Below are 57,671 nucleotides of genomic sequence, written 5' to 3'. Positions count from 1 at the left end.
TCTCGCTCGACGAGATCCACGTTCGGCTGCGGCAGACGGCGTTCCTGGTGCCCGGCCTGACCCTGGCGGTCTGTGACAGCAGGCACGAGGAGCGCGTCGAGGAGGAGTTCCGCTTCGACGGTGGCATCTCCGAGTTCACCGAGTTCCTTGCCCGCGACGAGCCTGTCTGCGACGTGCTGCGCCTGCAGGGCGAGGGCCACTTCCACGAGACCGTGCCTGTCCTCGACGACCAGGGCCACATGACGCCCACCGAGGTGCAGCGCGAGCTCACCGTCGACGTGGCGATCCGCTGGGGCAAGGGGTACGAGTCGACCGTTCGCTCGTTCGTCAACGTGATCTCCACCCCCAAGGGCGGCACTCACCTGACCGGGTTCGAGCGCGGCCTGGTCCGCACGATCAACGAGCTGCTGCGTGAGACGCGTCTGCTGAAGAACGGCGACGACCCCGTCACCAAGGACGACATCTCCGAGGGCCTGACCGGCGTGGTCACGGTCCGGGTGCCGGAGCCGCAGTTCGAGGGCCAGACCAAGGAGGTGCTCGGCACCTCGGCGGCCACCCGCATCGTCTCCCACGTGGTCTCCCGTGAGCTCAGGGAGCTGTTCACCAACCCGCCGCGCGGCTACAAGCAGCCGCTCCGCGCCGTGCTCGAGAAGGTCGTCGCCGCAGCCAAGGCCCGCATCGCGGCCCGCGAGCACCGCGACAACCAGCGGCGCAAGAGCGCCCTGGAAAACTCCGCGCTGCCGGCGAAGCTGGTCGACTGCCGCAACGATTCGGTGGACCGCAGCGAGCTGTTCATCGTCGAGGGTGACTCGGCGCTCGGCACGGCCAAGCTGGCCCGCGACTCGGAGTTCCAGGCGCTGCTCCCCATCCGGGGCAAGATCCTCAACGTGCAGAAGGCGTCCGTGAGCGACATGCTCAAGAACGCCGAGTGCGCCGCCATCATCCAGGTCGTGGGGGCCGGGTCCGGGCGCTCGTTCGACATCGAGGCCGCCCGCTACGGCAAGGTCATCCTCATGGCCGACGCCGACGTCGACGGCGCCCACATCCGCTGCCTGCTCCTGACCCTCTTCCACCGCTACATGCGGCCGATGGTGGAGGCGGGCCGCGTGTTCGCCGCCGTGCCGCCGCTGCACCGCATCGAGCTGACCAATCCCGGGCGGGGCAAGGAGAAGTACATCTACTGCTACTCCGACGCCGAGCTGCAGAAGGTGCTGCGCGACCTCGAGCGGCGCGGCAAGCGGTGGAAGGACCCGGTGCAGCGTTACAAGGGTCTGGGCGAGATGGACGCCGACCAGCTGGCCGAGACGACCATGGACCCGCGGCACCGCATCCTGCGCCGGGTCCGCATCGAGGACGTCGAGGAGGCCGAGGCCATCTTCAACCTGCTGATGGGCAGCGACGTGGCGCCTCGACGGGAGTTCATCGTCAAGAGCGCCGCCGAGGTGGACCGCGACCACATCGACGCCTAGCGGCGGCTGACCTGCGGTTGGCGGCCTTACGCCCCTTGCTCGCTGTCCGAGCGCTCGTGAAGGACCGCGATGGGGCGTTGGTGAGGGGCTGCCGTGGGACGGTGGATTCGAGCGCTCGTGAAGGGCCGCCATGGGATCGGGGATGGCGGCTTGAGGCGTTGGTGAAGGGCCGCCGTGGATCATGGATCGCGGGTTTCGGGCGTCGGCCGAGGGCCGCTATGGGGATTGCGGGCGCCTGCTGCAGGTACGAGAGGTACGTACGTGGCCCGCAGGGGCGCCTCTGAGGCGTCTGCAGGGCTGTGTGGGCCGATCCCCTGGGGTGGGCGGCCTCGCGCGTCGCTCGTGGGTCTCAGGCGCGGGAACTGACGCTCTACGGCTGTGGGGGTGAGGTGCGGGCCCGGCGCCCGGTCGTGGCGTAGGTCCTTCGTCCCGCACCGCCGCCACGCCCGGGCACCACTCACACTCGAAGGAACTCAGAACGGCGCAGGCGTCAGGCGGCCGGTGTGGACGTCGTAGATGGCGCCCGCCACCGGCGTCCCCTCGGGCAGGAACGGGGTGGTCCTGATGCGGGTGAGGTCGTGACGGAGCGCCTCATGCTGGTCGGGCACCGTGTGGAACTCCAGGCTCCGGGTGTCCACGCCGCGTTCCTGGGTCAGAGCGTGCACGTCCGAGTCCGTCACCTTGGTCATGCCGCAGTCCGTATGGGGCATGACGAGCACACGCTCCACCCCGAGCAGGTAGACGGCCAGGACCAGGGTACGCAGGACGTCGTCCGTCACCCGGGCGCCGGCGTTACGGAGGATCTTGGCATCGCCGGCCTTCAGACCGAGCAGGCCGAGCGGGTCGATGCGGGAGTCCATGCAGGTCACGACGGCCAGCCCGCGGGCGGCGCGGCCGGTTAGCTCGGAGTTTGCAAACGTAGTGGCAAATCTCGCGTTGGCGGCATACAGGTCGTCGAACGCACTCATGCCACAAATGATGCACTGTGCCCCAATGTTGGTGATGAACGGGGTCGCGACTGGCTGGAGTTGGCAAACATCCCACGAAAGCGCATCACTTTGCGTGATGATGTCGTAGCCCTTTGTACGTGATCGAAGAAGGTTTGTCGTGAGTAGGTCCGAATCGCTCGCCGCGTATCTCCGTGCCCAAGCATGGCGCCGCCTGGACCGCGTGGAGGTCAGGGACGGGGGCCGCAACGCCAAGGCGGCCCTGGCCCTCCTCGACACCTCCGCCTACGCCGCCAGCCTCCCGGACGACGATCCGTTGATCCTCATGCTGGACCAGGCGGGCTGCTTCGGACCGCTGGGCTGTGAGAGCTTCGACCCCGGGGAGGCGGGCAACCGGTTGATCCGCCACTGGCAGGGCGGCGAGCCGCACGAACTGCTGCTCGCCCTCCCATCCGCCATCAGCGCCGCCAGCCAGGAAGCCAGCCAGTAGCCGGGAAGCCGGTCAGCAAGGGACAGGGCTTGCGGCTGACGCCCACGGATCACGCGGGAGCGTTGCCCGGCTTCCACTTGATGCCGCAACCGATCGACGGGTGCTGCTCCTCGGGCAGCGGCTGGCCCTCGAGCAGGGCGTCGATGGCCGCACGCAGCGACTCGCCGGTCACCGGCACCGAGTTGCCCGGCCTCGCGCCGTCGAACTCGCCCCGGTAGGCGAGCTGGAGCTGCCCGTCATACAGGAAGAAGTCGGGCGTGCACGCCGCCCGATAGGCCTTGGCCACGTCCTGGGTGTCGTCCAGCAGGTACGGAAATGTGAATCCGGCTCGGGCAGCCTGCTCCGCGAGGTGTGTCGGATCGTCGTCTGGGTAGTTCACGCTGTCGTTGCTGCAGATCGCGACGATCGACAGCCTGGCGCCGTAGTCGGCGGCGAGGGCGCCCAGGCCCTTCTCGATGTGCCGCACGTACGGACAGTGGTTGGAGAGGAAGACCACGAGGGTGGCGGGCGAGCCTTTGAGGTCTTCGAGCGAGACGCTGCCGCCGTTGATGGCGGTCAGGTCAAAGGAGGGCGCCGGAGTGCCCAGTGGGACCATGAACGAGTTGGCAGCCATGGCATTCATTCTCGTCTGAGGACGTCCCGGCAAACGAACCGGAGAGGTGAATTGAGTGAGCGGCATCGCGGAGTTCCGCAGCATCGTGCTCGACTGCCCCGATCCGAAGGGGCTGGCCGAGTTCTATTCCCGATTGCTGGGGTGGCCCGTCACGTACGCGGATGACGAGTGGGTGGTGGTGAGCGACGGCGGGTCGCCCAAGCGGGTGGCGTTCCAGCTCGCGTCCGACTTCCGGCCGCCGACCTGGCCGGATCCGGAACGGCCTCAGCAGCTCCACCTCGACCTGACGGTCACCGACCTGGACCAGGCGGAGAAGCAGGCCATCGAGATCGGCGCCACCAAGCACGAGCACCAGCCGAGCGAGGACGACAGCTTCCGGGTGTTCCTGGATCCGGCCGGGCACACGTTCTGCCTCTGTAAGGACTAGGACTTCCCCAGGCGCGAGGGGACTGCCCGCGGGACGGCGGGCCGCGTCCTGGGGAGAGGGGCTGACCCCGCCGGGCGCGGGGCCAGCCCCTGCAGTCTCAGCGGGTGGCCTGGGCCAGCAGGTCCACCGCCTTCCGCAGGTTGCCCGCCGCCAGCTCGTGGTCGGCCGACGCCTGCAGGTCGGGCCGCTTGCCCGCGCTCTGCGCGATGTCCCTGGCCACCGACACGACGGCGTCGTCCACGGCGTACGTGTCGGTCTTCGAGTGTTCGAGCAGCGCCGCGGCCGTGCCCAGGGCGGCCAGGACGGCACGCGCGTCACGTACCGACCCATCGGTGTTCCAGGCGCGCCCGGACACCGTCAGGACCGCTGCCGCGGCCTTGGAGAGGCCATCACCGGAGGTGAGCCGGTCACGCGCGGCCTTGAGCCGGTCACGCGCCCGGTCCGTGCGCAGCCCCCACCCGTAAGGCCAGAGCGGATCATACGCGGCGTCGCCCACGTTGATCGGCAGCTGCTCCACCGAGCGGAACCAGGTGAACGGCAGCCGCCCGGTGTACGGGACCGCGCCGAACAGCGGGTCGGCCACCCCGTCGCCCTCGGTGCCCGGCAGCCAGGAGGCCACCACGGCTTCGACGCCCGACAGGTCGCCGAGCAGCAGCGGACGCCCCGAGACGACCAGGACGACGCACTTCATCGCCCCGCACACCTTGTCGATCGCCGCCCGGTCGGCGGCCGACAGGTTCAGCGTGCGGCCGGCACGGCCCACATCGCCCTGGCCCTCGGCGTACGGGGTCTCGCCCACCACCACGACGCCCACGTCGTGTCCGGCGAGGCCGGCGGAGGCGTCGCGGGAGTACGTCACGGAGGAGGCGCGGGAGCGGATGGCCGACAGGATCGTGGTGCCGGGCGTGATCGGCCCGGACGAGCCCTGCCAGGTGATCGTCCAGCCGCCCGTCTGGTTGCCGATGTCGTCGGCGTTCGAGCCGGCCACGTAGACCCTGGCGTCGCGGCGCAGGGGGAGGAGTCCGCCGTCGTTCTTCAGCAGCACCTGCGACTTGGCCGCGGCCGTGCGCGCGACCGCCCGGTGCGCCGCCGAGCCGACGTCGCCGATCCCCGACCGGTCGGCGTACGGGTGCTCGAACAGCCCCAGCCTGAACTTCTGCGTCAGGATCCTGGCGACCGCGTCGTCCACGCGACCGGGTGGCACGCGCCCCGCCTCCACCTCGGCCTTCAGCGTGCTCTCGAAAGCCGGGTACGCGTACGGCACCATGATCATGTCGAGTCCGGCGTTGATCGAGGTGCGCACGTCGCTCGCGTAGTCCCCGGGGATCTGGTCGATGGCCTGCCAGTCACTGATCACGAACCCCTTGAAGCCGAGCCGGCCCTTGAGCACGTCCGTGATCAGCTCCTTGTGGGCGTGCATCTTGAGCGGGCCGTCGCCGAAGTCCACGCTGGAGAACGACGGCATGACCGTGGCCACGCCCCGCTTGACCGCCTCTGCGAACGGCGCCAGGTGGATCGCCTCGAGCTCCTGCCGGCTCACCTTGGTGACGCCCTGGTCGATGGTGTAGTCGCCGCTCGTCGACGAGCCGTACGCGGTGCCGCCGTCGCCGACGTAGTGCTTGGCGGTGGCGAGCACGCCGTTGTCCTGGAGGCCGTCGATGATCGTGGTCATCCGCGACACCAGCGCCGGGTCCTCACCGAACGACTCATACGCCCGGCCCCAACGGTCGTCGCGCGACACGCACAGGCACGGCGCGAAGTCCCACGGGACGCCGGTGGCCTTGACCTCCTGTGCGGTGATCTTGCCTTGCCGCTCGACCAGCTCGGGGTCGCGGGTGGCGCCCATTCCGACGTTGTGCGGGAAGATCGTCGCGCCGACCACGTTGTTGTGGCCGTGCACCGCGTCCACGCCGTAGATCAGCGGCACCTGGAGCCGGGTCCGCTGCGCCTGGAGCTGGAACGCGTCGATCATGTCGGCCCACGCCTCCGGCGTGTTCGGCGTGGGGGTGGAGCCGCCGCCCGACAGGAGGGAGCCGAGCGCGTACGCGGCGATGTCGCTCTGCTTGCCCAGCGCGTTGCGCTCGGCCTGCGTCATCTGCCCGATCTTCTCCTCCAGCGTCATCCGCTGCAGCAGGTCGGCCACGCGCTCCTTGATGGGTTTGCGGGAGTTCAAGTACGGGAGACCGTGCGCGTTGATCACGACGACCGGCGCTTCGGCCGGGGGCCTGGTGCCGGTGCCGGACAGCTCGATCGGGATGGTCTCGGCGACCTCGTCCTGGCCGTCCTTCAGCGTCTTGATCGTGAACGACCTGGCAGCCCCGGACGCCGTGCCCGCCGGGAACGTCAACGTGCCTTCCGCGGGCGTGTAGTCACTGCCGGGGGTCGCGGTGCCCGTACCGGTCTTGTAGTTCACGGCCAGGTCGGCGGGCAGGGGCTGGCCGGTGGCGGTGGTGACGGTGACGGAGACCTTCACCTCGCCCTTCTCGTTCACCGGGTAGACGGTCTGGTCGGTGGACAACCTGGCGGGCCGCGGGGGCGCCGTCCCGTAGAGCTCGACCTGGTCCCATTCGAGCGTGCCCTGCGCGGTCGGCAGCCGCATCGAGTAGCCCCACATGGCCACCAGGTCCAGCTCGCCGTCGGTGGGCGCGCCGCCGGGCTGGTAGTCGGTACGCCTGGTGAAGCTCGAGAACGGCACCTTCACCTGCCGCCAGCCCGCCGCGTCGTCGGTGAACGACGACTCGAACAGCTCGGCGGCGCCCGCCCCCGTGCCGCCGTCCTTGATCTCGAAGAAGATCTTCTGGCCCGAGCCTGCCCCGTTCACCCAGAAGGAGAAGCCTTCGTACGGGGACCAGTCCTGCGCGGCGGCCAGATCATGCGACCAGCCGCCCCACTGGCTCACGTGGTAGACGGACTTGAGCACCCGGTTGGTCGCCGGCGCCTCTGGCCTGCCGGGGTCCGGCTCGACCGTGAGCGTGGGGGTCGAAGCCGCGTCGTTGCCCCAGGCGTACACGCCGGTGGGAACGGTGTCCGACTCGAAGTCGGTGATGGTGGGTGGCGCGGCGGCCGCCGCTGCCTGCGGCGCGACGATCAGAGAGGCGACCAGGGCAAGGGCCGCCCATAACGGGGGTCTGAATCGGGACACGGTACCTCCGGTTCTGGGAGAGAGCGCTCTCCCAGATGAGATCGGCGGCGGACGGCATTTCATAACATGCCCCACTTCGGGGCCGCCGCCGCTCATGACCCACATGCGCCGAGCCGTCGCGTCACACGCCACACTGGCCCACGCGCCGCCACTCATCGCCCACGCGCGCCGAGTCGTCGCGTCGTACCACACCGGCCCCGCGCCGACCCGCCGCCCGAGCCACATGGCGCCCTTAGGCCAGGCCACGTTATGGCGCCTCGTCGTATCGCACCGGATCCGGCGGGAGCCTGCAGCCACCCATCGGGCCGCACGGTGTCACGCCGGGCCGTGTCACACTCGAGCGCCGAGCCGGGGCCATGTCCTGTCATGCCGTCGCCGGACCGTAGAAGGGCCGGCAGCCCCGGACTCGGGGAAGTGTCAGAGCGCCGGTGGTTCCTCCTCCGAGGCGGCCGGTGAGCCCGTCACCTCCGGTGTGAGGGAGTCGGTGGTCGAGGCGAGAGCGCCGCCGATGGCGCCGATGGTGTGGGTGAGGCGGACGCCTGAGCCGTCCCTGCGCCCGAGCTCGTCCGGAAGCGGCACCGGCTTGCCCACGCCCGAGACCGCCTTGGCCGGAGCCGGGCCGGCCCAGGCCAGCAGCAGCTCGTCCTCGCCCTTCAGGAAGCGCTGGGCCCGCACCCCGCCCGTCGCCCGGCCCTTGGCCGGGAACTCCGCGTAGTCGGACAGCTTGCCGCCCCCCACCTGCGTCCCAGGCAGTGCCGTGGAGGAGCCGGCGACCGTGACCACGTGCGCGGGACGTTCGGGATCCACCACCCCGAACCAGACCACCCTGGCGCCGTCGTCCAGCCGGATGCCCGCCATGCCGCCCGCCGGGCGGCCCTGCGGGCGCACCAGCGAGGCCTGGAAGCGCAGGAGTTGGGCGTCGGAGGAGATGAACACCAGGTCGTGCGACTCGGACACGAGCTCGACGGCGCCTATCACGCTGTCGCCGTCCTTCAATGTGATCACTTCGAAGTCGTCGCGGTTGGCCGGGTAGTCGGGCACCACCCGCTTGACCACGCCCTGCACCGTGCCCAGCGCCAGGCCGGGGCCGTCGGGGTCGAGGGAGCCGAGGCCGACCACCCGCTCGTCGGGCTGCAGGGAGACGTACTCGGAGACCGGGTGCCCGCCGGAAAGGGACGGCGGGTTGGCCGTGGTGGGCAGCGTCGGCAGGTCGACGACCTGGACCCGGATCAGCCGGCCCAGCGACGTCACCACGCCGACCTCGCCGCGTACGGACGTCTTCACGACCGACACCAGCACGTCGTGCGCCGAGCGCTCGCCCTCGCCCGACAGCGGCGAGGCGTCGGAGGTGCGCGCCAGCAGGCCGGTCGAGGACAGCAGCGCCAGGCACGGGTCGTCGGCCACCTGCAGATCCACCACCGGGGTGCGGGTGACGCCCGGCGCCTCCAGCAGCACGGTGCGGCGCGGCATGCCGTACTTCTTGGCCACCTCGGCCAGCTCGCCCGAGACCACCTGACGGAGCTTCGCCTCGGAGGAGAGGATCTCGGTGAGCTGCGCGATCTCGTCGCTCAGCGTCTGCTTCTCCCGATCGAGCTCCAGCTTGTCGTACTTGGTGAGCCGCCGCAGCGGCGTGTCCAGGATGTAGGCGGCCTGGATCTCGGTCAGGTCGAACACGTCCATCAACCGGGTGCGCGCCTCTGCCGAGTCGTCGGAGGAGCGGATGACCTGGATGACCTCGTCGATGTTGAGCAGGGCGATGATGAGGCCGTCGACCAGGTGGAGGCGCTCCTCGCGCTTGCGCCGCCTGAACTCCGACCTGCGGCGCACCACCTCGATCCGGTGGTCGACATAGACCTGGAGCATCTCGCGCAGGCCGAGCGTGCGCGGCTCGCCGTCGACGAGGGCGACGTTGTTGATGCCGAACGTCTCCTCCATCGGCGTCAGCCGGTAGAGCTCCTCGAGGACGGCCTCGGGGATGAAGCCGTTCTTGATCTCGATGACCAGGCGCAGGCCCTTGTGGCGGTCGGTGAGGTCCTTGAGGTCGGCGATGCCCTGGAGCTTCTTGGACGTCACCAGCTCCTTGATCTTGGTGACGACACGCTCGGGGCCGACGTTGTAGGGGAGCTCGGTGACGACGATGCCCTTGCGGCGGGGCGTGATCTGCTCGACCGCGCACTTGGCCCGCATGCGGAACGTGCCCCGCCCGGTCTCATACGCGTCTCTCACCCCCTGCAGGCCGATGATCGTGCCGCCCGTCGGCAGGTCCGGACCCGGCACGAACGTCATCAGCTCGTCCAGCGTCGCGGTCGGCTTCTTGATCAGGTGGCGGGCGGCGGCCACGACCTCGCCGAGGTTGTGCGGCGCCATGTTGGTGGCCATGCCGACCGCGATGCCGCTCGTGCCGTTGACCAGCAGATTGGGGAACGCCGCCGGCATGACGACCGGCTCGGTCTCCTGGCCGTCGTAGTTGGGCTTGAAGTCGACGGTCTCCTCGTGGAGTGAGTCGACCATGAGCATCGCCGCCGGGGCCAGCCTGGCCTCGGTGTAACGCATGGCGGCGGGCAGGTCGTCGGGGGAGCCGAAGTTGCCGTGGCCGTCGACGAGCGGCAGGCGCATGGAGAACGGCTGCGCCAGGCGGACGAGGGCGTCGTAGATGGCGCTGTCGCCGTGGGGGTGCAGCTTGCCCATGACGTCGCCGACGACGCGCGACGACTTGACGTGGCCGCGGTCGGGGCGCAGCCCCATCTCGCTCATCGAGTAGAGGATGCGCCGCTGCACGGGCTTGAGGCCGTCGCGCGCGTCGGGCAGGGCGCGCTGGTAGATCACCGAGTACGCGTACTCGAGATAGCTGGTGCGCATCTCGGAGGTGACGTCGATGTCGACGATCCGCTCCTCGAAGTCCTCAGGTGGGGGTGCAGTCGTGCGTCGGGCCATCTTGTGCTGCGCGGCTGCCTCGGCCGTCGCGCCGAGGGGAAGCGCATCCTCCTTCTGTCCTTGTGCTGTAACCGTATCCGTCAGCTCGCTGGAGTAGCGTCAGATCGGCGGGTGCGGCGGCGACGTAACCCTCATTGATCGCGACGCGATGACGGCCAGAGGCGCGTACGGCCACGCGACCGGTGTGGGTTCCGGCGTGTTTGCCCCCTGGAGATGATGGCACGAGCCACGTCCCTTGTGACGTATCCATCGCGCTGACAGGTGATGCCGCTCGCGCAGAGTCACTGAAGCACCTCCTCGCCGATGGCCGAGCCGGTCGCACAGGTCTGGCATTGCGCCGAAGTCAAGATGATACTTGATCCCGGCCACTTCTCGCATACCTGTTCGATCGGCGTCCTGCCAGTCTGCTTGACCAAGCAATTGCTTGGTGTTACGTTCGCCGCACGAGGATCCTGCTGTCCCGGAGGCGTCATGATCGAGTTTCATCCCGTGACCAAGCACATCGGCGCCGAGGTCACCGGGGTCGATCTGCGCAAACCGCTCTCACCAGAAGAGGTCGCGACCCTGCGCGCCGGCTGGCTCGAGCACCTCGTGCTGTTCTTCCGAGAGCAGCACATCGACGACGAGCAGCACCTGCAGTTCGCCCTGAACTTCGGCTCGCTCAACCACCCCGCCTTCAAGAAGGACGCCACCAGCCCCATCCACGTCCTCGACCAGACCTCGCCGAAGGGCGAGGGCGGGGACGAGTGGCACAGCGACAACACCTTCGAACCCACCCCGCCGATGGGCTCCCTGCTCCGTTGCGTCCAACTGCCCAGCGTGGGCGGCGACACGTGCTGGGCGAACACGTACCTGGCCTATGAGACGCTCTCGCCGTCGCTGCAGCGGTTGTGTGACGAGCTGACGGCCGTGCACGACATCACGATGTCGATGAAGAAGGCGATCTCGAAGGGTCACCCGTTCGACCTGGCCGAGATCCAGGCGAATTGGCCGCCGATAGAGCGCCCGGTGGTGCGCGTGCACGCGGAGACCGGCCGCAAGGCCCTGTTCGTCAACCGCGCCTCCACGACCCGCCTGGTGGGGCTGACGGACCGCGAGAACGAGGCGCTGCTGCCGCTCCTGATCGACCACATCCGGTCGCCCGAGTACCAGGTCCGGCTGCGCTGGCAGCCCGGCACCCTGGCCTTCTGGGACAACCGGCCGACCCAGCACTACGCGGTGGCCGACTACACCGAACGCCGCCGCATGCACCGCGTCACCATCAACGCGTTTCCTGAGCACGCGGATCCCATGTAAATGCTTTGAACCCATCTTGTACGGCGGGGCCAAGGTAAGCGCCACCCGCCGGCCGTGGCTGGCGGCCTCCAGGAAAACGCCCGCTGACCCGCACGCGGCCGACCGCCGTTACGTGCGCAAAGTGGACCGTCTGGGTGGTGCTCCGGGCCGCGGGGGAAGCGACGCCGGTTGACGCGCTGCGGTCCCACGGTGGGTGACGGAGGCCGATGGGCGGTGAGCGATGACGGCTGATCCGCTGTGCGTCGGTGGCGGCTGACCTGGTCACCACCCAGATGGCCCAGGATGCGCACGTAACGGCCGCCCGCCATGTGCGGGTCAGCAGGCGTCACCCTGGAGGCCCCGGGCACGTGCGGCGGTAGGCGCCCACCGTGCTCCGCCGTAAAGGATGGGCGTCTTGGAGAAGCCTGGGCAGCGGACGGCGGCGCGGCATCCAAAAGAAGCGTGGTAACAAGGGGGGCATGACTGAAGCCGATGTCGCGATGCTGCGGGAAGAGGCCGAGGAGCGGTTGCGGGCGCTGGCGGGCGAGCACGCCGTGCTGCGCGACGACCAGTGGGCCGCCATCGAGGCCCTGGTGGTGGATCGGCGGCGGGTGCTCGTCGTGCAGCGCACCGGCTGGGGCAAGTCGGCCGTCTACTTCGTGGCCACCGCGCTCCTGCGTGACCTGGGCGAGGGTCCCACGGTCATCGTCTCGCCGCTGCTGGCGCTCATGCGCAACCAGATCGCCGCCGCCGAGCGGGCAGGCATCAGGGCCGTCACGATCAACTCCGCCAACCCCGAGGCGTGGGAGGAGATCTACGGCCAGGTCGCCGAGGGACTGGTGGACGTGCTGCTGGTCAGCCCCGAGCGGCTCAACAACCCTGACTTCCGCGACAACGTCCTGCCCGAGCTGGCCGAGAGCGCCGGGCTCGTGGTGGTGGACGAGGCCCACTGCATCTCCGACTGGGGGCACGATTTCAGGCCGGACTATCGCAGGCTGGCCACGTTGTTCGAGGACCTGCCGCCGGGCATCCCCGTCCTGGCCACCACCGCCACCGCGAACGCCCGCGTCACCCGTGACGTGGCCGAGCAGATGCGCCTGCCCGACGAGGACGGGGACGGCACGCTCGTGCTGCGCGGGGCGTTGGAGCGGGAGAGCCTGCACCTGAGCGTCGTGCGCCTGCCCACCGCCGAGCAGCGGCTGGCGTGGCTGGCGCAGACGCTGCGCGAGCTGCCCGGCTCCGGCATCGTCTACACCCTCACCGTCGCCGCCGCCCACGAGATCGCCGGATACCTGCGCGAGCAGGGGTTCGAGGTGGCCGCCTACTCCGGGCAGACCGACCCGGCCGAGCGGCTGGCGGCCGAGGAGGCGCTGCTGAACAACAAGCTCAAGGCACTCGTGGCGACGAGTGCGCTGGGGATGGGGTTCGACAAGCCGGACCTGGGGTTCGTGGTGCACGTGGGGGCGCCGCAGTCGCCCGTCGCCTACTACCAGCAGGTCGGCCGGGCGGGGCGCGGGGTCGAGAGGGCGGAGGTGATCCTGCTGCCGGGGACCGAGGACCGCGAGATCTGGGCGTATTTCGCCTCGCTGGCGTTCCCGCCGGAGCCCGTCGTGCAGGCCACGCTCCGTGCGCTCGGAGAAGGCGGCGTCATGTCCACACCGGCGCTCGAAACGGCCGTCGACCTGAGCCGGAGCCGGTTGGAGATGATGCTCAAGGTGCTCGACGTGGACGGCGCGGTCCGGCGGGTCAAGGGCGGCTGGGAGGCCACCGGTGAGCCGTGGACCTACGACGCCGAGCGTTACGCCCGCATCGCCGCCGAACGCAGGGCCGAGCAGGAGGCCATGCTCGGCTACCTGACGACATCCGAGTGCAGGGAGGAGTTCCTGCGCAGGCACCTCGACGACGAGGCCGCCAAGCCGTGCGGGCGCTGTGACAACTGCACCGGGCGGCACCGCTCGCCGGAGATCGGCGGGCAGGCCGTCGAGAGCGCCCGCCGGCGGCTGAGCAGGCCGGGCGTCGAGATCGAGGCACGCAAGCAGTGGCCGACCGGGCTGTCCGACCTGTCCGGGCGGATCAAGCCCGAGCTGGGCGCCGAGCCCGGCCGTGCGCTCGGCAGGCTGACCGACATCGGGTGGGGCAACCGGCTGCGGGAGCTGTTCAACGGGGACGACGGGCCCATGCCCGACGACATGTTCAAGGCCGTGGTGCAGGTGCTGTCGGCCTGGGACTGGCGCGAGCGGCCCGTCGCCGTGGTGAACGTCCCGTCCGCGACGCGGCCCACGCTCGTGCGCGCGTTCGCCGAGCGGCTGGCGTCGGTGGGGCGGCTGACCTACCTGGGGGAGCTGGGATATCGGACTGGCTCGCCGGGGCAGCAGTTCAACAGCGCCAAGCGGGTGCAGGCGGTCAGGGCCACGCTCGCCATGCCCAAGGAGCTGAGTGCCTCGATCGCCGGGTGCGGCGGGCCGGTGCTGCTCGTGGACGATCGCGTCGACACCGGGTGGACGGTGACGCTCGCGGCGGCCCTCGTCCGGCACGCGGGCGCCCCGGCGGTGCTCCCGCTCGCCCTGGCCACCACTACCTGACGCCCATGGTCAGCAGGTCATAGTCGGCGAAGACCGGGCTGACGTGGACGTTCGTGGCGTTCATGCCGCGCAGCAGCAGAGGGCTCGACCAGGCCAGCGGCATGAGCACCGCCTCTTCGGCGAGCTTCTGCTCCACCTGGTTCCACAGGACGTCCCGCTTGGCGGGGTCGAGCTCGGCCCTGGCCTTGTCCATGAGGTCGTCGATGGCCTTGACGCGGACGCTCACGTTGAACGAGTACGACTTGGCGCTGATCTTCCTGCTGTCAGCGATCGGCGGCAGGAACGCGTCGGGGTCCGGCCAGTCGGCTCCCCAGGGCTTGGCGATCAGGCCCACCTTGTTCTGCTTGAGGTATTCGGGGCTGCCGCCGTATTTCTGGAAGAAGTCCGCGGTGGGGACGGACTTCAGGGTGAGCTTGATGCCCACCTGGGCGAGGCTGCGCTGGACGACCTGGGCCGCCTTCTGCTCGTAGGCGATGTCCCGGTAGATGTAGGTGGTGGCGAACCCGGACGGATGCCCGCACGCGGCCAGCGACTCCTTGGCGGCCTGCGGGTCGCCGTCCGCCTTGAGGTTCTGATCGCGCCAGCGATGGCCGGGGATCGTGGGCGGCAGGAGCGACGTCGGGACCTGGGCCCGCGCGGTGCCGTAGGCGAGGGGGAAGTCCTTGAGCCTGAGCGCGCGGACCACCGCACGGCGGCACTCGACGTTGTCGAACGGTGCCACCTCCGGATTGATCGCCAGCATGCGCACGGACGTCGTCACGGGTGCGTCGGCCCGTTTCTTGAGCGCCGGATCGCTGAGCACCCCTGGCACACGTTCGTCGGGCACGAGAGGGCCGAGGGTGGCGTCGCCGTTCTGCAGCCGCTGGTCGGCGTTGGTGAGGTCGTACTCGAACTCGTACCGGTCGGGCAGCGCTGTGCGATTGGGGTCGGTCGCGGCGTCCCACTGGCTGTTGCGGACGAGGACGATCTTGGACAGGTCGTCGGAGGCCTGCTCGATCTTGTAGGGGCCCGAGGCGAGGATGTTCGCCCGTTTGCCGTCGCGTGCGGGGACGGGGATGGTCACGGGGAGCTGTACGACCTGGTCGAACGTGGAGTACGGCTTCTTGAGGTGGAAGACGATCGTCCGGTCGTCGGGGGTCTGGATGGCCGAGTCGGTGTTCACGTTCGGCGACTTGCTCGGGCTCTTGTAACCGGTGGGGAGGTCGAGCAGTTCGCGGAAGGGGCCGGAGGTCCCGAGGACGCTGGGGTCCAGGCTGCGGAGGATCGCGTACTTGACGTCCTTGGAGTGGATCGCGGTGCCGTCCTGATATTTCACGCCTTGTCGGAGTTTGTAGGTCCAGGTCTTGGCGCCGTCGCTCGGGACGCCCAGCGATTCCGCCAGGTCCGGCACGATCTCCGTCCCGGCGGCTCCCGGCGCCGGCCTGAACATCGTCAGCGCGCGTCCGTAGAGCCGGACGAGGTTGAGGGAGAGGCCCTGGTAGGTCATTTCCGGATCGGTGGGGTCCATGGGCACCGAAGAGGCGACGCGCAGGGTCCCGCCCCGCTTCGTGGAGGGGTTCGCGACCGACGTGACCGCCGTCCCGAACTGGGCCTCCAGTGAGTGCGTAGGGGAGGGGCCCGGGGGCGTCCGGGTGTCCGCCTGCGCCACGAGCCACACCGCCACCCCGGCCACCAGGGCGGTGGCCGCCGCCCCTGCCGAGATCAACCCCGCCCGTCGCCGTCGTCGCTGAGGCTGGGTCGCGGGCCCATGCCGCACCGGCCCGTCCACTGAATAGGGCATGGGCCTGTACGCCTGAGGCCCGTCGCCCAGAAGTGCTCCGGCCTGAGGCGCGGGGGCCTGGATCGGCTCACCGCGGGGCCCGCCGTTTTGAGGCGTTCCGGCCCGGGACCCGCCGGCCGGTGGCGTCGCACCGTAGGGCGCGCCGCCTGCCCAGAGGCCCGGCGCGCCGTTCCCCTCGGGCGGGGTGTGCGGACGCGGCCTCCCTGCCGCCTCCGCGGGATACGCCTGCGGGCCGCTCGACGGCTGTGCCGCTGTTCCTGGAGGGGGCGGCGCCGTGCCAGGTGAGCCTCGGGGCGGCGAGCCGGCCGTGCCGGCGCGGATCAGGTCCCGCACCAACTGCTCGGCGGTGGGCCGATGCCGGGCATCCTTGGACAGGGAGGCCCGCAGCAGCGGCGCCATCTCCTCCGGCACACCCGACAGATCGGGGTCCAGGTTGAGGATGCGATGCATGACCACGGGCAGCGGGCCGAGCGAGAACGCACCCCGACCCGTCGCCGCGAACACCATCGTCCCCGCCCATGCGAACACATCGCTCGCCGGATACGCCTCCCCGTGGAACTGCTCGGGCGCCATGAACGCGGGCGTCCCCACGATCCCGGTCGTCAGGCTCTGACTGATGTCGAGCGCCCGCGCGATCCCGAAATCGATCACACGGGGGCCGTCGGGACCCAGCAGGACGTTGCTCGGTTTGAAGTCCCGGTGCACCACACCGGCCCCGTGAATGGCCACCAGCGCAGTGGCGGTCGTGATCGCCAGCCGCATCAGCGCCGGCCCCTGCACCGGCCCCTCCCTGGTGACCTGGTGCTGCAGGGACGGCCCGTCGACGTACTCGCCGATGATGTACGGCTGCTCGTCGTTGACGGCTCCGACTTCGAGCACGCGGGCCGTGCAGAACTCCGCCACCCGCCGCGCCGCCTCGGCCTCGCGGCGGAAGCGGCGTACGGCCTGCTCGTCGTCGGCGAACCTGGCGTGCAGCAGCTTGATCGCGACCTGCTCGCCGGAAGGGGAGACGCCGAGGTAGACGCTGCCCTGGCCGCCCTCGCCGAGGAAACCTGTGACCTCGTACGCGCCCACCGACGGAGGGTCGCCCGGCCGTAACGGACGCACGCCCCGCATCCGGCTCCTTACGTCGTACTAAATCCCGACCTGCCCCACCATAGCGGCGGAGAGCCGTTCACAACGGGGAACCCGCTCCTGATCGCCCGGAGCACCATCGTGCCACCGCGGGGTGGCGCTCATCGCTCGAGCAGGCGATCCGCTGCTCGAGCGCCGGAGATGACAGGACCTGTCAGAACGGCGGGCGGGCGCCTAGGTGCATGATCGCCTTCGCCGCCAGCCGGCAGCCTGAGGCGAGCGCCTCCGCCGGTGGCTTGCCCGCCAGCCAGGCGGGCAGGAAGCCGGCGCTGAACGCGTCTCCGGCCCCCGTCCCGTCGACGATCTTGTCGACGGGCTCGGCGGCCACGCGGACAGGCTCGGGGCGGCCGTTGCCGTACCAGAGCGCGCCTTCGGCGTTCATCTTGATGACGACCTGCGGGAACCATGCGGTCAGCACCTTGGCGGCGGCCTCGGCGTCGTCGCGCCCGGTCAGCACCTTGGCCTGCTCGATGTTGGCGAACAGCAGCTTGACCCCGTTGGTCCACTCCAGGAACGGCTCCGCCCCCGTGCGGTCCAGAGGCGCGGAGGAGGCGCAGTCGACCGAGATCGACATCCCTCCGCGTCTGGCCATGTCGAGCGCCGCGAGGCCCGCGTCACGCGAGCCCTCGTTGATCAGCGTGTAGCCCGACAGGTGGAGGTGCGTGCCTCCCGTGAACAGGTCGCGCGGCAGGTCCTCCGGCGACAGCGCCGCGTTGGCGCCCGGGTCGGAGAGCATGGTGCGCTCGCCCTTGTGCGTGACGAGCACCACGCAGGTGCCGGTCGGGCGCTCGGGGTCCATGACGAGCCGGGCGTCGACGCCGTAGCCCATCAGCTCCATGTCGCGGTTTCGCCCCGTGATGTCGGCGCCTCTGCGGCCGATGAAGGCCACCTCGGCGCCCTCGACGGCCAGCCACGAGGCGATGTTCGCCCCAGAGCCGCCGCCGTGCATGGTCACGATCGCCGGGGTGTCGCTCGCCCTGGCGAGTGCATAACGGGCGCGCGCGACCGCGTCGGTCATGAGATCGCCCACCACGACGACCCGCGTCATGATGTCACCACCTTGCTGCCTTCAGAACGAGCCTGGCCACGGCAAAACTAACAGCTTCCGGGCTGCTCGTGGGGCGGACCCGGGACACCGGGCTGTAGTCGATGCACAAGCGTTGCCCAACAGCGGCTCTGGTCTTGGCATATGGGATGCGGGTTTACGCTCGTGATTGTGGAGGCACACTATCCGGCCCACTGGGAGGCCGATGTCGTCCTGGCCGACGGCGGCACGGCCCACGTCCGTCCCATCAGACCCGCCGACGCGGACCGCCTCCGCTCCTTTTACTCGCGTTTGTCAGACGAGTCGATCTATTTTCGATTCTTCGGGCCGAGGCCCCGGCTGTCCGACAGGGAAGTCGAGCGGTTCACGAACGTCGACTACGTCAACCGGGTCGCCCTTATCGCCACGATCGGCACCGAGATGGTCGCCGTCATCCGTTATGACCGCACCGGCCCGGGTGAGGCCGAGGTGGCCTTCCTCGTCGAGGACGCGCACCAGGGCAGAGGAGTGGCCTCCGTGCTCCTGGAGCACCTGGCGGCCACGGCCCGCGAGAACGGCATCGAACGCTTCGTCGCCGACGTCCTGCCCGCCAACATGCGCATGATGGGCCTGCTGCGCCAGGCCGGTTACACGGCCCAGAGCCAGTTCGAGGACGGCGTCGTACGCATGACGCTCGACCTCACCCCCACCGAGACCTCGACGGAGGTCACGCTCGCGCGCGAGCACCGGGCCGAGTCCAGGTCCATCGCCAGGCTGCTCACCCCCGGCTCCGTCGCCGTCATCGGCGCCTCCCGCGAGCCCGGCGGGGTCGGCCAGACCGTCCTGCGCAACCTGCTGGCCGCCGACTTCACCGGCCCCGTCTACCCCGTGCACCGGGAGGTGCGGGCCGTGGCGGGCGTGCGGGCGTATGCGAGCGTGGGGGCCATCGACGGCGACGTGGACCTGGCCGTGGTGGCCGTGCCCGCCTCCGGGGTGATCGACGTGGTCAAGGAGTGCGCGGAAAAGGGCGTGCACGGGCTGGTGGTGGTCTCGTCGGGGTTCGGGGAGACGGGTCCCGAGGGCAGGGCCAGGCAGGACGAGCTGGCCCGCATCGCACGTTCTTACGGGCTGCGCGTCGTGGGCCCCAACTGTCTCGGCATCGCCAACACCGACCTCTCCGTCAAGCTCAACGCCACCCTCGCCGCGACCCTGCCGTGCAGGGGCAAGGTGGGGTTCTTCAGCCAGTCGGGCGCGCTCGGCACCGCGCTGCTCCAGCGGGTGGCGCAGCGCGGCATGGGCATCTCGACGTTCGTCTCCGCCGGCAACAGGGCCGACGTCTCCGGAAATGACCTGCTGCAATATTGGGAGGAAGACGACTCGACCGAGGTGATCCTGCTTTATCTCGAGTCGCTCGGCAATCCACGCAAGTTCACCCGGCTGGCCAGGCGCATCTCCCGGAGCAAGCCCGTCGTGGTGGTCAAGAGCGGCGGCACCCCCGCCGGGCACTCGGCGGAGGAGCTGGGGCTGCCGGACTCGGCGATCAGCTCGCTGTTCGAGCAGGCGGGGCTGATCAGGGTCGACGACCTCATCCAGCTCTTCGACGTCGGCCAGTTGCTGGCGTATCAGCCGCTGCCGGCCGGGCCCAGGGTCGCGCTCGTGACCAACTCCGACGCGCTCGGCCTGCTCGCCGCCGACGCCTGCCTCGCCGCGGGCCTCGAGCCCCGCCCGCCGGTCAACCTCGGTCCCGCCGCCGGAGCCTCGGAGTTCGGTACGGCGCTCGCCGGCGAACTCGCCTCCCCTGACGTGGACGCCGCCGTCGTGATCTACATGCCGCCCATCCCCGGCGACACGGACGAGGTGGCGGCCGAGCTGCTCCGCGTCTCCAAAGACTCCGCCAAGCCGGTGCTCGCGACGTTCGAGGGCCATCTGGGCATGCACCCGTCCCTGCGCGTCGGGACCCGCGCGCCGGGGTGCGAGGTGACGCCGTCGCGCGGCTCGATCCCGTCGTATGCGGCGCCGGAGGAGGCGGTACGGGCGCTGGCGCAGGTGGTCCGGTACGCGAGGTGGCGCGCCCGCCCGGCGGTGCCGCCACCCGAGCTCGACGACATCGACACGGCCCGCGCCAAGGACCTGGTCCGCACGGCCCTGTCCACCACGGCACCCTCTTCGGCTGCCCGACCGTCGCCCACCTCGGCCGGGTCCATGGGCGCTTCGGCTGGCGCGGCGAGCGTGTCGCCGGCGGCGGAGGGCACGACCGACATTTCCTCGGGACGGTCGCCAGGCGCAGAGTCAGCCCCTCCGAGCACCCCCGAGCCGTCGCCGATCGTCGGTGACGAGCCGGGCGCCACCACCGAGTCGCCGCACGCTGGGCCGTCGGGCGCTTCAGCCGGACCTCAAGGCACGACCGCTGGACCTCACGGCGCGACCGCCGGATCCCGAGGCGTCACCGGCGGATCGTCGGGGCGCTCCGCGGAATCGCCGGGCACGGTCGCCGAGCCGCCAGGCGCCGCCTCTGCCGAGGTGCCCGGGCGATCCCACGAGCCGCGGGGCGCCGTCAGCGAATCGTCGTCGGGTGTGTTCGCTCAGCCGGGCCCTCCGGTCGAGGTCGACGCCACCGAGTTGCTCTCCTGCTACGGCCTCACCGTCTGGCCGGCCGAGGTGGTGCGGTCGCCGGACGAGGCGGTGGAGGCGGCCGAGCGACTCGGGTGGCCCGTGGTGCTCAAGGTGGCCGACCCCGGCGCCTCGCGCCGTGCGGGCACCGTCCGGCTCGGCCTGACCGGGCCCGAGATGGTGCGCCACGCCTTCGCCGGGTTCGCCGATCAGCTGGGGGAGGAGGTGGAGCTGGCGGTCCAGCGGATGGCGCCGCAGCCCGCCGTGCCCACCGTCGTGGGCGCCGTCGAGGACCCCGCGTTCGGCCCCGTCGTATCGTTCGGCCTGGGCGAGGTGACCGCGCGCCTCCTGCTCGACCAGGGGTTCCGGCTGGCGCCCCTGACGCGCGAGGACGCCGCCGCGCTCGTGCGCTCCGTGCGGGCGGCCCCGCTCCTCTTCGGCCAGTACGGCTACCCGCCCGTGGCCGTGGACGCCCTGGAAGACCTCCTGGTACGCGTCGGCCGCCTGGCCGGCGACCTGCCGGAGGTGGCCCGGCTGGACCTGGACCAGGTGCTCGTCGGGGAGTCGAACGTCATCATCCTCGGCGCCCGCACCACCCTGCGCACTCCTGCGGGCCCGCGCCTCGACGGAGGCCCCCGAAGGCTCTCGTGATCCGCTCTCAGCGAATGGCGGCGAATGGCGGTAAATGTAGTGAACCCAAGTGCCTGCTGATGCCTGGATAAAGACGTTATAGAGCGTTATATACGGCGGGTGAGTGTACTGCCCGGTCCTGGCAGGATGGACCCATGAGGGAAACCCGAGTCTCCGCCGCGGGCCTGCGCGAAGCGATCGAGCGCAGCGGCTACTATCCCGACCTCGTCACCGACGCGGTCGAATCCGCGCTGGGCAAGGAGGCGGTGACCGCCTTCGTGGTCCATCACGAGGCCACGTTCGATCCCGCGATGGAGGTGCGCAGGCACGTCACCGTCCTGGTGCTGTCGGCGACACGGCTGCTGGTCTGCCACACCGACGAGCACCCCGCTGTGGAGGGTGTCTCGACCTCCCACGCCTCCACGACCACGGAGGCCGTCCGGCTGAGCCGCGTCCAGTCGGTCGCCGTCACTCGCGTGGTGCCCGACCCCGCCTCCTACGTGCCAGGGGTCCCTCCGACGGAGGCGACGCTCACGATCGGCTGGGGTGCCATCTCCCACGTGGACCTGGAGCCGGCCACGTGCGGCGACGAAAACTGCGAGGCCGACCACGGCTACACGGGCGCGATCACGGCCGACGACCTGTCGCTCAGGGTCAGCGAGGCGGCCGACGGCCCGGAGGCGGTCACCCACGTCCTCGCCTTCGCCAAGGCCCTCTCCGAGGCCACCGCTCGCGCCGCTTCGTGACCACCCCCCGACCGCTTCCTGACCGCCGCCGATCGGCGCCCCATGATGGGTGGGGGCACCGGCCGACGTGTCAGCGAAGAAGCCGGCCCACGATGCGCTCGTAACGGCGAGCACCCCGTGAGCCTTCACGACCGGCCGTGACGGTCGGACACCGGCGACGGCGCGTGCGGGCAACTTGGCCGGCCGTAAAGGAAGGGTGGGGGTCCGCGAGCAGAGGGAGAGATCCGCGAAGGCATAGGATGATGGGCATGCTGGTGCCGGGGTACGGCGGCGGGTCGCTGGCGGATCTGCCTCATGCGTTGCTGGCGGCGCTGGGCGTGCACGAGCCCGGCACCCCTGCTACGGCGACCGCTCGCCACCCGGCGAGTGCCCCCGAAACGCCAGGGGACGCGCCTGGCGCGGCGACCCTGCGCGACGCGGCGAACGCTCCCGACACGACAGCGGACGCGTCCGGCACGGCGAGCACGCCAAATACGGCGGATACCCCCATAACGGCGAATGTCCCCAACGCGCCGGTCGCGCGCGACACGGCCACCGCCCTCGCCGCATTGAACGATCCCCCGCTCGTCCTGGAGCCCGCGGAGCGCGTCTGCCTCTTCCTGGTGGACGGCCTGGGGGCCGAGCTGTTGCGGGCGCACGCCGAGGCCGCCCCGTTCCTCTCCGGCCTGGCCGGCAGGACGCTCACCGCCGGATTCCCCGCCACCACCGTCACCAGCCTCTGCTCCCTGGGCACCGGCCTGACACCGGGCGAGCACGGCATGCTCGGGCTGACGCTCGCCGTGCCCGGCACCGGCCACTTGTTCAACTGCCTGCGGTGGACCATGCCCGGCGGCCTGACCATGGATCCGGACCAGTGGCAGCCCGCCCCGACCGTCTACCAGCGCGCCGTCCGGGCCGGGATCGACTCCGTCTACGTCGGTCCCGGGGAGTTCGAGGGCACCGGGCTGACCAGGGCCGTCTATCGAGGCGTGCGTTACGTGGCCGCCGACGCCGTGGACGACCGCGTCGCACGGGTGCACGAGGCGATGCGGGCAGGTTCGGCGCACGTCACCGTTTACTACGGCGATCTGGACGCCGCCGGGCACATGACGGGATGGGGGAGCGAGGAGTGGCTCCGGCAGCTCGCCATCGTCGACGACATGGCGCACCGGCTCGCCGAGGGCCTGCCTCCCGGTTCCGCCCTCTACGTGACCGCCGACCACGGCATGGTCAACGCCACCGAGAAGATCGACGCCGAGCGAGTTCCCCAGCTGACGGAAGGCGTGGCGCTGCTCGGCGGGGAGGCCAGGGCCAGGCACGTCTACGCCGAGCGGGGAGCGGGGAAAGACGTGCTGGAGGCGTGGCGCGATGCTCTTCGCGGGAAGGCCTGGGTAGTGTCCAGGCAGGAGGCGGTCGAGTCGGGCTGGTTCGGGCCACGCGTGCGGGACACGTGGCTGGAACGCATCGGCGACGTCGTGGCCGTGCCGTACATCGACCTGGCCATCACCGCCCCCACCCACAACCCGATCGAGGCGCTCTTCATCGGATACCACGGTTCGATGACGGCGGCCGAGCAGTATGTCCCGCTCCTGGAGGTACGCACTTGACCAGCCCGCTGATCACACCCACCGAGCTCGCCGCGCTCGACGACGTGACGGTGCTCGACGTTCGCTGGCGGCTGGGCGGGCCGCCCGGGGTGGAGTTCTATCGCGAGGGGCACATTCCGGGCGCCGTCTACTGCGATCTGGACAAGGACCTCGCGGCGCCTCCCGGCGAGGGCGGGCGGCATCCGCTGCCCGAGGCGGGCGCGTTCCAGAGCGCGATGCGGCGGCTGGGGGTGTCGAACGGGCGGCCGGTGGTGGTCTACGACGACGCCGGGTCCACGGTCGCGGCCAGGGCGTGGTGGGCGCTGCGTTACTTCGGTCACCAGGACGTTCGCGTGCTCGACGGCGGGCTGCCCGCATGGATCGAGGCCGGGCTGCCCACCACGAAGGACACACCGGACCTGGCGGCGTCCGGCGCCACCGAGGGGGATTTCACCGCGAGGGCGGGCGGGATGCCGATGTTGACGGCTGACGAGGCGGCGGCGCTGGCCACCCAGGGCGTGCTGCTCGACGCCCGCGCCGCCGAACGCTACCGGGGTGAGGTGGAGCCGATCGATCCGGTGGCCGGGCACGTTCCCGGGGCCGTCAACGCGCCCACGACCGAGAACGTGGGGCCCGACGGCCGGTTCCTCGCCCCCGCCGCGCTACGGGACCGCTTCGCCGGCCTCGGGCTCGGTGAGGGCGTTCAGGCGGGCGCGTACTGCGGCTCCGGCGTGACGGCCGCGCACGAGGTGCTGGCGCTGGAGGTGGCGGGCCTGCCCGCCGCGCTCTACGTGGGCTCCTGGTCCAACTGGGTCGCCGACCCCACAAGACCGGTCGCCACCGGCTGACCTCACCGTCCCCGAACCGGCGTCCGCCTGCTTCGGACGGCACGCTTGGCCATGCGCCTCGACCGGTCCTCGGGGACGCTTCCGGCGGTTGGGTGTGCGTTGGCGGCGGCGTCGGTTGTATCGGCGAGTCGGCCGTGGTGTCTCTCAGCGGGGTGACCTACGCGCCCAGATGCCTCCGGCCACCGGTGGCGCGCGCCTCGAGCACGCCGGGTCAGCTGGGCCGGCGTGCTCGATCGGACCCGGCCTGCGGTGCGGTTGATCCGACCGCCGACCGCCGCGTGCATCGGTGGCGGCCCGCAACGAAAGCGGTGGGCCCAGCGGGAGCGGTGGGCCCGTACCGCCAAGCCCTAGTACAACGGCTGGCCGCCTGCGCCGAAGCAGACGAAGCCGGTTTCGCCCGTCTTGGCCGCGGCGGAGGCCAAGGCCGCGTCCGGTGCGTGACCCGCCGCCACGAGCTCGTGGAACATGCTCATCAGCGCCCGAGCCGCCTCATCGCGCACCGGCACCAGCCCGGCCACCACGCACGACGACCCCTTGGCCAGGAACGTCCCGGGCAGGCCCAGCGGCGCTCCCTCCGCCGGCGTGCGCGACATCCCGGAATTGCAGGCCGACAGCACCACCAACCCCGGCGACCGCGGGGTGTCCAGCAGGTCGTACGCCATGAGTGAGCCGTCCTCCAAGGTGATCCCGGACACCAGCGGACTACGTGCATGGAAGACCCCATGCGCGGCGAGATGCAGCACGTCGGCCACCTCCAGCGCCTCCAGCACCGCCCTGGTGTGCGCCGGCACCTCGCGGCCGTCGGGGTGGCAGGCCAGTACGTTCGCCACCTCGGCGTGCGCGTGCGCCAGAGCCGGTCCGGCCGCCGCCACCACCACCGGTGGATCACCCCGGCGGGCGAGACCGAGCTCCTTGGCGTGCACCCAGGCGGCCGCGCTGGCGCTCACGGTCACCGGCCGTTCGCGCAGGCACGGCAGGGCACCCCACGGCAGCGTGTGGAGGGCGCCCACCGGCACCATCACCAGCGGCCCGTCGCCCAGGTCGGCCAGCAGCGGGCGCAACAGCAGCCGCTCGACTTCCAGGCCTGCCGCCTCGACGTTCCCCACGTCACAGGGCGAGCACAGCGCGGGGTCCTGCTCGTCGGCATGGCGTGGCGCCTCAGTGGCCCGCTCGTCAGCCTGCCGCCGTGCCCCAAGGCCCGGCTCGTCACCGTGCCGCAGTCCCGCAGGGTCGTCATAACCGGGCTGCGGTGCGGAGTAGGTTTCGGCGGACCGCCGGCGTAGTGCGTAACGCAGGCGGACGATCGCCTCCTTGATCGGCCGCACGTCGCCCACGCGCCGCAGCACCACCCGGTCGGCAGTGATCACCACGGCCAGCAGCGCGTCCTCGACCGCCACGAACTCCACCAGCGCCCCAGACCCCAGCCCGGCCCGTACCCGATCGGGAGCCGCCGGCGAGCACGCATGGGAGGCCGCCGCCACCGCCCGCCACCGCTCCGCGAACTCGAACACCTCCCCCGCACACCCTCCACGCACCGCCAGCCCCAGCCCGAACGCCGCCAGCCGCTCCCCGGCCCTGGCCGCGTGGGCGCGCAGCGAAGGGTCGTCGAACGTCTCCACCCGCTCGCTCACCTCCGACAGCCCGTTACGGACCGCCCGGAACGCCCCCGTGGCGTCCTCCTGCAGCGACGCCTCCAGCGCGAGCGCGTGCTGCCGTACGGGCACCGGGATCTCCGGCGTCCGGGCGGGCTCCGCGGCCAGCGAGGTCAGCCGGGTGCCGACCGGGGCCCACGGCTCCTCCCGCTCGGCGTGCTCGGTGAGCCGCGCGAGCTGTCCCGAAGCCGTCGGGTGGTCGTCCATGGCGAGCGCCGCCTCGGCCGCGACCAGCCGCAACGCGGCCGCCCCGGCCAGGTGGGCGAAGCCGTCCTCCAGCTCGTCCGCGCAGGCGACCAGCTCGGCGACCAGGGCGGGCGTGACGGGTTCGAGCGCCAGCCGGGAGCGCAGGACGACCTCTCTGGCCAGCGGCAGCCACGAGGTCCGGTCCTGCGCGGCCAGCTCGGCGGCGGCCTGCTCGGCCACCTGCCGCGCCCGGTGCGGGTCGCCGGTGAGCAGCTCGACCTGGGCCAGCTTCAGCCGCGCCTCGGCCAGTGCCACGTGCGCGCCTGAGGCCTCGAGATCGGGTACGGCCAGGCTCAGCATGGCCCTGGCCTCGCCGGGCAGGTGGGCGGCCAGCAGGGCGCCGGCGAAGTCCGCCCGCATGGTGGCCAGCCGTTCGGGGAAGCCGAACAGGGTGTCCTCGGCCTCGCGGTAGTGCTTGAACGCCCCTGCGATGTCGCCACGCCGTACTGCCAGGAAGGGCAGGTTCGCGGCGGACAGGCGGGCCAGGTGCCGCAGGCCCGAGCGCTGGGAGATCTCCAGGCAGGCGGTGAGGTCGCGCATGGCGGCGTCCCAGTCGCCGCGGTAGGAGTGGACGAGCCCGCGGTTGAGCAGCCCGCCCGCCAGGAACCTGCGGTCGTCGATGGTGCCGGGAGCGGTCACCAGGACCCGCAGCGCGCGGTCGCAGGACGCGATGGCCTCCTGGTGGCGGCCGAGGCGGGCCAGGGCCACCGCGCGCTGCGTGTCGAGCTTGGCGCGGTCGAGTGGCGAGAGGTCCGACCAGGCCTGGGCGGCCACGCGGAGGGCCTGGAGCGGGTGGCCGCGTTCGGTGCGTACGGTGACGAGGGAGAGGCGGGCCTGGGCGACCCTCTCGGGCGGGGCGCCCTCGGTGGCGATGGCGGTGCGGAGGTGGTGCTCGGCGCTGCGGAGATCGCCCAGCTCACGGTCGGCCAGCGCGATGGCCCTGAGCGCGACGGCCTCGGCCTCGGGGTTACGGGCGCGGCGGGCGGCGGACAGGACGAAGCGGCCCGCCTGGAGTGCGTGGTCGGGATCGACCAGGGAGCGCATGACGGCAGCCTCGGCCGCCACGACGAGCGGGTCGCGGTCGCCGGGTGGATCTGGTGTCGCGCTCATGTAGGGCCTTGGAACGAAACGGCCGAGAGAGGGGTCGCGGCTCTCTCGGCTGGTCGGTGAGGGTCAGGTCGATACGGGGTCAGGGACGGATGCGTACCCATCTGGTCTGGACGGGTTTGTGTTCGGGCCGGTGGCACACCACGCTGAGCCAGCCTGGCGGCAGGCCGGTGACGGCGAATTCGCCGGTGGGTGTGATCCGCCGGGTGAGTGTGAGATGGGGGGTCTTCACATCGATGAGGGCACCCTCTCCTGGGTTGGGCGAGATATGCCCCGCGACATCGATGAGGCCGTCGCCGATCGTCACCTCCAGGTCGAAGGTGAGATCCGCTGTGACGAAGCGCACCAGATGGCACCCCTCGTCATCGCGTACGCCGCTGGCTGCGGCGCACTCACCGGGGGCGGCCGTGACCGCTCCCGGGACCCGAAGCCCGTAGGCGTCACGTGCGGCGGCGGACACGTGACCGGGGATCGGGTCGTTCCCGGAGGCCAACCGGAGGGCCGCCAGGAAGTACTCATCGTTGATCATTGCGCTGTCTCCTGTATTGAGAGCAGAGTGCGCAGTTTTTCGAGGCAGCGGGCCTTGGTCGGACCGATGCTGCCGATGGGGAGCCCGAGCCGAGCCGCCATCTGCTGGTTGCCGAGGTCGATGGCGACCAGCTGGAGGAGTGAGCGGCAGGGTTCGGGCAGGGTGGAGACCGTCTTCCACAGCAGGCGCCTGCCGTCGGCCTCCAGTACGGCGGACTCCGGGTCAGGGTCTTCGACGACCTCGAAGGAGGAGACGCCGGAGCGCTCCTTCCGCAGCAGCAGGAGGGCTTCGCGGCGCACGGTCGTCATGAGCCAGCCCCCCACCCCCGCGGGATCCCTGATGTTCTGGACGTGCTGGAGCAGGCGCAGCCAGGAGCCCTGGACAGCGTCCGCCGCGTCGGAGGGGCTCAGGCCGCACGCGCGGGCCACTGCCCACATACGCGGCCCGAACCTGGACTCGAGCTCGTCCCAAGCCGACCGGTCGCCCTCGGCGGCCGCGACGAGCAGCTCCGCTGGATCCCGCATGCGGCCTCCTTCCGCCCGGCACGAAGAGGCGGTCATGCCTCCTCGTGATTGCTTGAGGACTGAGCGTAAACTCTACAGACTCGCCGGGATGAGAACTCCCAGATCGGGAATTTGCCGGGTCCCCTCCGAGTCGAAGAGCCGCCTGGCCACCTCCTTGGCCGGCTCACTCTTGGCCGCGTCCGCGACGGCCCCGGCCACCAGGGCGGTGGCGAACGACGTGCCGCTCCATGTCGCATATCCCGCGAAGTCGCCTCCGTCCAGAAAACTGCTGGTCAGCCAGTCGCCGCGGGCGCAGGCGTCCACCCAGGTGCCGTAGCCGGAGTAGGGGGCCCTGCGCTCCTCGGACGCGTCCACGGCGGCCACGCCCACCACGCCGGGCATCGCCGCGGGCCAGAACGGCCGGTCGGACCCGGTGTTGCCGGCGCAGGCCACGGTCACCGTGCCGGCCAGCGCGGCGATGGCGTCGTGCAGCAGAGGTGGCGGCCGGTCGTCGAAGGTGTGGCCGCCGAAAGAGAGGTTGAGCACCTGTGGCGGGCGCTCGCGCATGCGGTAGAGAGCGCGTACGACGGTCGCCTCGTCGCCGATGCCGTCGCCGTCGAGCACCCGGTGCACGCTCAGCGCCGCGCCAGGCGCCAGGCGGGCCAGCAGGCCCGCGATGAACGTGCCGTGGCCGGCCTGTGAACCCTCCGTCGCGTCGGCGTTCTCGGGGGCGGTCTGGCCGTACCAGTCGCTGCCGGCCCACCACGGGTGCTCGGCCACGCCGGTGTCGAGCAGCCCCACGACTACGTCCGAGTAGGATCGGCCCGGTTTGTGGTGGATCGGTGGGACGGGGAAGGGCCTGGACGCGGGACCGCCGAAGAACAGGGGCTGGCCGCGGAGCACGTGGTTCGGCGAGGCTCTGAGGCCCTTCTCGCGCAGTTCGGCCGTGACCTCGCGGGGGTCGGCGCCGGGCGACAGGTGGATCACGCAGACGCCGTCCGCCTCCGACACCGCCTGCGTCCAGCGCGCCGCGGCGGACAGTGCTGTGCGGTCGGTCAGCACCTGACCAGGCCGGATGAACGCCGCGCCGACTGATTGGATTTCCATGAGGCGGTATGTATCCCCGCTCGTCCAACTGTCACATGCGACTCCCGCACCAAGTTGGTATGGCCCCCCTCTGGTGTCAGATAGCGACCGACGGTAGTCTCTCCCTAGTCACTTGTGATCATCCCGGGGCGAGGCCGTTGGGGAAGGCGCACCTCGTACCGAAACGGGAGGTCCGGTGTCTGCTCGTGGCGTCCTTTACGTCCACTCGGCTCAGCCCGCGCTGTGCCCTCACATCGAATGGGCAGTCGCGGGTGTCCTTGGCGTGCCCGTAGATCTGACGTGGACGCCGCAACCCGCCGCGCCCAATGTCGTGCGCGCGCAGGCGGAATGGGAGGGGCGCGCGGGCATCGCCGCGGCCATCGCCTCCTCGCTCATGGGCTGGCAGCGCCTCCGGTTCGAGATCACCGAGGACGCCTCGCCCGGTGTGGACGGGTCCCGCCACGCCTACACGCCGACCCTCGGCGCCTTCACCGCGGTCATCGGCGTCTCGGGCGACATCATGATCCCCGAGGACCGGCTCAGGGCCGCGATGATGACGGCGGCCCAGGGGCGGTGCGTGCTGGAGGATGAATTGGACAAGATGCTCGGGCGCCCCTGGGACGAGGAGCTGGAACCGTTCCGGTACGCGGGCGACGGCGCCCCGGTCCGCTGGCTCCACGCCGCAGTCTGACCCCCCGCCACGGGTTTCCACCAGCCACAGAGGCCCCGCACCGACGCCGGAGGTGCGGGGCCTCTTGAGAAGTCGGTACGGGCCCCGCCGACTCGGTGCGGGTATGCGGTTGGTAGGAGGTCCGTCGCGGTGCCGAGGACGAACCAAGCGGACACGCCAAAAGGACCTCGCCGATGTCGGCGAGGTCCTTTGATATGGCCAGGAAAGGGTTACAGCGGGATGTTGCCGTGGGCGCCGCGGGCGGGTGTGGCCTGGGCGAGGAGCTTGGCGATGGCGCCGCGCGTCTCCTCGGGCTTGATCACCTCGTCGATGACACCGAGATCCTGAGCCCGGTCGAGGCCCCCGGCCAGCTTCTCGTGCTCGGTGGCCAGCCGCTGCTCCAGCTCGGCCCGCTCCTCCTCCGGCGCGGCGGCGAGCTCGCGCCGCTTGAGGATGCGTACGGCCGCCACCGCCCCCATGACCGCCACCTCGGTGGTCGGCCAGGCGAACACCTTGGTGGCCCCGAGCGCGCGGGAGTTCATCGCGATGTAGGCCCCGCCGTACGCCTTCCGGGTGTACAGCGTGACCCGCGGCACCGATGCCTCGGCGAAGGCGTGCAGCAGCTTGGCACCCCGCCGCACCACCCCGTCGTGCTCCTGCCCGACCCCGGGCAGGTAACCGGGCACGTCCACGAGGACAACCAACGGCACCCCGAACGCGTCACACATACGAACGAAGCGAGCGGCTTTCTCGGCGGACGTGGCGTCGAGGCAGCCGCCGAGCCGCATCGGGTTGTTGGCGATCACACCGACCGTCCGGCCACCGAGGCGGCCGAGCGACGTGACGATGTTCGGCGCCCACTTGGGGTGCAGCTCGATGCCAGGCTCGTCGAGCAGGTCGTTGACCAGCGGCTTGACGTCGTATGCGCGCCTCGGCGAGTCGGGCAGCAGCGTGGAGAAGTCAACTTCCTCGATTTCTCCCGTGCGCACCCGGCCCTGGTGGCCGAGGAGCGTGGCGAGCTGGCGCGCCTTGACGTACGCGTCGGTCTCGGTCTTGGTGACGACGTGCACGACGCCGCTGCGCTTGCTGTGCGGCTCGGGCCCGCCCAGGGCGGCGGAGTCGACGCTCTCGCCGGTGACGCTGCGGACCACGTCGGGGCCGGTGACGAAGATGCGCCCGGAGTCGGCCAGGATGACGAGGTCGGTCAGCGCGGGGCCGTAGGCGGCGCCGCCGGCGGCGGGGCCGACGACCACGGAGATCTGCGGCACCACGCCGGACGCCTTGGTCATGGCGGCGAAGACCGTGCCGACGGCGTGCAGCGACTCGACGCCATCGGCGAGTCGCGCACCGCCGCAGTGCCAGATCCCGATGATCGGCACGCGTTCACGGACGGCCACGTCATAGGCGTGCACGATGTGCTCGCAGCCCTCGGCACCCATCGCGCCGCCCTGGAAGCGGGCGTCACTGCAGAAGGCGACGACGGGAACACCTTCGACGCGGCCCATGGCGGCCAGCATGCCGCTCTTGTCCTGGGGAGTGATCAGCCGCAGCGAGCCCTCGTCGAGCAGCGCGGTCAGACGGACGACCGGATCGCGGGGATCGGGAGGCTCCTGATCGTTGCCGTCTTCCGCCACCCGGTTGTCAAGCACGGTCATATTAAGCCCCCTTAAACACGACGGTCACATTGTGGCCGCCGAACCCGAACGAGTTGTTGACCGCGGCGATGTCGCCTTCAGGCAGCGTGCGGTTCGCACCGTGGACGAGGTCCACTTCGATGCCGTCGTCGAGGTTGTCGAGGTTGATGGTGGCGGGAACGATCCGGTCCTGCAGTGCCTTGATCGTGAAGACCGACTCGATGCCCCCGGCCCCGCCGAGCAGGTGACCGGTCATGGACTTGGTCGAGGTCACCAGCGGGTGGGTGCCGATGGCCTTGGCCACCGCCTGCACCTCGCCGACGTCGCCCGCGGGGGTCGAGGTGGCGTGCGCGTTGACGTGCTTGACGTCGAGGCCGGTGATGCCGGCGTCGGTCAGGGCCTGCGTCATCGCCATGATGATGCCGCGGCCCTCGGGCTCGGGCTGGGTGATGTGGTGGGCGTCGGCGGAGTAGCCGACGCCGGCGCAGTAGGCGTAGATCCGGGCGCCGCGCGCCCTGGCGTGCTCCTCGGACTCCAGCACCACGATGCCGGCGCCCTCTCCGAGCACGAACCCGTCGCGGTCGCGGTCCCATGGCCGGGACGCGCCCTGCGGGTCGTCGTTGCGGGTGGACATGGCCCGCGCGGCGGCGAAGGCGGCCATGTTGAGCCCGTGAATGGCGGCCTCGGTGCCGCCGGCGACCACGATGTCGGCGCGGCCGACCCTGATCATGTCTATCGCGTGGCCGATGGCCTCGGCTCCGGACGCGCACGCCGACACGGTGGCGTGCACGCCGGCCTGGGCGCCCAGGTCGAGGCCGATCCAGGCGGCGGGGCCGTTGGGCATGAGCATCGGCACCGTGAACGGCGACAGCCGGTTCCAGCCGCGCTCGCGCCAGGTGTCGTACGCGCTCAGCGTGGTGCTGATGCCCCCGATGCCGCTGGAGACCACGACGCCGAGCCGCTCGGGAGCCACCTCGGGAGCGCCGGCGTCCTGCCATGCCTCCCTGGCGGCGACCAGCGCGAACTGCTCGCTGCGGTCAAGGCGGCGGGACTCGGGCCGGGGCAGCACCTCGGTGGGATCGACCGCCGCCGTCCCCGCGAACTTCACGGGGACGGAGTCGATCCAGTCCGTGGTGAGGGTCTCGACACCCGACTGACCGGCGAGGAGCGCCGTCCAGGTCGAGGTGACGTCTCCACCGACGGGCGTCGTCGCGCCAAGGCCGGTGACGACGACACGTACCCGGTTCGCACTCACGTTTCGCGCTCCTTGCTAGTCAAAATCGAAGGGGGTGTCGGGTGAGAAACCTGCTCATTGGCCTGCCGCCCAACTGTCGTGCCTGGTCAAGGCTGGAGCGGCAGTCCAGTTAGCAGATTTCTCATCCGTCAGCCCTGGATGAAGTTGAGGACGTCCTTGACCGTCTTCAGGTTCTTGAGCTGGTCGTCGGGAATCTCGACGCCGAACTCGTCCTGGGCGGCCACGGCGATCTCGACCATGGACAGGGAGTCGATGTCGAGGTCGTCCACGAAGCTCTTCTCGGGGGTCACGTCGGAGGCCGGGATGCCGGTGATCTCGTTGATGATCTTGCCGAGGCCTTCGAGGATCTCCTGCTCGGTGGCAGCCATGTCGATGTTTCTCCTTTGGTTTCTGGATTCTGTACGGCTGCGCCGTACAAGCTCTTGATGGGTGGGGGAGGCTAAGGGATCTCGATCACTTGCCCGGCGTAGGTCAGTCCCGCGCCGAAGCCGAGCATCAGCGCGAGACCGCCGGAGCGGACCTCGCCGCGCTCGAGCATGCGCGAGAGCGCCAGCGGGATCGAGGCGGCCGAGGTGTTGCCCGCGTTGACGATGTCGCGGGCGATCACGGCGTTGTCGGCGCCCAGCTTACGGGCGATGGCCTCGATGATGCGCAGGTTGGCCTGGTGGGGCACGAACGCGGCCAGCTCCGAGGGGTCCACGCCCGCCCGGTTGCAGGCTTCGAGTGCCACCGGGTGGAGCGTGGTGGTGGCCCAGCGGAAGACGGTCTGGCCCTCCTGGTGGAGGAAGTCACCGCGGTCCTTGATGTGGATCGCGTCGGACTTGTCGCCGGCGCTGCCCCACACCACGGGGCCGATGCCCGGAATCTCGGACGGGCCCACCACCGCGGCGCCCGCGCCGTCGGCGAAGATCACGGCGGTCGACCTGTCGGTCCAGTCGACCCACTGCGACAGCTTCTCCGCGCCGATGACCAGCACGTGCCTGGCCGAGCCGCCCTGCACGGCGGCGCTCGCGGTGGCGAGCGCGTAGCAGAACCCGGCGCAGGCGGCGTTCACGTCGAACGCGCCGGGCGCCTGGATGCCGAGACGGTGTGCCACGACGGCGGAGGCGTTGGGGATCTGGGTCTCGAGCGTGCAGGTGGCGACGATGACCAGGTCGACGTCCTCCGGCGACAGGCCGCTCGCGGCCAGCGCCTTGCCGCCGGCGATGGTGGCCATGTCCTCGACGGACTCGCCATGGGGTGCGACCCGGCGCTCCTTGATGCCGACCCGGGACTGGATCCACTCGTCGTTGGTGTCCATGGTCTTGGCGAGGTCGTCATTGGTGACGACCTGTGCCGGCTGGTAGTGGCCGAAGGCCAGAATCCTGCCACCAGGGGCGATGTCGGGGACCTTCACTTGATCAGCTCCCTGGCCGCTTCGAGGTCGTCGGGGGTCTTCAGCGCCACGGTCTGCACGCCGGGCAGGCCGCGCCTGGCCAGGCCGGTGAGTGTGCCGCCGGGCAGCAGCTCGATCATCTTGGTGACGCCGAGCGCGGCCATGGTCTGCATGCAGGCGTCCCATCTGACGGGGCTGCTGATCTGCTTGACCAGCCGCTCCACGAACTCGGCGCCGCCGGCGACCGCCTGCCCGTCGGAGTTGGACAGCAGCGTGATGCCCGGGTCCGCGGGGGCCACGTTCGCGGCGGCCTCGCGCAGGCTCTCCACGGCCGGGGCCATGTGGTGGGTGTGGAACGCGCCGGCCACCTTCAGCGCGATGAGGCGGGCGCGGGCCGGCGGGTCGTCCTTGAGCGCGGCCAGCTGCTCCAGCGTGCCGCCCGCCACGATCTGGCCGGCGCCGTTGATGTTGGCGGGAGTCAGGTCGTGCTTCTCGATGGCGGCCAGGACATCTTCCTCGGCGCCGCCGAGCACGGCGGTCATGCCGGTCTCGGTGATCGCGGCGGCCTTGGCCATGGCCTTTGCGCGCTCACGGACCAGCGTGAGCGCCTGTTCGTGGGTGAGCACCCCGGCCAGAGCGGCGGCGGCGAACTCGCCCACACTGTGGCCGGCGAGCACGTCCGGGGTCGCGCCGAGCGCCTCGGCCGAGGCCAGCGCGGCGGCGACGAGCAGCGGCTGCGCGACCGCGGTGTCGCGGATCTCGTCCGCGTCGGCCGTCGTGCCGTAGGCGATCAGATCGAGCCCGACGACCTCCGACCAGGCGCCGATTCTGTCGGCCACACCGGGCAGCTCGAGCCAGGGGGACAGGAAGCCTGGCGTTTGGGCACCTTGGCCCGGAGCGACGAGTACAAGCACAAACCCCACCTTGCCCTGTAGAACTCCGACACGCGGATAATGATCCGCACGAACTTCGTCCGGGGGGTTTTGTAGGAAGCCTACAGTGGGGGTTTCGCCATCATTACGTTAGGGCTCGCCACGTCACAGCGCTCTCCGACAACCGCCCGAGAATCAGGCCGACCTGGAGGGTGAAGGCGGACCTGCCCTCGGTGGGCTGGTACCCGGTCAGCTCCGTGATTTTCTTCAGGCGGTAGCGGACGGTGTTGGGGTGGACGAACAGCAGCCGCGCCGTCGCCTCCAGTGAGGTGCCCTGCTCCAGGTACGTGGCCAGTGTGTCGAGCAGCGGCGTGCCGGCGAGCGGGAGGTAGACGTTCTCGATGAGCTGCTGCCTGGCGTCGTCGTCACCGTCGAGCGCCCGCTCGGCCAGCAGGTCTTCCGCGTGCACCGGCCTGGGCGCGTCGGGCCAGCCGGATGACGCCTTGAGCCCGGCCAGCGCCGCCCTGGCGGACCTCGCCGCGGCGTGCAGGTCGGGGACCTCGGGGCCGATGACGATGGGGCCCATCCCGAAGCGGTGCACGACCTGCTTGGCCGCGTCGTTGACGCTCTCGGCGCCGCCCACGATCACGATCAGCCGGTCGGCCTGCACGCCGGCCAGCAGGTCCATGCCGATGCGGCGGCCCTTCTCCCGGAGGCCGTCGATGACCGCGCGGGGATCGTCGTCGGGGGCCTGGCCTGCGATGACGACCACGGGGGAGGAGGTCCAGCCCAGCGCGGCCGCCCAGGAGTGCAGGCCGTCGTCGACCTCGCCGCGTACGAGGGCGTCCACGATCAGGGCCTCGAGCCTGGCGTCCCACGCGCCCCTGGCCTCGGCCTCGCGGGCGTAGACGTGGGCGGCGGCGAAGGCGACGTCGCGGGTGTAGCGGAGCATGGCCTGCTGGAGCTGGTCCTCGCCGCCGGGTGCGGCCAGTTCGTGGGCCTGCGCCTCGACCACCTCGACCACGACCCTGACGATGTCGACGGTCTGCTGGAGCGAGATGGAGCGCTTGAGCTCGCGCGGGGCCGTGCCGAAGAACTCGATGCTGGGGGTGGGGCGATCCTCGCCGGCGGTCGAGAACCACTCGACGAACGCGGCGATGCCGGCCTGCGCCACTAGCCCCACCCACGACCGGTCCTCCGCGCTGAGCGCGCGGAACCACGGCAGCTGCTCGTCCATGCGAGCCATCGCGGCCGTGCCGAGCGAGCCCATTGCCCGCTCGAGCCTGCGCGTGGTGTCCTCCCGGGTCCGGTCTGTCACGTCTCCTAGAGTGCCAGCTCCGCCCGGATGACTGCGACGGCCGTTCCGCCGCGACCGGCTAAATGACCGCGACCGCGGTGATGAGGCCGATCGCCAGGTGCGTGACGGCGAGCAGGCGCGCGCCCGGCTGCAGTTCCTGCTCCCTCACCAGGTCGCGTACGGAGATGCCGACGATCCGGTCGAACAACAGCATCGCCACCGTCTGCACCACGATGCCGACCAGGCCGAACACGGCCGTGCCCGCCAGCCCCTCCGCGAGCCGGCCGCCGGAGGACCAGATGGAGGCGGCCACGATCAGGCCGACCGCGGCCAGGGCGGAGGTGGTGAGCAGGGTGGCGTTCGGGTTGCGCTGGGTGCGGATGACCTCGCTCAGCTTGCCTGGGGTGGCCCAGTCGATCACGTAGAAGCCGACGATCATCAGGATCACGCCGACGGCGGCGTAGGCGGCGATGGCGCCGGCGCCACGGGCGAGGGTCTCGAGAAGAGTCACGTTGATTCCTATCGGGGATGCGTTGGGGGACTCAGGCGATGAGGTGAGGGACGAACGAGGAGGTGTCGTCGGTGATCAGGCCGGTGGTCTCCCTGATCCCCAGCCCGGCGGCCTCGTCGGCGACCACCCAGGCACCGAGCACCGGCCGCTGCCCCTCGAACTCGGGCAGCGCCTCGAAGCCCTGGAAGACGTAGCCCTCCTGGCCGTAGACGCCCGGCGTCTCCTCGGTGACCTCGGGGGTGACGATGCGCATGGAGGCGCCCTCCCTGCCCAGCAGCGGCTTGGCGATGTAGGAGGTCAGGTCGCGCGGCCCGTCGAGGTAGGCGGGCAGCAGGTTGGGGTGCCCGGGGTTGAGCTCCCACAGGACGGCCAGCAGCGCCTTGTTGGACAGCAGCGTCTTCCACAGCGGCTCGATCCAGGTGGAGTGACGTACGGCCTGCCGCCCGAAGTCGTCTGCCAGCATCCACTCCCACGGGTAGAGCTTGAACGCCGAGCGGATCGCGCGTTCCCCGACGTCCACGAAGCGGCGGTTGAGCGAGTCCCAGCCGATGTCCTCCATGGCGACGGCGATGGTGTGCAGGCCCGCCTGCTCGGCGGTCTCCTGCAGGTACGCCACGGTCATGGCCTCTTCGCCGGTCTCGTCCATGTTCGTGAACGCGAAGTGGGTGGGCCCGGGCGGCAGCCGCAGCTCGCGCCAGCGCTCGATGAGGCGCTCGTGCATGGAGTTCCACTGGTCGGCGCCCGGATGGACGTCCTGCAGCCAGAACCACTGCACGACCGACGACTCCACGAGCGAGGTCGGCGTGTCGGCGTTGTACTCCAGCAGCTTGGCCGGGCCCGTGCCGTCGTAGCGCAGGTCGAAGCGGGCGTACAGGTGGGGGTCACGGCGCTCCCACGAGCGCGCGACCTCCTCCCACGCCCACTCGGGAAGGGCGAAGTCGGCGAAGCGCCCCGTCGAGACCACGTGCTCGACGGCGCGCAGGCACATGTCGTGGAGCTCCTCGACCAGCTCCTCCAGCTCCTCGACCTCGTCCATCGAGAACACGTAGTGAACCGACTCGTCCCAGTAGGGGCGGGCCAGCCCCGACGGATGCGCGACCCGGTGGTAGGCCAGGCCCTGGCTCTCGATCGTCTTCTCCCAGCCGTCCCTGGGAGTGCCATGCTCGCGCCGCACCCGTCAGCTCCCGCCGCCCCAGTGGCTGCCGAAGCCGCCCCGCTGGATCGCTTTCCCGTTGCGTGAATTGATGTTCACGTCGGTGGGCCGGTACGTGGTGCCGCCGCGCACCTTGTTACCGATCCGGGTGCCCCCGTAGTACCACAGGTAGGCTCCGCGCGACCCGCCGTAGTAGTGGTAGGAGCCATTGCCGTCATCGTCGCAGTAGTCGTCGTCCACGACCTCGTACGTGCCGTCCTGCAACTGCATGACGCAGTCGGCGGTGACGTCGTCGTCATCCTGCACGGCGGCGCAGTAGCCGACCAGCATGACGGACAGGACCCCGAGAATGGTCAGCGGGATGGCCTTCGACGCCTTGCGCGAGGGAGGTGGAGACGTCGGGTTGGTTTGCGGCGGATGTGCCATCAAGCTCCTGCTTTCATGGGCCGATCAGCCTATCGGTGGCTCTCGTGCCCGTTCAATCCCGTTGTCGCGCCCCGGGTATGTTCGGTCCATGGAACCGGTTGAGGCCCTGCGCGAGATCGCCTTCCTGCTGGAGCGCGCCGGCGAGCCCACGTATCGCGTGCGTGCCTTCCGTCGCGCCGCCCAGGTCGTCGCCGACCTGCCCAGGGACGAGCTCGTGCGGCTGTCCCGCACCGGCGGACTCGGCGACCTTCCCGGCATCGGCAAGGTCACCGCCCTTGTGGTCAACGAAAGCCTCGACGGGCAGGTTCCGACCTATTTGCGGCGGATGCGGGCGACCGAGGGTGTGCAGCTCGACGAGGAGACCGCGGCGCTGCGTGCCGCTCTGAAGGGCGACCTGCACAGTCACTCGGACTGGTCGGACGGCGGCTCGCCGATCGAGGAGATGGCCGAGGCGGCCCGGGGACTCGGCCACGAGTATTTGGCGCTCACCGACCACTCGCCGCGGCTGACCGTGGCCAAGGGCCTGTCGGCCGAACGACTGGAGCGTCAGCTCGACGTGGTGGCCGAGCTGAACGAGCGGCTGGCGCCGTTCCGGATCCTGACCGGCATCGAGGTGGACATCAACCTGGACGGCTCGCTCGACCAGTCGGGCGAGCTTCTGGAGCGACTGGACGTGGTGGTGGCCAGCGTCCACTCCAAGCTCCGCATGGACGGTGACGACATGACCCGCCGGATGGTCACCGCCATCGCCAACCCCCTGGTGGACGTGCTCGGCCACTGCACGGGGCGGGTGGTGCAGGCCGGCGGCAAGCGCGGCGAGCGCCGCCCGGAGTCGTCGTTCGACGCCGAGCTGGTCTTCGAGGCCTGCCGCCGCTTCGGGGTGGCGGTGGAGATCAACTCCCGCCCCGACCGGCTCGATCCGCCCAAGCGGCTGATGCGGCTGGCGTACGAGATGGGGTGCGTGTTCGCGATCGACTCCGACGCCCATGCGCCCGGGCAGCTCGACTGGCAGCGGTACGGGTGCGAACGGGCCGCGCGGTGCGGCATCGAGGCCGACCGCGTCGTCAACACCTGGCCGCTGGAGCGGATGCTCGACTGGACGGCCGCCTGAGCGTCACTTGCCGATTTGCCGAGATCGGGTGGTGGGGGAGGTCGGCCGCATGCTCGCCCTCCCTGACCGGGTCACCGCCGTGTTCTGCACGGAGACGGACGGCATGACCGGCTCCCTGCGCGCCCTGCGGAAGGCGGGGCTGTCGTACCCGGAGGACGTGGCGCTGATCGGGTTCGACGACAGCGCGTGGGCGGCGGTCATGGACCCGCCCTTGACGATGATCGCCCAGCCGGTGCACCAGCTCGGCGCCAAGGCGGCCGAGGTCCTCCTCGAGACCCTCGGCGGGGCCGCACCAGCCCGTGCCATGCACACCCTCCGCTCCCAGCTCGTCCGACGCGCCTCGGTGGCCCCGCCCAGGGGCAGGTGACGGCGTGCCGTCATGACGCGATACTCCTTTGTGGGCGCTGGTCCATGGTGAAACGGAATCGTTCGCTTTCGAAAGCAAGTGTCAGCGGTACGATGACGCAGGAAAACGCGCAGAGCCGGAAGGAGCCCCCACGTGCTGGCCGAGGAGCGACACGGGGCGATCTTGCAGGAGCTGAGCCGCAAGGGCTCGGTCAAGGTCGCCGATCTGGCCGCCGTCCTTGGCGTCTCGGCCGTCACCGTCCGGCACGACGTGCGGGAGCTGGCCGGGCGCGGGCTGCTCGTCCGGGTGCACGGCGGTGCCGTGTCGGTCCCGGACGCACCGCGGCGGGAGGGGGCGGAGCCGGCCGCAGGCGAGCAGGACAGGCAGCGTGAGCGGCGCGAGCGGTACGTGCTCGGCATGATCGTGCCGCAGACCGCGTACTACTTCCCGGCGGTGATCAGAGGCGCGCAGGCGGCCGCGCGCGAGCTCGGCGTGCGGATCAGCCTCGCTGTCTCCCGCTACGACCTGAAGGAGGACCGCCGCCAGGTGGCGCAGCTTCGGTCGTCCGGCGTGGACGGCCTGCTGCTGACGCCGAGCGAGAACCCCACGCTCTCGCTCGCCACGGAGCAGTGGGTGAACGAGCTCGACCTGCCCGTGGTGCTGGTCGAGCGGAAGGCGGGCTGGTCGATGCCGGCGGTGGAGCAGGTGGCCACCGACCACGCGTACGGCGCCTATCTGGCCACGTGCCACCTCGCCCGGCTGGGACACGAGCGGGTGGCGCTGCTCGCCTGCGAGAGCATGACCACCCCGTGGATCCGCGAGGGACACGAGCTCGCCCAGCGCACCCTCGGCCTGCGGGAGGGACCCGTGCACATGTTCCCGCGGGCCGCCGTGGGCGCGCCGGCGGGGATGGACGAGCACGTCGACGACTTCCTGGACGCCTTCAGGGACGAGGGCGTGCGTGCCGCCCTCGTGCACAACGACATGGACGCCCTCTCTCTGGTCGGGCAACTCCGCGGTCGCGGGGTCTCGATACCGGGGGATCTGGCGATCGTGACCTATGACGACGAGGTCGCCTCCCTCGCCGACGTCCCCCTGACCGCCGTGTCGCCGCCCAAGGAGGAGGTGGGGGCCGCGGCCGTGCGGATGCTCGTCGATCGGCTGGACGATCCGGGCAGGCCGCTGCGCGGCCTGCTGCTGCGGCCGAGCCTGCGGATTCGGGCCTCGTGCGGCGCGACGCCTGCCTGAGTTCTTTCGTTTTCTTTCGTTTTTCATGCTTGTAACACGATTGTGATTGATCGTGGCCCGGGATTCATTGACAGGCTTCATTCGAAATCAAATGATTGCACCAATCTTCACTCCCCTCCCTGGACGGTGCACATGAAGCCAAGATGCCTGCGGATCACGGCCCTGCTCGCGGGCGCTGTCGTCTCGCTGCCGGCACTGGCCGCCTGCGGGGGCACGGATTCGGGTGCCTCCGACGCGAAGCCGGGGGCGGACGTCATCACGTTCCGCTCCTTCGTCAAGGCCTCCGACGTCGTCACCGCCGCCTTCAACAAGACGCATAAGGACTTCCAGGTCAAGTGGGAGAACGTGCCGAGCGGCGGGGACTACTACACCAAGCTCGCCAGCTCGGTGAAGGCAGGCAACGTCCCCGACGTGGCCATCGTCGAGTACAACCAGCTGCCCGACGTGGTCAGCCAGGGCGAGCTGGAGGACCTCACCGAGACGGCGGGCCCGGTGGTCGCCAAGAACTTCCCCGCCCAGGTCCAGCAACTGGTGAACCTCGGCGGCAAGACCTGGGGCATCCCTCGCGACGTCGCCCCGCTGGTGTTCTTCTACCGCAAGGACTTCTACGACAAGCACAAGCTCGAGCTGCCGACGACCTGGGACGACTACACGAAGCTGCTCGAGGGCGTGAAGAAGGCCGACCCGAAGGCCCGCGGCGGGATCTTCGCGACCGCCGACCCCGGCGTGCTGGCCGCGCTTTCCTGGCAGGCCGGCGGACACTGGTACGGCACCGAGGGCCAGTCGTGGAAGGTGTCCATCGACGACGAGCCGTCCAAGAAGATGGCCGCGTACTGGAACGACCTGGTCCTGAAGGGGCTGGTCGGCACGTACAACTCGACGAGCGACGACGCCTTCTTCCAGGCGGTGCAGAAGGGGCAGATCGTCTCCTACGTCTGCGCGAACTGGTGCGCGGGCGCCCTCCAGTCCACCGTTCCCGACCAGAAGGGCAAGTGGGCCGTCGCGGCGGTGCCGAGCTGGGACGGCCAACCGGCCTCCGCGATGCTCGGCGGCTCGGCCTTCACCGTCCCCAAGGGCGCCAAGCACCCCGAGCAGGCTCTCGAGTTCATCAAGTGGATCACCACGGATCCCGAGGGCATGAAGGCCTGGCTGTCCAGCGGCACCAGTAGCATGCTCCCGGCCTCGCCGGCCCTGCTGCCGGCCACCAGCGCCTTCAAGACCGACTTCTACGGTGGCCAGGACATCTTCTCCGTCGTCTCCAAGGCGTACGAGTCGGTCCCGGCCGGCTGGACGTGGGGGCCGAGCGCCGGCGTGACGGGGACGACGATCTCCGACTCGCTCGGCAAGGTCGCCGGCGGCGAGGTGAAGCTCGCCGACGTGCTCACGAGCGCCCAGCAGGCCACCGTGGCGGACTTCAAGAACCGCGGCCTGAGCGTCGCCCAGTAGTGCCATCCAGGACCGGTGTCCGTCCAGCGGGACGGACACCGCCTTCGACCCCTTGAAGGAGATGCCGTGGCGACCCGCCTGACCCGGGGGCAGGGACGCACCGCCGCCCTGCTCGTCGGCCCGTTCCTCCTGCTCTTCCTCGCCTTCTCCGTCGCGCCGCTGGTGTACGCGGCGTGGCTCAGCCTGTTCACCGAGCGCAGTTCCGGCCTCGGTTTCGGCGGCGCCGAGACCTTCTTCGCCGGCCTCGGCAACTACGCCCGGGCGCTCGGCGACGCGGCGTTCCGCGACAGTTTCGTGGTCATCGCGACGTACGTCCTGCTGTACATCCCCGTGATGATCGGGGGCGCGCTCCTGCTCGCCCTGCTGCTCGACTCGGCCATGGCCCGAGCCAAGCGCTTCTTCCAGCTCGGTCTCTTCCTGCCGCACGCCGTACCGGGACTCATCGCGGCGATCATCTGGGTGTACCTGTACACGCCTGGGCTCAGCCCGGTGATCGACGTGCTCGAGTCGGCCGGCGTGAAGTGGAGCTTCCTGTCGGCCGACCACGCCATGTTCTCGGTGGTCAACATCTCCACCTGGGAGTGGATCGGCTACAACATGGTCATCCTCTACGCCGCCCTGCAGGCCATCCCGAGGGACGTCCTGGAGGCGGGGAGGGTCGACGGGGCGAGCGGGCTGCGGATCGCACTGCGGATCAAGGTCCCGCTCATCCGCCCGGCGATCGCGCTCAACGTGCTCTTCACCGTCATCGGCGCCCTGCAGCTCTTCACCGAGCCGAAGGTGATCTACCGGGCGTCGACCGAGATCGGCAGCTCCTGGAGCCCGAACATGTACGCGATGCGCGCCGCCTTCGACAACCACGACTACGGCCTGGCCGCGTCCGCCTCGATCCTGATCGCCCTGCTCGGCGGGGTCCTGTCCTTCATCGTGACCCGGTTCTCGGCGCGGAGGGTGCAGCCATGACACTCACCGCGACACCCGCACCCCCGGTTCCCGCCTCCCGGAAGCACAGGAAGACCAGTGCCGGCCTGATACCGCGGATGCTCTCACGTACGGCCGTCAACGGCGTCCTCGTCGTCGCCGTGCTCTACACGGTGATGCCGCTCCTGTGGCTGCTCATGGCGGCCACGAAGAACATGCGCGACCTCTTCGGCACCGGTGGCTTCTCCTTCGGGCGGACCTTCGACCTCGGTGCCAACCTGGCGCACCTGTTCAGCGCGGGCGACGGCATCTACCTGCGGTGGCTCGGCAACACCGCCCTCTACGCCGTGGGCGGCGCCCTCATCGCCACCACCCTGTGCGTGGCGGCGGGGTACGCCTTCGACAAGCTCTCGTTCCCGTTCAAGGAGAAGATCTTCGGACTGATCCTCCTCGGGGTGCTCGTGCCGGCCAGCGCGATGGCCCTGCCCATCTACCTGCTGGCGTCGAAGACCGGCATCGTCAACACCTTCTGGGGCGTCTTCCTCCCGAGCCTGGTCTTCCCCTTCGGGGTCTATCTCGCCCGGGTGTTCAGCGCCGCGTACGTGCCTGCCGAGGTGATCGAGGCGACCCGCGTCGACGGCGCCGGTGACCTGCGGACCTTCCTCAGCATCGGCTTCCCGATGCTCCGCACGGCCTTCGTCACCATCTTCCTCTTCCAGTTCACTGGCATCTGGAACAGCTTCTTCCTGCCGCTCGTGATGCTGACCGACCAACACCTCTACCCGCTCAACCTGGGTCTGTACACCTGGCAGACCACGTCGCTGAACCAGGGCCATCCGGAGGACTACCTGCTCGCCGTCACCGGTTCGCTGGTGGCGGTCGTGCCGCTGGTCATCGCCTTCGTGGTGCTGCAGCGGTACTGGAGGGCGGGCATGACCGCTGGAGCCGTCAAGTGACCCTTCCCCGCGCGCTGCTCGCCATGGAGCCGCGCTTCAAGGACGCCCTGTTCGGGCCGGACGAGCTCGACCGGCTCACCCGGCTGGTGGACGTCGACCCCGGCCTGGTCGTCAGCGACTTCGCGGACGCGCCGGAGCTGGCCTCGGCCGAGGTCCTCGTCACCTGTTGGGGCTGCCCGGCCATCGACGCCTCCGTGCTGCGGCGGGCACCCGGACTGCGTGCTGTCGTCCACGTGGCGGGCACGGTCAAGAGCCTGATCACGGACGCCTGCTGGGAACGCGGCATCGCCGTCTCCTCGGGGGCCGCCACCAACGCGCTGCCCGTGGCCGAGTACACCGTCGCCGCGATCCTGTTCGCCGGCAAGCGTGTTCTCGGCATCCGCGACCTCTACCGCACGGAGCGCCGGGCCCTCGACTGGGCCGCGCACTTCCCCTCGCTGGGCAACTACCGCAGGACCGTCGGAATCATCGGGGCCTCCCACATCGGCCGCCGGGTGCTCGACCTGCTCCGCCCCTTCGACCTCGACCTCGTGATCAACGACCCGTACCTCGACGAGACCGGAGCGGCCGCGCTCGGTGCCCGGCCGGTCGGCCTCGACGAACTGCTGGCCGCCTCCGACGTGGTCTCCGTGCACGCCCCGGCACTGCCGGAGACCCGGCACATGCTGGACGCGCGCCGCCTGGGGCTGCTCTCCGACGGCGCCACGCTCATCAACACCGCACGCGGCTCGCTGGTGGACATGGAGGCACTTACCAAGGAGCTGGTCTCGGGCCGGATCGACGCCGTCCTCGACGTCACCGAGCCCGAGATCCTCCCGGCGAACTCGCCGCTCTACGACCTGCCGAACGTCCTCCTCACCCCGCACATCGCCGGCTCGACGGGCGGCGAGCTGCGCCGCCTGGCCCACTCGGCCCTCGACGAGCTGGAACGGTACACCCAGGGCCTGCCGTTCGCGCACGCCGTCCATGCCGATGCGATCGGCCGCTCGGCGTGACACGCAGGCGGCCTCGATGACGAACCCGTTAGCCGGCAACCCGCTGCGTACCCGTGCGGACCTGGCCGACCCCGATGACGTCGCCTGGCGCCCCGCCTGGCTCGCCCAACGAATGGGACGTCCAGTCGGCGGGCGGTAGCCGGCTCCAGCGCCTCGCTCCCGATTCAGGGGGCCCGGACAATCGCACCCACGCTCTGCTCAAAGGCCGACGGATCTTCCAGAATATCGCTATCAGCCCCCGGCAGAATCGCCGACATCACTCGCGCGGCGTTGTCCTTACCCATTGCCAGGAAAGCCCTTCCGAGCGCGTCGTCTCGCTGGGGGAGATGCCGTCCCGGCTGGAGCTGGACTTTGGACGCCGGGGACGCAGCAGGCGGCCGACTCATGAAAGGCGCCTGCAAATCTTGGTCAACTGTTCCGAACAGAGATGCTCCCCGGACATTCACCTAGCCCAGGCATGTTTCCCTATTTTCGGCGATGCCGACCGGCCATTCGTTACCGACAGGACAAATGTCCATTTCTATATATGGGTGCGGTGCCGGCGCCGGCACAGGCGGCGAAGGACGTGAACGTCCCGTGCGACCCGGACGCGCTCGTCACGGAGATCAGAACAGCCAACGGGATCGGAGTCGCCAGGCTCCTTCTCGCGACGGACTGCGTCTACAACTACACCACCACGGCTGACCCCGGCGACGCACTTCCGATCATCAGGGGCGACATCACTCTGGTGGGCGGGTCGAGCACGACTATCAGGCGCGATCCGGCCGCACCCGACGCCTTCCGTCTCCTGGAGGTCGCATCCGGGGCGACGCTCCATGTCCAGAGGATCTCCTTCGTGGGCGGAAGCGCGGCGGGCCTCGGCGGTGGGATCCTCAACGCGGGCACCGTGGTTCTGGACCAGATCATCATGGCCGGCAACCACGCAGGAAACGGTGGCGCGTTCGCCAATAATGTCGCCGCCAACGCGACGATCTCCGGCAGCGTGCTGAACGAGAACTCGACGACGAGCGTCGGGGGCGGTGCCATTCTCAACTTCGGGACGCTGACGATGTTCAGGAGCGTCCTGACCAGGAACAGTGCACCGGTCAACGGCGGTGGGCTGAACACCCAGGCAAATGGCGTGTCGCACCTCATCCAGAGCACAGTGGCCGACAACACATCCGGCAGCTTGGGAGGAGGCGTCTCCGACCTGGGAACCACCACGCTCGATCGCGTCGTGGTCACGCGGAACAAGGGATCCGGCGGCGGCGGAATCGCCACCGGCAACAACAATGTCAGCATCCAGAACTCGGTTATCCGTGACAACACCCCCGATAACTGTAGTCCGATGAACACCATCCAGGGCTGCGTCGGCTAGCCGTCGGCCGTCACCGTCCGGAACCCGTGTCTGGGGGAGCCTTCTGGGTCACTGGCCGCCGTCGACACGGGCAAGCCGCTCGATCCGCTCATCGTGTCTGAGGTCCCTTAGTGGATCGAGGCAACAAAGTAAAGCCTTGGCAAGCGCTTTCCGAGCCGATAAAAACGTTCTAATCTAAGATCACTCCGCAGGAGTACGCCCGTGAGGCTTGCACTCATCGCCGCGGCGGTCACGTTGACCGTCTCGGCGACCCCCGCCGTGGCGGTCCCCCTCGACCCGGCACCTGGACTCAAGTTCGACTTCGGTTCCACGTCCAGCCCGTTAGCCGACGGCTACACGCGCGTCGCGCACAACACCCTCTATACCGCCGACCTGGGCTACGGCCTGGACCGGGCGGTGGGCTACCGCGACCGCGGCACCGCCGACCCGGTGACGCGTGACTTCACCGTCTCCGGTTCGTACGGCTTCGCCGTGGACGTGCCCAACGGCGAGTACGAGCTCACCGTGATCTCCGGAGACGCCATCGCTCCCAACGCCACCACGCTCGCCGTGGAAGGCGAAGATCGCGGCACCATCACCGCGAACACCGGCGCGTACGGCGACTACACCGGCACCGCCCTCGTCGCAGACGGCCAGCTCAACCTGGGCTTCGGCCGGGACGGCCGGGTGAACGCCGTCCTGGTCAAGCCGGCCACCGCGCCCACCGGGCTGGCGGCCACCGCGATCAAGGCAACCGCCACCCCGAGCGTCACGCTGGCGTGGAAGTCCACCGGCGCAACCGGCTACGAGATCTACCGAGCCGAGAACACCGCCGGTCCCTGGGCCAAAGTGGGCGAGAGTTCCGAGCCCGTGTTCACCGACAGCACCGCTGAGCTGGGCCTGACCTACGTCTACGCGGTCGCTGTGCCCGGCGGCACGTTGGGCGCTCCGCTCACCGTGACCGTCAAGGACGCCACTCAAGCCGCCCCGGTCGCGCCGGAGGGCCTGGAACTGGTCACCGCCTCCAGCGAGAAGATCACGCTGCGCTGGCGCCCGGTCAAGGGCGCCCTGCTCTATCACCTCTACCGGGACGACAAGCGCGTCGGTGTCGTGGCCGAGGCCGGCTACACCGACGAGCTCGTGCCCGCCGACCGGCACAGCTACCGGGTGGTGGCCGCGGGGACAGGCGGGTTGTCGGCCTCCTCGGCCACGATGACCTCGCCCGTCACCGCTTATCCGCTGCGCCGGATGACGAAGCTGGACCGTGGCGTGGTCGCCGTACCGACCGAGCAGGGCACGCTGGTGAGCTGGCGGATGCTGGGCACCGACCCGGCCGACGTGAGCTTCGGGCTCTACCGGGACGGGAAGCTCCTCACCACCACCGACAAGACGAACTATCTGGACAGCGGCACCGGCTCCTACACCGTCGCCGCGGTGCTGGACGGCCGGGTGGGACGCCGCTCGGCGCCAGCGCGGCCGTGGACGGCGCCGTACCTGGACATCCCGCTGAACAAGCCGGCCGGAGGCGTGACCCCGAGCGGCGGCGGTTACGACTACCGCGCGAACGACGCGGCCGCCGCCGACCTGGACGGAGACGGGCAGTACGAGATCGTGCTCAAGTGGGACCCGTCCAACTCCAAGGACAACTCCCAGGGCGGCTACACCGGTGAGGCGGTCTTCGACGCCTACGAGCTGGACGGGACCAGGCTCTGGAGGATCAACCTGGGGCGTAACGTCCGGGCCGGGGCACACTACAGCCCGTTCCTGGTCGACGACTTCGATGGGGACGGGCGGGCCGAGTTCGTGGTCAAGACCGCGGACGGGACCGTGGACGGCGCCGGGACCGTGATCGGGGACGCCGCCGCCGACTACCGCACCACCGGCGGCCGGATTCTGAGCGGGCCGGAGTACCTGACCGTCTTCGACGGGCGCAGTGGCGCGGCGCTCGCCACCGTCGACTACGAGCCCGCCCGCGGCAACGTGGCCGACTGGGGCGACACCGGCGGCAATCGTTCGGACCGCTTCCTGGCTGCCTCCGCCCACCTGGACGGCGAACTGCCCAGCATCGTCATGACCCGCGGCTACTACGCCAAGACCATGCTCGTGGCGTATGACTGGCGGGGCGGCAAGCTGACCAAGCGCTGGACGTTCTCCAGCTCCGACAACCCCGGGTACGGCGGCCAGGGCAACCACAACCTCTCCGTGGCCGACGTGGACGGCGACGGCAGGGACGAGATCGCGTACGGCGCGATGACCCTGAATGACGACGGGACCGGCCTCTACACCACCAAGCTTGAGCACGGCGACGCCATGCACCTGGGCGACCTCGACCCGGCACACCCCGGCCTCGAGATCGCCGACGTGCACGAGCACACCGACATGCCGTGCGGACTGGAGATGCACGACGCCGACAGCGGCGAAATCCTCTGGTGTGTCAAGACCGGCCAGGACACCGGGCGCGGCCTGACCGGCGACATCGACCCGTCGCATCCGGGCGAGGAAGTCTGGGCCTCCACCGGGGCGGGACTCCACACCGCCACCGGCGAGCTCATCTCGACGAAGACCCCGGCGATCAGCAACACCATCTGGTGGGACGGCGACCTGTCCAGAGAGATCCTCGACCACGACTACTCCGCCGACAAGCTGGCCGGCGTGCCCACCATCGGCAAGTGGGACCCGGCCACGCAGACCACGGTCAACATGCTCACCGCGACCGGCACCTACTCCAACAACACGACCAAGGGCAACCCCTCACTCCAGGCCGACATCCTGGGCGACTGGCGCGAGGAGCTGATCGTCCGGACCGAGGACTCCACCGCGCTGCGGCTCTACAGCACGCCGTACCCGACGGATCACCGCTTCCCGGCACTCATGCACGACGCGGTCTACCAGTCCGGGATCGTCTGGCAGAACGTCGGCTACAACCAGCCCCCGCACACCGGTTACTTCCTGGGTACGGGGATGACCACGCCGCCGGCGCCGTACCTGACCACCGGCTCCCCGCTCCAGGCCCGGCTCGAGCTGCGGAAGGATCGCCTTGACGTGGAACTTCCCCAGCACGGCTCATATGGGAAGGATGCCGACGGCCGCGCCGGGATCCTGCCGGGTACGGTCCGCGCGGTCGCCGACGGGAAGATCGTCGAGCTCGGTGCCACGGCGCTGCCGCATGGCGAGCTCCGCGTGGACGGCGCCGCCATCGAGAAGGCACTGGCCGGCTACACCGGTACCGTCTCCGTGACCATCACCGGGCACCTGACCGACGGCCGCACCTTCACCGGCCAGGTGAAGATCCGCCCGTAACGTACGAGATCGCCCACCCCGCTCGCCGGCTTTCGGCGCGGGGTGGGCGAATCCCAGCGGGGGCGCTGCGCTCCGCCCCGATACAGGTCGCACCGGCGGCCGACGCCCGCCGGTGGCCGGTGTCCACATCCCGCACCAGGAGTCCGAAGCGTGACGGTCCCCTGCCGAGCGAATGACCGACTAGGTGCTCGCGAGCGTCTGCAGGATCGTGGCGGCCTGGTCGTGGAGGCCGAGTTCTCTGGCCATGGAGGCGGCTTGAGTGAGCGCTTGCGCAGCCTGGACCGGTTGCGAGTGGAGGAGGTACGCCTGGCCGAGGGCATGGAGCACGCGGATCTCGATACGCCGCGACGGGATGCGCCGGCCCATGCTCAGCGCCTGTTCCAGAGGCTGGATGGTGCTGTGAGGGCTGGAAGCCTTCGAGCGGTTCCGCGCGGTGCCCAGGCCGAGCAGCGCCATGGCCTCCCCTGCGACATCGCCGAGCTGCCTTGTCATGGCCAGCACCTGTTCGAAGTCGGCTTCGGCAGCAGTGGGTTCGTGGCGGCGTAAATGAAGGGAACCGGTCCAGTACAGAACCTGGGCACGATTCCGGGGCGAGCCGCTGTCGTCGGCGACGCTCAAGGCCCGGCGGAGGTAGGCGTGGGCGGTGTCGTGGTCACCGTTCTCCATGAGGATCTGGCCGATGTTGCGCAGACAGTAGGCTTCACCGCCCTGGTCACCCACTTCCCGCAGCACCTGCAGCGCCTCGTGTTGCTTCCGCAACGCGCCGTCGGGGCGGCCCAGGTAGAGGTCGAGCGCGGCCTGGTAGCTGAGGGTGAGCGCATATCCATGCCTGTCGCCCAACGCGACGAAATCCCGCAAGGCCGCCGCGAAGTACGCCTCGGCCTCGCCGTGCCGCTCCTGATCCACACGGAGCAGCGCCAGGCGGAAGGACACGGCGGCTCTTCCGCGTGGGTCGCCGACCGCCTGAGCGGCGGTGAGCATCTCCGACGCTTCCTCGATATAGCCTTTGATCGTCAGGGTGGGCGCGCATGTGCAGGCGAGTTCCCAGGCCAGCTCGTCCTGGCCGAGGCGCAGGGCCTGGCGGGTGGCGGCCACCAGGGCCTGACGCTCGGTTTCCACCCAGTCCAAGGGGGCCTTCGCGACAGCCCGCACGACGTTCGCGTCGAGAGGCGTCCGCTGGGATGTGCCCAACACGGTCTGGTAGTCGCCGCCGTAGACGATGCGGTAGACGTGCTGCGCCAGGAACAACCAGCCGCCGAGCGCACGTGTGATCGCGTCCGGGCCGGCCGAGCGCTCTTCGGGCGCTTCGCTGCGTTCTCGGGCGAACAACCTGACCAGGTCGTGAAAGCGGTAACGGCCGCCGGCGGCGCCGAGCAGCCTGGCGTCGACAAGGTGCTCGGTCATGTCCTCTGCCTGGCGCTGACTGGTGTCCAGCACCGCCGCGGTCACCCACGTGGCGAAGTCGGGTGCGTCGAGGAGGCTGAGCAGGTGGAAGGCGCGCTGCTCGACCGGTGGCAACCCGCCGTAGGAAAGTGCGAAGCCGGTGCGTACGTCGAGCTGTTCGAAGGCCAGCTCGTCCAGCCGCCGCCGCTCGTCCGTCAGCCGGGAGACCATGTGGCGCAGATCCCAGTGGCTCTTGGCCGCCAGCTTGGCGCCGGCGATGCGGATCGCCAGCGGAAGGAAGCCGACGAGCTCGGCCAGGCGCAGCGCGGACTGCCGGTCCGAGTCCACCTTGTGCGCGCCCACGATGCGCGCGAGCAGGCTGAGCGCGTGGTGGGGCGCAAGACTGCCGAGGTCGATCCGGCACCCGGTGGCCAGCGAGCCGAGGCGCCTCCTGCTCGTCACGAGCACTCCGCAGGACGCCACGCCGGGGAGTATCGGCCTGAGCTGGGCCGGGGATGCCGCGTTGTCCAGCACCAGCAGGAGGCGGCGATTGGAGAGGAGCCCTCGGAACACTTCCGCCCGTTCGTCGAGCCCAGGTGGGATGTCCGCGGCACTGGCTCCCAGCGCCCGCAGGAAACGTCCCAGCACCTCGCTGGGCTGGGTGGGTTCCGGCTGGTCGCCGCGCAGGTCGATGTAGAGCTGGCCGTGCGGGTATTTCTCGCGGACGAGGTGAGCGACGTGCACGGCCAGTGTGGTCTTGCCGACCCCACCTGGTCCCGACACGACGGCCAAGGGCGGTGCGGTTCCTCGGGTGACGCTGAGCACCGTGGTCAGCGTCGCCGTTTCCTCGGCCCGGCCGGTGAAATCGGGAATGTCGGCGGGCAGCAGGTTCGGTAACGGCAACGTGATGTGCGCATGGGCCGTGACCTGAGCGTCCCCTGCCTGGAGAAGGTCGGAGTGGGCCTGCGTAAGCAGTGGGGACGGATCGATGCCCAGGTCCAAGGCGAAGCGACGCTTGATCTGTTCATATCTGTGCAGTGCTGCCGCTATTCGCCCACTGGCTCCGAGCAGCGCCAGCACCCTTGCCTGGACCGATTCGTCATAGGGAAATTGCTCGGCTATCCGCTCCACCACGCTGACCGCCTCCGCTGCCCGTCCTGCGGCCAGCGCATGGTCCGCCAGATGGCAGGCGCATGCGAGCCGCCGCTTGGCCAGGTGGTACGAGACCGGATCATTCCTGAGCCATTCGCTGGTGTCGGCCAGCACACTGCCCCGCCACAGCGCCAGCGCCTCGCCCAGCGAGGCGAGCGGATCGGGCTCCCGAGTCGCGGCCGTCATGAGACGGAGGAAGCGGGTGGCGTCGATGCTCTCCTCTGGCGCTGTCAGGCTGTAGCCACCTCCGGTGAAGGACAGGGTGATACCGGCGGGCAGCCAGCGGCGCAGCCGGGAGGCGGCAGTGCGGAGAGCGGCGGTGCTGCCCCCGGAGGGCCCCCACACTCTGCTGATGAGGGTGTCCTCGGGAACGGTGCGGGGCGCGTCGAGGAGCAGAGCGCCCAGCAGCCACCGGACGTTCCGGCCTGGAAGGTCGAGCTGAACCCCGTCGACCCGTGCCTCCAGCGGCCCGAGTATGCGGAAGTCAACGGATGGCCCCTCCACCCCGTCCGGCATGCTTCCTCCGACGGATGTGCTGTAGATCCATCCAATCTACTTCACATATCCGTCTGTACCGGGACACTTCTAGTTACCCAGGGCACAGCCCCGGCTCCGGGGGGTTGGATCCCCATCCCCATTCAGAGTTGCTGCAGACCACCCGCCCGCCTACCGCTTGGGCGGCCGACGCGCTACCCAGAACGACGACGGTGGCCAGCATGAAGCCCACGATGAACCGTCTGAGCATCATGAAACCCCCTAGCATGTGCGACGAGAGCGTCACATCCGAGGCTGCCACACCCGGATTTCAGATCGTTTGCATGTCCGCTTTGTCGCTGCGAACGTGACGCAAATGAGCTGTGCCAGTGTGACGGCATGCGTCTGGTCGACACCGTCAACCTGCCTGCCGGTCACCCCGTGGCTTCCGGCATCCACAGGGTGACCGGCGACAGCCTTCGACCGCCGCTGAGACACCCGGCCCACCGGTATGGGGGTGTATACGGTTGCGCACGCTTGAGTTCGCCGCACTCGGCCCACTTCAGGTGGGGTCCAATGGGGTGCGATTGCAGCTAGGGGGACGAAAACAGCGGATCCTGCTCGGCATGCTGGTCTGCAGCCCCAACGAGCCGGTCACCAGCGAGCGCCTGATCGATGCGTTATGGGGTGCCGTGCCGCCTCCCAGCGCGGAGAAGAACCTCCGGGTGTACATCTACCACTTGCGTCGAATCCTGGGCAGCGAGAAACGGATCACCTGGCGGGCGCCCGGATACGCGCTGACCGTCAGGCCGGGAGAGCTGGACATCCACCTCTTCGAAGACAGAGCGGCCGCCGGCACGCGAGCGCTCACCCATGACTCCCTTGCCGAGGGCGCGGACCTCCTGCACGGTGCCCTCGACCTGTGGCGTGGTCCCGCCCTGGCCGGCCTCCTCGACATCGAACACCTCCGCGCCAAAGCGGTCCGCCTGGAAGAACACCGGTTGGACGTCCTGGAGAAGAGGATCGCAACCGAGCTCACCTTGGGAAGGCACACGGATATCGTCGGTGAACTCCGGGCCCTGGCCACTGAATATCCGTTACGCGAGAACCTTCAGGGTCAGTTGATGGGCGCCCTGTACCGGTCCGGGCGCCGGGCGGAGGCGCTGGAGGTCTATCGCACCGTACGCCGCACGCTTGTCGAGGAGCTGGGCGTCGAACCAGGAGCGGACCTGCAACATCTTCACCAGAGCATACTTCTCGATGACGCGCTCGCCTGCCACGCCCCGCCATCGAACGGGGTCGTGGACCCGGACAAGTTCGTGCTTCGGCAAATCAGGGAGTCGCTGAACCTCATCGCCCGGCTGCTCGATCGCATCGACCCTCCGGAGCCGTACGGCAGCAGCTCGCCATAGATCGCTTTCAAATCGTTTTCATACTCGGTGGCACTTGGCTGCGGAAACGAGCTACGAGTGCCGCGCAGCCGCACAAATACCGGAGGCCGACGTGTTCCGTATGCGGGAGATCCTGGTCTCACCACGACTCAGCCGAGGCACCGCCCTGTCCGCGGTCGAGCGTCTCAGCGCTTTTCATGGGCTCACGTCAAGCGTCGAGTACCTGGCGAGAAGGCGAGATCGCGAATTCGGCGGGTTGAACAACTGGCAGGTGATGCGGCACGCCTATCGCAGTCGTCCCCGGCCGGTACGGCTGGCACTGGATGTCATCGGGGGCCGACGGGTGACCACCGCCATCCATGCCACGCGGGTGGTTTCGGCGGCTCTACTGCTGCTTCCCATCTCCTCCAACCGGGCACGACTCGGTGCGAACCTGGTGCTGGCGAGTACGACGATGATGCTGCGGCCCCGCCACCGCTATGGCGGAGATGCGGCAGATCAGGCAGCGGTTGTCGTCCATACCGCCACCGCGCTGGCGAGGACCGGCGGACCCGCGACCACCGACGCGTGTCTGTGGTTCATCGCCCTTCAGTCCGTGCTCTCCTACACGGCCTCCGGGTACGCGAAGCTGAGCAATCCCGCATGGCGCGACGGAACGGCGCTCACCAGGATCATGAGTACGCGGCTCTTCGGCAACAAGACCATGTGGCGCATCCTCCACGGGCATCCGGAGGTGTCGAGGGCGCTCAGCGCCGGTGTCCTGGCTCTCGAATGCGCATTCCCGCTCGTCTTCATCGCGCGCGGGCGGCTTGCCCCGCTCTTCGTCTGGCCGGCGATCGTCTTCCATCTCTTCAACGGCGGCGTCATGGGGTTGGGGCGCTTCGGATGGGCTTTCATCGCCATGCATCCCGCCGTGATCTATGCGACCCGCAGGCCAAGAGACGGTCGTAGCGATGTGATGCCCTACCTGGCGCTGATCGGGACGGCCGGTGCGACGGCCGTCGGAGCGATCGTCCGGACACGGGATGGGACGCCCGGCCGTCGGGGGGATGCGGATGTCCAGAACCAGGAGGGACGGCGAGCCGATGACGTTGTCGAACGACCGCGGTAAGGTCCTGATGTCCGGCGCGCTCGCGGCCTGGTTCGTCGTCACCCTGTTCAGCCAGCATCCCCGGCGAAGGCGCGACCGGCTGCGAGCCCTCGTCCCCGGTGGTCTGGTTCCGGACTGGCGCTTGTTCGCGCCGGAGCCGGTTCAGCGCGACTACGTCCTGGTGCACCGCACGGTGGAGGCCGACGGCGGGGAGACGCCCTGGCGGGTTACCGCCCCGATCAGCGGGCGGTCATGGCGGCAGTTCGTGTGGTTCCCACAAAGACGTGCCGAGAAGGCGATCCATGAGATAGCCGACGAACTACTTGCGCACGCCGCGGCGCAGCGTCGGGAATGGTCCGGCCACCACACGTTCGGATTGCTCCGCGACCACGTCCTCCGCCGGGTCCGCCAGGAATACGCGGACAGTCGTTCGATCGCGGTCGGCGCGCAGTTCGGAGTGCTCCGCAGCGGCGGCCACGATCACACGGCCGAGGAAGAGCTGGTTCTTGTCTCTCCGTTCATCTCATGCCTTGAAGGAGCGGTGGGTGAATAGCGTGAGAATCCTGCTGCTCTACGCCAATCCAAACCTGTCCGTCCCGGTGAGCCCGTACGGGCTGGACACCGTCAGCGCGACCCTCCAGGCACGGTGCGGCCCGACAGAAGTGCTCATCACCAACCCATTCATCGAGGCCATCGAGCCGGAAGCCCACCTCAGGGCCGTACTGGCGCATTTTCAGCCGGACGTGGTCGGGATCTCCGTCCGCAACATAGACAATGCCATAGTCGCGCTCCCGGGCGATCCTCCGCCTGATGGATCACCGATCGACGTCGTCGCCTACGCTCCGGCGATCCGCGGCTTGACCGATGTCATCAAGGAGTGGCGTGCTGACGCTCTCTGCGTCGTCGGCGGCTCAGGCTTCACGGCCTGCCCTGCGGAGTTCCTGAGATACCTCGATCTCGACTACGGGTTCGTCGGACCGGCCGAGAGTACATTCGCCGAGCTCGTCGGCGCGCTGCGGGAAGCGCGGCCACCATATGGGAAGGCCGCGGCCGAGATCATTCGAGGCCTGCCCAATGCGGTGATCCGGGACGACGGCGGGTTCCATCGCACGGCCGCCAGGCTTTCATTCCGGGCGGAAGCTCGCGAGCCCATGCGGATCGCGCCGGAATATCAGCTGCTCTACCGCCTGCGAAATATACCGGTGGCCGTGCGGACGAAAAGCGGCTGTCCGCTCCGATGTTCTTACTGCACTGATCCCGTGAACCAGCGGAGAACCGAGCACAGGGCCGTCGGCAACGTGGTCGCCGAGATCCGGCATCATGTCGAGGAACATGGCTTGAGAAGCTTCCATATCGCGGACGCCGAGCTCAACCTCCCCTATGAAGACCACCTCCTACGGGTGTGCGCCGGCATTCGGGACAGCGGTTTGGCAGGGCAGATCGGTTGGCGCGGTTACTTCAACGTCACGCCCTTCTCGGACGAGTTGATGGATGCGCTGGCGACCGCCGGTTGCGACGCGCCCAGTTTCGCGGTGGACAGCTTCTGCGAGGACGGGTTGCGCGCACATCAGAAGAACTTCCGAGCACATCACGTGCATGATGTGCTGAACCGCCTGCTCTCCCGTGGATCCGCGGTGCGTCCCGAGGTGTGTCTGCTGCTCGGGCGCCGGGGTGAGACCGCGGCGAGTATCGACGCGAACATCCGGTGGATGCTGGAATACGCCGACCGCGGAGTTCGGATCGCCTATTCATGCGGCCTTCGGGTGTATCCGAACACCCCGTTGGCGCGAGAGACGCTCGATACCGCACATGTGTACCTGTCCTCGGGGCCCCTTGGCAGGACAGGCGGCAGGCGCTTCACCCCGGACGAGCTTCTTCGGGAACCGGTCGTCTACTGCGAACCCTTCCCGCCCCGCGAGCTCGCGCACTACGTGGCCCGGCGGGCCGGCGGCCATCCCAATATCGGTGTGTTCACCGACGGGCCGTGGCC

The 57,671-nt window shown here is 70.0% G+C and carries 44 protein-coding genes (2 of these 44 only partly in view); 24 read left to right on the top strand and 20 right to left on the bottom strand.

Annotated features, from left to right (window positions below):
- On the top strand, positions 1-1,469 hold the 3' portion of the coding sequence (locus ACQPWU_RS43045) for a DNA gyrase/topoisomerase IV subunit B (RefSeq protein ID WP_433431423.1). It extends 598 nt beyond the left edge of the window; only the last 1,469 of its 2,067 coding nucleotides appear in the window; the start codon falls outside the window, past its left edge; it ends in the stop codon at positions 1,467-1,469.
- Positions 1,470-1,942: 473 nt separating this feature from the next.
- On the opposite strand, the gene ACQPWU_RS43040 is transcribed toward ACQPWU_RS43045, so the two are convergent.
- Positions 1,943-2,437, bottom strand: coding sequence for a beta-class carbonic anhydrase (locus tag ACQPWU_RS43040; RefSeq protein WP_433431422.1), 495 nt, complete (start codon positions 2,435-2,437; stop codon positions 1,943-1,945).
- A gap of 139 nt (positions 2,438-2,576) precedes the next feature.
- Here ACQPWU_RS43040 and ACQPWU_RS43035 point away from each other — a divergent pair, with 139 nt between their 5' ends.
- On the top strand, positions 2,577-2,906 hold the full coding sequence (locus tag ACQPWU_RS43035; protein ID WP_433431421.1) for a hypothetical protein: 330 nt from the start codon (positions 2,577-2,579) through the stop codon (positions 2,904-2,906).
- A gap of 49 nt (positions 2,907-2,955) precedes the next feature.
- Here the strand turns inward: ACQPWU_RS43035 and ACQPWU_RS43030 are convergent, their stop codons facing one another.
- On the bottom strand, positions 2,956-3,519 hold the full coding sequence (locus ACQPWU_RS43030; protein ID WP_360697245.1) for a thioredoxin family protein: 564 nt from the start codon (positions 3,517-3,519) through the stop codon (positions 2,956-2,958).
- A 55-nt stretch (positions 3,520-3,574) separates the two neighbouring features.
- On the opposite strand from ACQPWU_RS43030, the gene ACQPWU_RS43025 reads away from it, so the two are divergent.
- Positions 3,575-3,946, top strand: coding sequence for a VOC family protein (locus ACQPWU_RS43025; RefSeq protein WP_433431420.1), 372 nt, complete (start codon positions 3,575-3,577; stop codon positions 3,944-3,946).
- Positions 3,947-4,043: 97 nt separating this feature from the next.
- Here the strand turns inward: ACQPWU_RS43025 and ACQPWU_RS43020 are convergent, their stop codons facing one another.
- Positions 4,044-7,088: a glycoside hydrolase family 3 N-terminal domain-containing protein gene (locus ACQPWU_RS43020; protein ID WP_433431419.1), complete on the bottom strand. Its 3,045-nt coding sequence runs from the start codon at positions 7,086-7,088 to the stop codon at positions 4,044-4,046.
- A gap of 417 nt (positions 7,089-7,505) precedes the next feature.
- Entirely contained in the window at positions 7,506-10,022 is a 2,517-nt protein-coding gene (locus tag ACQPWU_RS43015; RefSeq protein WP_433431418.1) for a DNA gyrase/topoisomerase IV subunit A, read from the bottom strand.
- Between the two features lie 471 nt (positions 10,023-10,493).
- Here ACQPWU_RS43015 and ACQPWU_RS43010 point away from each other — a divergent pair, with 471 nt between their 5' ends.
- Both ACQPWU_RS43010 and ACQPWU_RS43005 read left to right on the top strand, forming a co-directional pair.
- Positions 10,494-11,318 (top strand): TauD/TfdA dioxygenase family protein, encoded by an 825-nt coding sequence (locus tag ACQPWU_RS43010; protein WP_433431417.1) that lies wholly within the window; start codon positions 10,494-10,496, stop codon positions 11,316-11,318.
- A 458-nt stretch (positions 11,319-11,776) separates the two neighbouring features.
- Positions 11,777-13,879, top strand: coding sequence for a RecQ family ATP-dependent DNA helicase (locus ACQPWU_RS43005; RefSeq protein WP_433431416.1), 2,103 nt, complete (start codon positions 11,777-11,779; stop codon positions 13,877-13,879).
- Here ACQPWU_RS43005 and ACQPWU_RS43000 read toward each other — a convergent pair.
- Together ACQPWU_RS43000 and ACQPWU_RS42995 are read right to left on the bottom strand one after the other, a co-directional pair.
- Positions 13,872-16,775, bottom strand: a complete 2,904-nt coding sequence (locus ACQPWU_RS43000) for an ABC transporter substrate-binding protein (protein WP_433431415.1) — start codon at positions 16,773-16,775, stop codon at positions 13,872-13,874. The two genes, ACQPWU_RS43005 and ACQPWU_RS43000, sit on opposite strands and share 8 nt — an antisense overlap.
- Before the next feature lie 172 nt (positions 16,776-16,947).
- Positions 16,948-17,841, bottom strand: coding sequence for a carbohydrate kinase family protein (locus tag ACQPWU_RS42995; protein ID WP_433431414.1), 894 nt, complete (start codon positions 17,839-17,841; stop codon positions 16,948-16,950).
- A gap of 141 nt (positions 17,842-17,982) precedes the next feature.
- Between ACQPWU_RS42995 and ACQPWU_RS42990 the strand changes: the two genes are divergently transcribed.
- The 4 genes from ACQPWU_RS42990 to ACQPWU_RS42975 all read left to right on the top strand — a co-directional run bounded on the left by ACQPWU_RS42990 (position 17,983) and on the right by ACQPWU_RS42975 (position 24,216).
- On the top strand, positions 17,983-21,078 hold the full coding sequence (locus tag ACQPWU_RS42990; RefSeq protein WP_433431413.1) for a GNAT family N-acetyltransferase: 3,096 nt from the start codon (positions 17,983-17,985) through the stop codon (positions 21,076-21,078).
- Between the two features lie 134 nt (positions 21,079-21,212).
- Complete coding sequence (locus ACQPWU_RS42985; protein ID WP_349451723.1) at positions 21,213-21,803, top strand: DUF5998 family protein; 591 nt, start codon at positions 21,213-21,215, stop codon at positions 21,801-21,803.
- A 248-nt stretch (positions 21,804-22,051) separates the two neighbouring features.
- On the top strand, positions 22,052-23,389 hold the full coding sequence (locus tag ACQPWU_RS42980; RefSeq protein ID WP_433431412.1) for an alkaline phosphatase family protein: 1,338 nt from the start codon (positions 22,052-22,054) through the stop codon (positions 23,387-23,389).
- A complete protein-coding gene (locus ACQPWU_RS42975; protein WP_433431411.1) occupies positions 23,386-24,216 on the top strand; it encodes a sulfurtransferase in 831 nt (276 codons plus the stop codon). The genes ACQPWU_RS42980 and ACQPWU_RS42975 overlap by 4 nt, the downstream gene beginning before the upstream one ends.
- A 347-nt stretch (positions 24,217-24,563) precedes the next feature.
- Here the strand turns inward: ACQPWU_RS42975 and ACQPWU_RS42970 are convergent, their stop codons facing one another.
- From ACQPWU_RS42970 to ACQPWU_RS42955, 4 genes are all read right to left on the bottom strand, one after another.
- Complete coding sequence (locus tag ACQPWU_RS42970; protein WP_433431410.1) at positions 24,564-27,224, bottom strand: CHAT domain-containing protein; 2,661 nt, start codon at positions 27,222-27,224, stop codon at positions 24,564-24,566.
- 79 nt (positions 27,225-27,303) lie between these two features.
- Positions 27,304-27,750 (bottom strand): hypothetical protein, encoded by a 447-nt coding sequence (locus tag ACQPWU_RS42965; protein ID WP_360704836.1) that lies wholly within the window; start codon positions 27,748-27,750, stop codon positions 27,304-27,306.
- A complete protein-coding gene (locus ACQPWU_RS42960; RefSeq protein WP_360704839.1) occupies positions 27,747-28,274 on the bottom strand; it encodes an RNA polymerase sigma factor in 528 nt (175 codons plus the stop codon). Before ACQPWU_RS42960 ends, ACQPWU_RS42965 begins: the two co-directional genes overlap by 4 nt.
- 72 nt (positions 28,275-28,346) lie before the next feature.
- On the bottom strand, positions 28,347-29,360 hold the full coding sequence (locus tag ACQPWU_RS42955; RefSeq protein WP_433431409.1) for a S8 family peptidase: 1,014 nt from the start codon (positions 29,358-29,360) through the stop codon (positions 28,347-28,349).
- Positions 29,361-29,535: 175 nt separating this feature from the next.
- Here ACQPWU_RS42955 and ACQPWU_RS42950 point away from each other — a divergent pair, with 175 nt between their 5' ends.
- A complete protein-coding gene (locus tag ACQPWU_RS42950; RefSeq protein ID WP_360704845.1) occupies positions 29,536-30,030 on the top strand; it encodes a DUF3145 domain-containing protein in 495 nt (164 codons plus the stop codon).
- A 209-nt stretch (positions 30,031-30,239) separates the two neighbouring features.
- On the opposite strand, the gene ACQPWU_RS42945 is transcribed toward ACQPWU_RS42950, so the two are convergent.
- From ACQPWU_RS42945 to ACQPWU_RS42905, 9 genes are all read right to left on the bottom strand, one after another.
- On the bottom strand, positions 30,240-31,664 hold the full coding sequence (locus ACQPWU_RS42945) for a carboxyl transferase domain-containing protein (protein WP_433431408.1): 1,425 nt from the start codon (positions 31,662-31,664) through the stop codon (positions 30,240-30,242).
- A gap of 1 nt (position 31,665) precedes the next feature.
- Positions 31,666-32,898: a beta-ketoacyl-ACP synthase II gene (fabF, locus tag ACQPWU_RS42940; protein ID WP_433431407.1), complete on the bottom strand. Its 1,233-nt coding sequence runs from the start codon at positions 32,896-32,898 to the stop codon at positions 31,666-31,668.
- 128 nt (positions 32,899-33,026) lie between these two features.
- On the bottom strand, positions 33,027-33,266 hold the full coding sequence (locus tag ACQPWU_RS42935; RefSeq protein ID WP_360700967.1) for an acyl carrier protein: 240 nt from the start codon (positions 33,264-33,266) through the stop codon (positions 33,027-33,029).
- A 71-nt stretch (positions 33,267-33,337) separates the two neighbouring features.
- Positions 33,338-34,294 (bottom strand): beta-ketoacyl-ACP synthase III, encoded by a 957-nt coding sequence (locus tag ACQPWU_RS42930; protein ID WP_433431406.1) that lies wholly within the window; start codon positions 34,292-34,294, stop codon positions 33,338-33,340.
- Entirely contained in the window at positions 34,291-35,187 is an 897-nt protein-coding gene (locus ACQPWU_RS42925; protein WP_433431405.1) for an ACP S-malonyltransferase, read from the bottom strand. Before ACQPWU_RS42925 ends, ACQPWU_RS42930 begins: the two co-directional genes overlap by 4 nt.
- A 103-nt stretch (positions 35,188-35,290) precedes the next feature.
- Positions 35,291-36,415, bottom strand: coding sequence for a PucR family transcriptional regulator (locus ACQPWU_RS42920; RefSeq protein WP_433445427.1), 1,125 nt, complete (start codon positions 36,413-36,415; stop codon positions 35,291-35,293).
- 106 nt (positions 36,416-36,521) lie between these two features.
- Positions 36,522-36,953: a DUF350 domain-containing protein gene (locus ACQPWU_RS42915; protein WP_433431404.1), complete on the bottom strand. Its 432-nt coding sequence runs from the start codon at positions 36,951-36,953 to the stop codon at positions 36,522-36,524.
- A gap of 31 nt (positions 36,954-36,984) precedes the next feature.
- Positions 36,985-38,127, bottom strand: coding sequence for a glutathionylspermidine synthase family protein (locus ACQPWU_RS42910; RefSeq protein WP_433431403.1), 1,143 nt, complete (start codon positions 38,125-38,127; stop codon positions 36,985-36,987).
- Positions 38,128-38,130: 3 nt separating this feature from the next.
- Positions 38,131-38,532, bottom strand: a complete 402-nt coding sequence (locus tag ACQPWU_RS42905; RefSeq protein WP_433431402.1) for a hypothetical protein — start codon at positions 38,530-38,532, stop codon at positions 38,131-38,133.
- A gap of 88 nt (positions 38,533-38,620) precedes the next feature.
- Between ACQPWU_RS42905 and ACQPWU_RS42900 the strand changes: the two genes are divergently transcribed.
- The 10 genes from ACQPWU_RS42900 (at position 38,621) to ACQPWU_RS42855 (ending at position 50,191) form a co-directional block, all read left to right on the top strand.
- Positions 38,621-39,643, top strand: coding sequence for a PHP domain-containing protein (locus ACQPWU_RS42900; protein ID WP_433431401.1), 1,023 nt, complete (start codon positions 38,621-38,623; stop codon positions 39,641-39,643).
- Between the two features lie 49 nt (positions 39,644-39,692).
- A complete protein-coding gene (locus ACQPWU_RS42895) occupies positions 39,693-40,010 on the top strand; it encodes a substrate-binding domain-containing protein (protein WP_433431400.1) in 318 nt (105 codons plus the stop codon).
- 132 nt (positions 40,011-40,142) lie between these two features.
- Positions 40,143-41,237 (top strand): substrate-binding domain-containing protein, encoded by a 1,095-nt coding sequence (locus ACQPWU_RS42890; protein ID WP_433431399.1) that lies wholly within the window; start codon positions 40,143-40,145, stop codon positions 41,235-41,237.
- Positions 41,238-41,369: 132 nt separating this feature from the next.
- Positions 41,370-42,683 (top strand): ABC transporter substrate-binding protein, encoded by a 1,314-nt coding sequence (locus tag ACQPWU_RS42885; RefSeq protein ID WP_433431398.1) that lies wholly within the window; start codon positions 41,370-41,372, stop codon positions 42,681-42,683.
- A 66-nt stretch (positions 42,684-42,749) separates the two neighbouring features.
- A complete protein-coding gene (locus tag ACQPWU_RS42880; protein WP_433431397.1) occupies positions 42,750-43,646 on the top strand; it encodes a carbohydrate ABC transporter permease in 897 nt (298 codons plus the stop codon).
- A gap of 77 nt (positions 43,647-43,723) precedes the next feature.
- Positions 43,724-44,560 (top strand): carbohydrate ABC transporter permease, encoded by an 837-nt coding sequence (locus ACQPWU_RS42875; protein WP_433431396.1) that lies wholly within the window; start codon positions 43,724-43,726, stop codon positions 44,558-44,560.
- The gene (locus ACQPWU_RS42870; protein ID WP_433431395.1) at positions 44,557-45,555 is read left to right on the top strand and encodes a hydroxyacid dehydrogenase; all 999 of its coding nucleotides are present in this window, start codon (positions 44,557-44,559) and stop codon (positions 45,553-45,555) included. Before ACQPWU_RS42875 ends, ACQPWU_RS42870 begins: the two co-directional genes overlap by 4 nt.
- Positions 45,556-45,571: 16 nt before the next feature.
- Entirely contained in the window at positions 45,572-45,694 is a 123-nt protein-coding gene (locus ACQPWU_RS42865) for a hypothetical protein (protein ID WP_433431394.1), read from the top strand.
- 387 nt (positions 45,695-46,081) lie between these two features.
- Positions 46,082-46,912, top strand: coding sequence for a hypothetical protein (locus ACQPWU_RS42860; RefSeq protein WP_433431393.1), 831 nt, complete (start codon positions 46,082-46,084; stop codon positions 46,910-46,912).
- Positions 46,913-47,113: 201 nt separating this feature from the next.
- Positions 47,114-50,191: a hypothetical protein gene (locus tag ACQPWU_RS42855; protein WP_433431392.1), complete on the top strand. Its 3,078-nt coding sequence runs from the start codon at positions 47,114-47,116 to the stop codon at positions 50,189-50,191.
- 180 nt (positions 50,192-50,371) lie between these two features.
- On the opposite strand, the gene ACQPWU_RS42850 is transcribed toward ACQPWU_RS42855, so the two are convergent.
- Positions 50,372-53,242: a BTAD domain-containing putative transcriptional regulator gene (locus tag ACQPWU_RS42850; RefSeq protein WP_433431391.1), complete on the bottom strand. Its 2,871-nt coding sequence runs from the start codon at positions 53,240-53,242 to the stop codon at positions 50,372-50,374.
- 524 nt (positions 53,243-53,766) lie between these two features.
- On the opposite strand from ACQPWU_RS42850, the gene ACQPWU_RS42845 reads away from it, so the two are divergent.
- The 4 genes from ACQPWU_RS42845 to ACQPWU_RS42830 form a co-directional block, all read left to right on the top strand.
- Positions 53,767-54,612, top strand: a complete 846-nt coding sequence (locus ACQPWU_RS42845; protein ID WP_433445426.1) for an AfsR/SARP family transcriptional regulator — start codon at positions 53,767-53,769, stop codon at positions 54,610-54,612.
- Between the two features lie 100 nt (positions 54,613-54,712).
- Positions 54,713-55,702: a hypothetical protein gene (locus tag ACQPWU_RS42840; protein WP_433431390.1), complete on the top strand. Its 990-nt coding sequence runs from the start codon at positions 54,713-54,715 to the stop codon at positions 55,700-55,702.
- 7 nt (positions 55,703-55,709) lie between these two features.
- On the top strand, positions 55,710-56,234 hold the full coding sequence (locus ACQPWU_RS42835; RefSeq protein WP_433431389.1) for a hypothetical protein: 525 nt from the start codon (positions 55,710-55,712) through the stop codon (positions 56,232-56,234).
- Between the two features lies 1 nt (position 56,235).
- Positions 56,236-57,671, top strand: partial view of a B12-binding domain-containing radical SAM protein gene (locus ACQPWU_RS42830; protein ID WP_433431388.1) — the 5' portion only. The gene runs 172 nt beyond the window's last position; 1,436 of the gene's 1,608 nt are visible here — the first part of the coding sequence; its start codon is at positions 56,236-56,238; its stop codon lies off the right edge, out of view.

Source organism: Nonomuraea sp. CA-141351 (genome assembly GCF_050944675.1).
GTDB lineage: Bacteria > Actinomycetota > Actinomycetes > Streptosporangiales > Streptosporangiaceae > Nonomuraea.
This window is presented reverse-complemented; position numbering and strand designations above follow the sequence as displayed.

Excerpts from the sequence above, each read along its gene's own strand:
- ACQPWU_RS43040 (WP_433431422.1), bottom strand. The coding sequence starts at position 2,437 with ATGAGTGCGTTCGACGACCTGTATGCCGCCAACGCGAGATTTGCCACT.
- ACQPWU_RS43030 (WP_360697245.1), bottom strand. The coding sequence starts at position 3,519 with ATGGCTGCCAACTCGTTCATGGTCCCACTGGGCACTCCGGCGCCCTCC.
- ACQPWU_RS43015 (WP_433431418.1), bottom strand. The coding sequence starts at position 10,022 with ATGGCCCGACGCACGACTGCACCCCCACCTGAGGACTTCGAGGAGCGG.
- ACQPWU_RS43010 (WP_433431417.1), top strand. The coding sequence starts at position 10,494 with ATGATCGAGTTTCATCCCGTGACCAAGCACATCGGCGCCGAGGTCACC.
- ACQPWU_RS43005 (WP_433431416.1), top strand. The coding sequence starts at position 11,777 with ATGACTGAAGCCGATGTCGCGATGCTGCGGGAAGAGGCCGAGGAGCGG.
- ACQPWU_RS43000 (WP_433431415.1), bottom strand. The coding sequence starts at position 16,775 with ATGCGGGGCGTGCGTCCGTTACGGCCGGGCGACCCTCCGTCGGTGGGC.
- ACQPWU_RS42995 (WP_433431414.1), bottom strand. The coding sequence starts at position 17,841 with ATGACGCGGGTCGTCGTGGTGGGCGATCTCATGACCGACGCGGTCGCG.
- ACQPWU_RS42990 (WP_433431413.1), top strand. The coding sequence starts at position 17,983 with ATGGGATGCGGGTTTACGCTCGTGATTGTGGAGGCACACTATCCGGCC.
- ACQPWU_RS42985 (WP_349451723.1), top strand. The coding sequence starts at position 21,213 with ATGAGGGAAACCCGAGTCTCCGCCGCGGGCCTGCGCGAAGCGATCGAG.
- ACQPWU_RS42980 (WP_433431412.1), top strand. The coding sequence starts at position 22,052 with ATGCTGGTGCCGGGGTACGGCGGCGGGTCGCTGGCGGATCTGCCTCAT.
- ACQPWU_RS42970 (WP_433431410.1), bottom strand. The coding sequence starts at position 27,224 with ATGAGCGCGACACCAGATCCACCCGGCGACCGCGACCCGCTCGTCGTG.
- ACQPWU_RS42965 (WP_360704836.1), bottom strand. The coding sequence starts at position 27,750 with ATGATCAACGATGAGTACTTCCTGGCGGCCCTCCGGTTGGCCTCCGGG.
- ACQPWU_RS42960 (WP_360704839.1), bottom strand. The coding sequence starts at position 28,274 with ATGCGGGATCCAGCGGAGCTGCTCGTCGCGGCCGCCGAGGGCGACCGG.
- ACQPWU_RS42955 (WP_433431409.1), bottom strand. The coding sequence starts at position 29,360 with ATGGAAATCCAATCAGTCGGCGCGGCGTTCATCCGGCCTGGTCAGGTG.
- ACQPWU_RS42945 (WP_433431408.1), bottom strand. The coding sequence starts at position 31,664 with ATGACCGTGCTTGACAACCGGGTGGCGGAAGACGGCAACGATCAGGAG.
- ACQPWU_RS42935 (WP_360700967.1), bottom strand. The coding sequence starts at position 33,266 with ATGGCTGCCACCGAGCAGGAGATCCTCGAAGGCCTCGGCAAGATCATC.
- ACQPWU_RS42920 (WP_433445427.1), bottom strand. The coding sequence starts at position 36,415 with ATGGGCTCGCTCGGCACGGCCGCGATGGCTCGCATGGACGAGCAGCTG.
- ACQPWU_RS42905 (WP_433431402.1), bottom strand. The coding sequence starts at position 38,532 with ATGGCACATCCGCCGCAAACCAACCCGACGTCTCCACCTCCCTCGCGC.
- ACQPWU_RS42900 (WP_433431401.1), top strand. The coding sequence starts at position 38,621 with ATGGAACCGGTTGAGGCCCTGCGCGAGATCGCCTTCCTGCTGGAGCGC.
- ACQPWU_RS42895 (WP_433431400.1), top strand. The coding sequence starts at position 39,693 with ATGCTCGCCCTCCCTGACCGGGTCACCGCCGTGTTCTGCACGGAGACG.
- ACQPWU_RS42885 (WP_433431398.1), top strand. The coding sequence starts at position 41,370 with ATGAAGCCAAGATGCCTGCGGATCACGGCCCTGCTCGCGGGCGCTGTC.
- ACQPWU_RS42875 (WP_433431396.1), top strand. The coding sequence starts at position 43,724 with ATGCTCTCACGTACGGCCGTCAACGGCGTCCTCGTCGTCGCCGTGCTC.
- ACQPWU_RS42865 (WP_433431394.1), top strand. The coding sequence starts at position 45,572 with ATGACGAACCCGTTAGCCGGCAACCCGCTGCGTACCCGTGCGGACCTG.
- ACQPWU_RS42860 (WP_433431393.1), top strand. The coding sequence starts at position 46,082 with ATGGGTGCGGTGCCGGCGCCGGCACAGGCGGCGAAGGACGTGAACGTC.
- ACQPWU_RS42850 (WP_433431391.1), bottom strand. The coding sequence starts at position 53,242 with ATGCCGGACGGGGTGGAGGGGCCATCCGTTGACTTCCGCATACTCGGG.
- ACQPWU_RS42840 (WP_433431390.1), top strand. The coding sequence starts at position 54,713 with ATGCGGGAGATCCTGGTCTCACCACGACTCAGCCGAGGCACCGCCCTG.
- ACQPWU_RS42835 (WP_433431389.1), top strand. The coding sequence starts at position 55,710 with ATGTCCGGCGCGCTCGCGGCCTGGTTCGTCGTCACCCTGTTCAGCCAG.